General features: G+C 72.3%; 43 protein-coding genes. 25 read left to right on the top strand and 18 right to left on the bottom strand.

Going from position 1 to position 42,120, the window contains the following annotated elements; genetic code table 11:
* Nucleotides 1-169 precede the first annotated feature (169 nt).
* From AB0G02_RS03680 to ssd, 4 genes are all read right to left on the bottom strand, one after another.
* Nucleotides 170-931, bottom strand: coding sequence for a type II secretion system F family protein (locus AB0G02_RS03680; protein ID WP_360788781.1), 762 nt, complete (start codon nt 929-931; stop codon nt 170-172).
* Entirely contained in the window at nt 928-2,061 is a 1,134-nt protein-coding gene (locus AB0G02_RS03675) for a TadA family conjugal transfer-associated ATPase (RefSeq protein ID WP_360788795.1), read from the bottom strand. Before AB0G02_RS03675 ends, AB0G02_RS03680 begins: the two co-directional genes overlap by 4 nt.
* Nucleotides 2,042-2,284: a hypothetical protein gene (locus AB0G02_RS03670; protein WP_360788778.1), complete on the bottom strand. Its 243-nt coding sequence runs from the start codon at nt 2,282-2,284 to the stop codon at nt 2,042-2,044. Before AB0G02_RS03670 ends, AB0G02_RS03675 begins: the two co-directional genes overlap by 20 nt.
* 218 nt (nt 2,285-2,502) lie before the next feature.
* Complete coding sequence (gene ssd / locus AB0G02_RS03665; RefSeq protein WP_360788775.1) at nt 2,503-3,540, bottom strand: septum site-determining protein Ssd; 1,038 nt, start codon at nt 3,538-3,540, stop codon at nt 2,503-2,505.
* A 493-nt stretch (nt 3,541-4,033) separates the two neighbouring features.
* Between ssd and AB0G02_RS03660 the strand changes: the two genes are divergently transcribed.
* From AB0G02_RS03660 to murQ, 6 genes are all read left to right on the top strand, one after another.
* Nucleotides 4,034-4,846, top strand: a complete 813-nt coding sequence (locus tag AB0G02_RS03660; RefSeq protein ID WP_360788772.1) for an HAD-IB family hydrolase — start codon at nt 4,034-4,036, stop codon at nt 4,844-4,846.
* 726 nt (nt 4,847-5,572) lie between these two features.
* Nucleotides 5,573-7,189 carry a glycoside hydrolase family 3 N-terminal domain-containing protein gene (locus AB0G02_RS03655; protein WP_360788792.1) on the top strand — a complete coding sequence of 539 codons (1,617 nt, stop codon included), beginning with the start codon at nt 5,573-5,575 and terminating at the stop codon, nt 7,187-7,189.
* A gap of 5 nt (nt 7,190-7,194) precedes the next feature.
* The gene (locus AB0G02_RS03650; protein ID WP_360788789.1) at nt 7,195-8,487 is read left to right on the top strand and encodes a DUF1343 domain-containing protein; all 1,293 of its coding nucleotides are present in this window, start codon (nt 7,195-7,197) and stop codon (nt 8,485-8,487) included.
* Between the two features lie 12 nt (nt 8,488-8,499).
* A complete protein-coding gene (locus tag AB0G02_RS03645; protein ID WP_360788769.1) occupies nt 8,500-10,152 on the top strand; it encodes a serine hydrolase domain-containing protein in 1,653 nt (550 codons plus the stop codon).
* 109 nt (nt 10,153-10,261) lie between these two features.
* Complete coding sequence (locus AB0G02_RS03640) at nt 10,262-11,179, top strand: MurR/RpiR family transcriptional regulator (protein WP_360788767.1); 918 nt, start codon at nt 10,262-10,264, stop codon at nt 11,177-11,179.
* On the top strand, nt 11,176-12,111 hold the full coding sequence (gene murQ / locus AB0G02_RS03635) for an N-acetylmuramic acid 6-phosphate etherase (protein ID WP_360788764.1): 936 nt from the start codon (nt 11,176-11,178) through the stop codon (nt 12,109-12,111). The genes AB0G02_RS03640 and murQ overlap by 4 nt, the downstream gene beginning before the upstream one ends.
* Here the strand turns inward: murQ and AB0G02_RS03630 are convergent.
* Nucleotides 12,080-12,529: an Lrp/AsnC family transcriptional regulator gene (locus AB0G02_RS03630; protein WP_360788761.1), complete on the bottom strand. Its 450-nt coding sequence runs from the start codon at nt 12,527-12,529 to the stop codon at nt 12,080-12,082. The genes murQ and AB0G02_RS03630 overlap by 32 nt on opposite strands.
* A 108-nt stretch (nt 12,530-12,637) precedes the next feature.
* On the opposite strand from AB0G02_RS03630, the gene AB0G02_RS03625 reads away from it, so the two are divergent.
* Together AB0G02_RS03625 and kynU are read left to right on the top strand one after the other, a co-directional pair.
* Complete coding sequence (locus AB0G02_RS03625) at nt 12,638-13,453, top strand: tryptophan 2,3-dioxygenase family protein (protein WP_360788758.1); 816 nt, start codon at nt 12,638-12,640, stop codon at nt 13,451-13,453.
* Nucleotides 13,450-14,580, top strand: a complete 1,131-nt coding sequence (gene kynU / locus AB0G02_RS03620; protein ID WP_360788756.1) for a kynureninase — start codon at nt 13,450-13,452, stop codon at nt 14,578-14,580. Before AB0G02_RS03625 ends, kynU begins: the two co-directional genes overlap by 4 nt.
* A 191-nt stretch (nt 14,581-14,771) precedes the next feature.
* On the opposite strand, the gene AB0G02_RS03615 is transcribed toward kynU, so the two are convergent.
* On the bottom strand, nt 14,772-15,497 hold the full coding sequence (locus AB0G02_RS03615) for an oxidoreductase (RefSeq protein ID WP_360788753.1): 726 nt from the start codon (nt 15,495-15,497) through the stop codon (nt 14,772-14,774).
* Nucleotides 15,498-15,590: 93 nt separating this feature from the next.
* Here AB0G02_RS03615 and AB0G02_RS03610 point away from each other — a divergent pair, with 93 nt between their 5' ends.
* The 5 genes from AB0G02_RS03610 to AB0G02_RS03590 all read left to right on the top strand — a co-directional run bounded on the left by AB0G02_RS03610 (nt 15,591) and on the right by AB0G02_RS03590 (nt 21,170).
* On the top strand, nt 15,591-16,160 hold the full coding sequence (locus AB0G02_RS03610) for a GNAT family protein (protein ID WP_360788750.1): 570 nt from the start codon (nt 15,591-15,593) through the stop codon (nt 16,158-16,160).
* 203 nt (nt 16,161-16,363) lie between these two features.
* Nucleotides 16,364-18,340, top strand: coding sequence for an acetate--CoA ligase (gene acs / locus AB0G02_RS03605; protein WP_360788748.1), 1,977 nt, complete (start codon nt 16,364-16,366; stop codon nt 18,338-18,340).
* 210 nt (nt 18,341-18,550) lie between these two features.
* Entirely contained in the window at nt 18,551-19,705 is a 1,155-nt protein-coding gene (nhaA, locus tag AB0G02_RS03600; RefSeq protein WP_360788787.1) for a Na+/H+ antiporter NhaA, read from the top strand.
* Between the two features lie 59 nt (nt 19,706-19,764).
* On the top strand, nt 19,765-20,235 hold the full coding sequence (locus AB0G02_RS03595; RefSeq protein WP_360788745.1) for a phage holin family protein: 471 nt from the start codon (nt 19,765-19,767) through the stop codon (nt 20,233-20,235).
* An 8-nt stretch (nt 20,236-20,243) separates the two neighbouring features.
* Nucleotides 20,244-21,170: an alpha/beta hydrolase gene (locus AB0G02_RS03590; RefSeq protein ID WP_360788742.1), complete on the top strand. Its 927-nt coding sequence runs from the start codon at nt 20,244-20,246 to the stop codon at nt 21,168-21,170.
* 6 nt (nt 21,171-21,176) lie between these two features.
* Here AB0G02_RS03590 and AB0G02_RS03585 read toward each other — a convergent pair whose 3' ends face one another.
* Genes AB0G02_RS03585 through nth form a run of 4 tightly spaced genes read right to left on the bottom strand, consistent with a single transcriptional unit; the run spans nt 21,177 to nt 24,399 of the window.
* A complete protein-coding gene (locus AB0G02_RS03585; RefSeq protein WP_360788739.1) occupies nt 21,177-22,364 on the bottom strand; it encodes a MarP family serine protease in 1,188 nt (395 codons plus the stop codon).
* Complete coding sequence (locus AB0G02_RS03580) at nt 22,365-23,033, bottom strand: CoA pyrophosphatase (RefSeq protein ID WP_360788736.1); 669 nt, start codon at nt 23,031-23,033, stop codon at nt 22,365-22,367.
* Nucleotides 23,030-23,635: a TlpA disulfide reductase family protein gene (locus AB0G02_RS03575; protein WP_360788733.1), complete on the bottom strand. Its 606-nt coding sequence runs from the start codon at nt 23,633-23,635 to the stop codon at nt 23,030-23,032. The genes AB0G02_RS03580 and AB0G02_RS03575 overlap by 4 nt, the downstream gene beginning before the upstream one ends.
* Nucleotides 23,632-24,399: an endonuclease III gene (gene nth / locus AB0G02_RS03570; RefSeq protein WP_360788730.1), complete on the bottom strand. Its 768-nt coding sequence runs from the start codon at nt 24,397-24,399 to the stop codon at nt 23,632-23,634. Before nth ends, AB0G02_RS03575 begins: the two co-directional genes overlap by 4 nt.
* A 178-nt stretch (nt 24,400-24,577) precedes the next feature.
* On the opposite strand from nth, the gene AB0G02_RS03565 reads away from it, so the two are divergent.
* The 4 genes from AB0G02_RS03565 (at nt 24,578) to dnaN (ending at nt 28,677) form a co-directional block, all read left to right on the top strand.
* Nucleotides 24,578-24,829 (top strand): hypothetical protein, encoded by a 252-nt coding sequence (locus AB0G02_RS03565; RefSeq protein WP_015097743.1) that lies wholly within the window; start codon nt 24,578-24,580, stop codon nt 24,827-24,829.
* A gap of 198 nt (nt 24,830-25,027) precedes the next feature.
* Nucleotides 25,028-25,702, top strand: coding sequence for a Crp/Fnr family transcriptional regulator (locus AB0G02_RS03560; protein ID WP_033441932.1), 675 nt, complete (start codon nt 25,028-25,030; stop codon nt 25,700-25,702).
* A 592-nt stretch (nt 25,703-26,294) separates the two neighbouring features.
* On the top strand, nt 26,295-27,533 hold the full coding sequence (locus AB0G02_RS03555; protein ID WP_360788728.1) for an MFS transporter: 1,239 nt from the start codon (nt 26,295-26,297) through the stop codon (nt 27,531-27,533).
* A gap of 40 nt (nt 27,534-27,573) precedes the next feature.
* The gene (gene dnaN, locus AB0G02_RS03550) at nt 27,574-28,677 is read left to right on the top strand and encodes a DNA polymerase III subunit beta (protein ID WP_360788725.1); all 1,104 of its coding nucleotides are present in this window, start codon (nt 27,574-27,576) and stop codon (nt 28,675-28,677) included.
* 615 nt (nt 28,678-29,292) lie between these two features.
* On the opposite strand, the gene AB0G02_RS03545 is transcribed toward dnaN, so the two are convergent.
* Nucleotides 29,293-29,616 (bottom strand): helix-turn-helix domain-containing protein, encoded by a 324-nt coding sequence (locus tag AB0G02_RS03545; protein WP_360788723.1) that lies wholly within the window; start codon nt 29,614-29,616, stop codon nt 29,293-29,295.
* An 84-nt stretch (nt 29,617-29,700) separates the two neighbouring features.
* Here AB0G02_RS03545 and AB0G02_RS03540 point away from each other — a divergent pair, with 84 nt between their 5' ends.
* Nucleotides 29,701-29,994, top strand: a complete 294-nt coding sequence (locus tag AB0G02_RS03540; protein WP_360788720.1) for a hypothetical protein — start codon at nt 29,701-29,703, stop codon at nt 29,992-29,994.
* A gap of 40 nt (nt 29,995-30,034) precedes the next feature.
* Here the strand turns inward: AB0G02_RS03540 and AB0G02_RS03535 are convergent, their stop codons facing one another.
* Nucleotides 30,035-30,802: an MBL fold metallo-hydrolase gene (locus AB0G02_RS03535; protein ID WP_360788717.1), complete on the bottom strand. Its 768-nt coding sequence runs from the start codon at nt 30,800-30,802 to the stop codon at nt 30,035-30,037.
* Nucleotides 30,799-31,563 carry an NUDIX hydrolase gene (locus AB0G02_RS03530; RefSeq protein WP_360788784.1) on the bottom strand — a complete coding sequence of 255 codons (765 nt, stop codon included), beginning with the start codon at nt 31,561-31,563 and terminating at the stop codon, nt 30,799-30,801. Before AB0G02_RS03530 ends, AB0G02_RS03535 begins: the two co-directional genes overlap by 4 nt.
* 67 nt (nt 31,564-31,630) lie before the next feature.
* Here AB0G02_RS03530 and AB0G02_RS03525 point away from each other — a divergent pair, with 67 nt between their 5' ends.
* From AB0G02_RS03525 to AB0G02_RS03515, 3 genes are read left to right on the top strand one after another with little or no spacing between them, the layout of a single operon-like run.
* Entirely contained in the window at nt 31,631-31,987 is a 357-nt protein-coding gene (locus AB0G02_RS03525) for a hypothetical protein (RefSeq protein ID WP_360788714.1), read from the top strand.
* A gap of 16 nt (nt 31,988-32,003) precedes the next feature.
* On the top strand, nt 32,004-32,894 hold the full coding sequence (locus AB0G02_RS03520; protein WP_360788711.1) for a Gfo/Idh/MocA family oxidoreductase: 891 nt from the start codon (nt 32,004-32,006) through the stop codon (nt 32,892-32,894).
* Nucleotides 32,891-33,943 carry a hypothetical protein gene (locus AB0G02_RS03515; RefSeq protein ID WP_360788709.1) on the top strand — a complete coding sequence of 351 codons (1,053 nt, stop codon included), beginning with the start codon at nt 32,891-32,893 and terminating at the stop codon, nt 33,941-33,943. The genes AB0G02_RS03520 and AB0G02_RS03515 overlap by 4 nt, the downstream gene beginning before the upstream one ends.
* On the opposite strand, the gene AB0G02_RS03510 is transcribed toward AB0G02_RS03515, so the two are convergent.
* The 4 genes from AB0G02_RS03510 to AB0G02_RS03495 form a co-directional block, all read right to left on the bottom strand.
* The gene (locus AB0G02_RS03510) at nt 33,940-35,196 is read right to left on the bottom strand and encodes a hypothetical protein (protein ID WP_360788706.1); all 1,257 of its coding nucleotides are present in this window, start codon (nt 35,194-35,196) and stop codon (nt 33,940-33,942) included. The two genes, AB0G02_RS03515 and AB0G02_RS03510, sit on opposite strands and share 4 nt — an antisense overlap.
* 86 nt (nt 35,197-35,282) lie before the next feature.
* Nucleotides 35,283-35,885, bottom strand: coding sequence for a hypothetical protein (locus AB0G02_RS03505; RefSeq protein WP_360788703.1), 603 nt, complete (start codon nt 35,883-35,885; stop codon nt 35,283-35,285).
* 1 nt (nt 35,886) lies between these two features.
* A complete protein-coding gene (locus AB0G02_RS03500; protein ID WP_360788700.1) occupies nt 35,887-36,345 on the bottom strand; it encodes a RidA family protein in 459 nt (152 codons plus the stop codon).
* On the bottom strand, nt 36,342-36,497 hold the full coding sequence (locus AB0G02_RS03495) for a hypothetical protein (protein WP_360788697.1): 156 nt from the start codon (nt 36,495-36,497) through the stop codon (nt 36,342-36,344). Before AB0G02_RS03495 ends, AB0G02_RS03500 begins: the two co-directional genes overlap by 4 nt.
* 137 nt (nt 36,498-36,634) lie before the next feature.
* On the opposite strand from AB0G02_RS03495, the gene AB0G02_RS03490 reads away from it, so the two are divergent.
* Genes AB0G02_RS03490 through AB0G02_RS03480 form a run of 3 tightly spaced genes read left to right on the top strand, consistent with a single transcriptional unit; the run spans nt 36,635 to nt 39,046 of the window.
* Complete coding sequence (locus AB0G02_RS03490; protein WP_360788694.1) at nt 36,635-36,886, top strand: hypothetical protein; 252 nt, start codon at nt 36,635-36,637, stop codon at nt 36,884-36,886.
* 55 nt (nt 36,887-36,941) lie between these two features.
* Nucleotides 36,942-37,934 carry an ArsA-related P-loop ATPase gene (locus tag AB0G02_RS03485; RefSeq protein ID WP_360788692.1) on the top strand — a complete coding sequence of 331 codons (993 nt, stop codon included), beginning with the start codon at nt 36,942-36,944 and terminating at the stop codon, nt 37,932-37,934.
* Nucleotides 37,931-39,046 carry an ArsA-related P-loop ATPase gene (locus AB0G02_RS03480; RefSeq protein ID WP_360788689.1) on the top strand — a complete coding sequence of 372 codons (1,116 nt, stop codon included), beginning with the start codon at nt 37,931-37,933 and terminating at the stop codon, nt 39,044-39,046. Before AB0G02_RS03485 ends, AB0G02_RS03480 begins: the two co-directional genes overlap by 4 nt.
* 12 nt (nt 39,047-39,058) lie before the next feature.
* Here the strand turns inward: AB0G02_RS03480 and AB0G02_RS03475 are convergent, their stop codons facing one another.
* Nucleotides 39,059-39,349 carry a WhiB family transcriptional regulator gene (locus AB0G02_RS03475; RefSeq protein ID WP_158848073.1) on the bottom strand — a complete coding sequence of 97 codons (291 nt, stop codon included), beginning with the start codon at nt 39,347-39,349 and terminating at the stop codon, nt 39,059-39,061.
* Between the two features lie 258 nt (nt 39,350-39,607).
* Between AB0G02_RS03475 and AB0G02_RS03470 the strand changes: the two genes are divergently transcribed.
* On the top strand, nt 39,608-42,079 hold the full coding sequence (locus tag AB0G02_RS03470) for a transglycosylase domain-containing protein (RefSeq protein ID WP_360788685.1): 2,472 nt from the start codon (nt 39,608-39,610) through the stop codon (nt 42,077-42,079).
* Nucleotides 42,080-42,120 lie beyond the last annotated feature (41 nt).

Raw genomic sequence — 42,120 nt, 5'->3', positions numbered from 1 at the left:
AGGCCCGCCCGCAGGGCGGCGGCCATCAGGTCCCAGGACGCCGCGGCGGCGAACGGGTCCGGCGGTCCGGGCTTCGGTGCGGACGTCCGCCCGGGCCTCGGTCTCAGCCTCGCCGCCGCCCTGCGCGGCGCCGGGAAGGCGAGGACCGCCAGGGCGAGCAGGAGCAGGCTCACGCGATCACCTCCCTGGTCAGCCGGCCGCTCCACCGCAACCCCGCGCACACCAGCGCCACCCCGACGAGCAGGAGCACCTGGCCCGGCGTGGTGCCGGTCAGGACGGCCAGCGGTCCCGCGCCACCCAGTTCACCGAGCACCACCCCGAAGAGCGGCAGGCCGGCCAGGACGGCAGCACCCGCCCGCGGGCCGGCCATCCGGGCGTGGACCTGCCCCGCGAACGCGGTGCGCCGGTCGAGGTCCCGGCGGACCGCGTCCAGCACGTCCGCCAACGGCACGCCGTGGACCGCCGACAGCCGCCACGCCCGCGCCAGCTGGTGCGCGTCCGGGAAGTCGACGAGCGCCGCTCCCACGTCGCCGCCGCGTGCCGACGTCGCCGCGATCGCGCGCAGGACCTCGGTCGCCGGCGGTTCGGCGTCCTCGGCCGCGCCGAGCGCGGCCTTGGCCGGGTGGGCACCGGCGCGCAACTCCGCGACGAAAGCCTTCAGCCCGTCCGCGCGCGCCGCGGACGCCGCCAGCCGGTGACGCTGTCCGGCCGTCTCGCGGTACGTGCGCCAGACCGTCGCGGCCAGCAACGCGCCCGCGACCGCCCCGCCGACGCCCGCCGGGATGCCCAGCGCCGCACCCGCCAGCACGACGAGCGGTCGGGTGGGCCGCACCGGTTTCCACCGCGGCCCGCGCCGGAGCCCGACGAGACGACGGCGAGCCTCGGCCGAGGGCAGGACCAGGAGCGCCGCCGCCAGCAGCAGGAGGCTCATGACCACCCCACCAGGGACTTGAGCACCGCGCCCGCGTCCTGCCACCCGCCGTCGCGCCGCCAGGCCGGCCGGACGACCAGGTCACCGGACCGCCGTTCCAGCACCCCGATCTCCGCCAGGTGCCGGGTGCCGTCGCCCGCCCGGCTGGTGTGCAGCACGACCTTCACCGCCGCGGCCAGTTGGCTGTGCAGCGCGTGCCGGTCGAGGCCGCCGAGCGCGGCCAGCGCCTCCAGCCGCGCGGGCACCTCGGCGGGCGAGTTGGCGTGCAACGTCCCCGCCCCGCCGTCGTGCCCGGTGTTGAGCGAAGACAGGAGCTCGCACACCTCCGCGCCCCGCACCTCCCCGACCACGATCCGGTCCGGGCGCATCCGCAGCGCCTGCCGGACCAGGTCGCGCATCGTCACCTCGCCCGCGCCCTCGACGTTCGGGCCGCGCGCCAGCAGCCGGACGAACTGCGGGTGGTCGGGCTGCAACTCCCCCGCGTCCTCCACGCACACCACGCGTTCGCGGTGCGGCACGCAGCCCAGGAGGGCGGCGAGGAGCGTCGTCTTGCCCGAACCGGTGCCACCGACGACCAGGAACGCCTGCCGGGCCACCACGATCGCGCGGAGCAGGTCGGCCGTCCGCCGGTCGAACGCACCGCAGGCCTGCAACGTCGCCAGATCGTGCGCCGCGGGGCGGAGTACCCGCAACGACAGGCAGGTGAACGGCGCGATCGGCGGCAGCACGGCGTGCAGCCGCACGGAACCGGGCAACCAGCCGTCCACGTACGGCGCCGCGTCGTCCAGCCGCCGCCCCGCCGCCACCGCGAGCCGTTGCGCGAGCCGCCGCACGGCCGCCTCGTCGGGGAAGGAGACGTCGGTCCGGCGCAGCCCGCCGACGCCGTCGACCCACACCTGGTCCGGCCGGGTGACCAGGACGTCGGTGGTGCCCGGGTCGCGCAGGAGCGGTTCGAGCGGCCCGGCGCCGACGAACTCCTGCCGCAGCACGGTGAGCGCCCGCTGGACGTCCTCGTCGCCCAGCACCCCACCGGCTTCCCCGCGCACCGCCGCCGCGACGGCCGCGGAGCTCAGGTCGGCCCGCCCGCTGGCCAGCCGCTGACGGACGCGCTCAACGAGGTCGTTCACGATCGCCCTCCTCCTCCGGGGCGGTGCGCCGGCCGGCGAGGACCTCCCGAGCCGCCTCCACCAACAGCCGCCGCCCGCCGACCCGATCGCCCGGCGCGGGCGGGAAGTGCGCCGACAACTCGGCCAGCACGAGGTCCGACAGCAGTTCGGGACGGCACTTCCGGAACACCGGACGCGGCCGGAACCCGGGGTGCCGCTTCACGACGGGCCCGCGATCACAACTCATGGCTCACCACCGGGACGCCCGCGGCCACAACGCCCGTCCGCCGACGCCACTGCCGCCGAACCACGCGCCCGCCTCGTGCGGCGACGGAGCGACGAGCAGATCCCGCAACGGCAACGCGACACCGAAGCCCACCCGTGACAGCAACAAGCCCGAAGCCGGACACCCGTGGCAGGCACCGACGAAGCCGACCGTGCAACGGCCGACGTCGGGTCGTCAGGTCAGTGCTCATGGAGGGCCGCCACCACTTTGCGGGCGGCCCTGGCCAGTGGACCGCGAGTGGTTCCGGGGAAGTGGCCGTTGTCCAGGGCGCGGGCCAGCCTCCGCTCCGGGCGCATGGTCGTCAGCAGCGGAACGCCCGTCGCCTCCACCACCTGCGACGCGGTGAGGCCGCCCGGTGCCGGGCCGCGGACCACCGCCTTCAGCCGCACGCCCCGGGCCGAGGCCTGCTCGACCACCGTCTTCGCCGCCATGCAGGCCTTCACGTCCGCCGGCACCACGAGCACCGCCAGGTCGGCCCGGTCCAGCGCGACGCACGCCGCTCCGGTGAGCTGGCGCGGCACGTCGCACACGACCGTGCCACCGGCTCGCCTGCCCGCCTCCACCACCGCCACCACGGCGTCCGGCTCCGGACCGGGACCCGTGCGACCGCACGACAGCACGGTGAGACCGCCACGCCCGCCGGAACGCCCGGGCAACGCCGAACGCAGGGCCGCAGCCGGCACCCGACCACCCGTCAACCGCAACGTGGGCCACCGCAGGCCCTCCTGCCGTTCCGCGCCCAACGTCAGGTCCAGGCCTCCGCCCAACGGGTCGCAGTCGACCAGGAGCGCATGGCCACCGGCGGACATCACCGCCTGGCCCACCGCGACCACCAGGACCGACGCCCCGGCCCCACCGCGAGCACCCAGGACCGCGAGCACCCGGCCCTCACCGACCGGCCCGCCCTCGGCGGCGTCGGCCAGCACCGCGCGCAACCGCTCCTGGTCGGCGGGCAGCTCCAACACCTGCTCCGCGCCCAGCTCCAGCGCACGCCGCCACACCGACTCGCCCGGCGGACCGGTGCCGACGACGTGGACCCCGGTTCTGCGCGGGAAACCACCGGCCGCGCACTCGACCACGGCCCCCTCGTCCAGCACCACCGCCGCCGCACCGTGCCAACGGCCGCGCAACGCCGTCACGTCCGCCACGCGCTCCACCTCGCAGCCGACGACCGCCGCCGCGTGCAGCACCTCGTCCACCAGTTCCGCATCGGTCACCAAGGCCACCGGTCGCTTCACTTCGCCCTCCCCGTTCCGCTCGTGGATCTGCGGGTTCCACGGTGGCGAGCGGTGAGGAAGGACACAACGAGGCATGATCAACATGTGGACAACCGCGAGGGCTGTGGACAACTCGGGGTGCCACGAGCCGGCGCACGACCGCCGTCACGCGTGGCGCGACAGAGGATCGGGGGCTGATGCAAGGAGGTCCGGGAGGCCGCCGAGGTCCAGCGCGGCGGGTCCGGGAAACCGACCCCGGACATGGGACGACCCCCGCCAGGGGGGAGGGACGGGGGTCGTCATTGGTTCAGTCCCGGGGGGTCGGACTGAACCCGTCCGGTCAAGCCGGACCCGTCTACTGTATCCCCACGGGACAGGGTCATGCGTGTCTTCCGTTAGAGGGACGCGGAAATTTCGCGAACCGCACATCCAGTTCGTAAACTCGCGAACTAGACCGGCAGCCGGCCCCGCCGACCGCGCCTAAGCTTGAGCGGTGACCGAGCACGCCACCGAAGGCAGTCGAGTCGCCGCGTTCTTCGACCTGGACAAGACGGTCATCGCCAAGTCGAGCACGCTGGCGTTCAGCCGGCCGTTCTTCCAAGAAGGCCTGATCAACCGGCGTGCGGTGCTCAAGAGCGCCTACGCGCAGTTCGTCTTCATGCTGGCCGGCGCGGACGCCGACCAGATGGACCGGATGCGCTCGCACATCACCGCGCTCTGCGAGGGCTGGGACGTCGAGCAGGTCCGCTCGATCGTCGACGAGACCTTGCACGACATCGTCGACCCCCTGGTCTACAAGGAGGCCACGCAACTCATCACCGACCACAAGGGCGAGGGACACGACGTGGTCGTCGTGTCCGCTTCGGGCGAGGAGCTCGTCGCGCCCATCGCCACCATGGTCGGCGCGACGCACAGCGTCGGCACCCGGATGGTCGTCACGGGCGGCCGCTACTCGGGCGAGGTCGACTTCTACTGCGCGGGCGAGAACAAGGCGATCGCCGCCAAGCAGCTCGCGGAGCAGCACGACTACGACCTGAGCCGGTGCTACGCCTACTCCGACTCCATCACCGACCTGCCGCTGCTGGAGGCCGTCGGTCACCCGACCGTCGTGAACCCGGACCGCGCGCTGCGCCGGATCGCGGCACAGCGCGGCTGGGCGGTGCTGACGTTCTCCGACCCCGTGTCACTGCGCGGGCGCATCCCCCGCCCCTCGGGCACGGCGGTCGCCGTGACCGCGATCGGGTTGGGCGCCGCGACGGCCGCGGGCGTGGCTTGGTACGGCCTGCGCAGGCGTCGCCGGAACTAGTTCACCCGGCCGTGCCCCGGTCAGCGGTACCAGGGGCCCCGCGGACCGCGGAATCACTGTCACGAAAGCCTTTCCGCTACTGAACGTCGCTTGACCGGTGCACCCCATCGAGCCCTTGCTGTGACGCCGGACACGCACTACAAATGAAGGTGCGGACCTCGGGTCGGCCAGGGACGGAGCAGAAGAGAAGCACCGTCCACCCCGGCAGAGCTCCGTGCGCGGACTTCGAGACACCCACGCGCAGCACGCCGCGGGAGGCTTGTCGTCTAGGGCCTGCGTACCGGGACGCCGGACGCCGAGGCCAGGTTGGTACGACACGAGTTGCACGCTTGGTAACTCAGAAGCCCGCGCTGACGACGGTGGGGCCCCTCACGAGGGGCCCCACCGTCTTTCTGCGGCCACTGCCTCCTGCCCCGAAAGCGCGACTCGCCGAACTAGTGCCCGAACGAGTGACGCGCCAAACCACCGATTTTGTCGGTGCCCCTCCGCGCACAATGCGATGGCCACGCAGAGCAACCCGTTGACCCGCCTCTGTGACGTGGGTAACTTGCCAAACGCACCACTTAGTGGTGGAAGATTCCCAGTGAGGAGGCCGCAGTGCTCCGTCCGCTCCTCGCCGTCGTCGCCATGGCCGCGGCTTCCGCAGTGACCGCAGTACCGGCCGTGTCGGCCGCACCGCCGCCGACGGTCGACGTCGGGCCCGACCAGGCGCAGCGCGTGAACGCGATGGTGCGCGGCATGTCGCTGGAGCAGAAGGTCGGCCAGCTCTTCGTCACCTACGTGCACGGCCAGGCCGCCGACGAGCAGCACCCGGGCAACCTGCGCGACTTCGGCGTCGGCACGCCGGCGGAGGTGGTGGCGAAGTTCCAGCCGGGCGGGGTCATCTACTTCAACAACTCCAGCTACGACAACATCGACACCCCGCGCCAGATCGCCGCCCTCTCCAACGGCCTGCAACGGGCGAGCCGCATCCCGCTGTCCATCTCCACCGACCAGGAGATGGGCATCGTCACCCGCATCGGTGCGCCCGCCACCCAGTTCCCCGGCAACATGGCGCTGGGCGCCGGCCGCAGCACCGAGGCCGCCGAGCAGGCCGCCCGGATCACCGCGACCGAGCTGCGCGCCATGGGCATCACGCAGGACTTCGCGCCGGACGCGGACGTCAACTCGAACCCGGCGAACCCGGTGATCGGCGTGCGGTCCTACTCCGGCGACCCGGCCCTGGCGGCCGAGATGACCGCCGCCCAGGTCCGCGGCTACCAGGGGCGCTTCCTGTCCCGGACGGCGGTCAGCGCGACCGCCAAGCACTTCCCCGGCCACGGCGACACCGGCGAGGACAGCCACACCACGCTGCCGACGGTCGACCGCACCGAGGCGGAGTGGAGCGAGGTGGACGCCCCGCCGTTCCGGGCGGCCGTCGCCGCAGGCGTCGACTCGATCATGACCGCGCACATCCGGATGCCGCGGATCGACCCGTCGGGCGAGCCCGCGACGTTGTCCAAGCCGGCCCTCGACCTGCTGCGCCGGAACCTCGGCTACGACGGCGTGGTCATCACCGACTCGCTGGCCATGGCGGGCGTGCGGCAGCTGCACAGCGACGCCGAGATCCCCGTGCTGGCCCTGAAGGCGGGCGTCGACCAGCTGCTCATGCCGGTGAACCTGGAGCTGGCCGTCGACAGCGTCGTGGCGGCGGTGCGCAGCGGCGAGCTGACCGAGCAGCGCATCGACCGCAGCGTGCTGCGGGTGCTGCGGATGAAGTTCCTGCGCGGCGCGCTCACCGCACCCCCGGTGGACGTGGACGCGGTCGACGCGGCGGTCGGCCCGGCCGAGCACCTCGACGCCGCCCGCCGGATCACCGACCGCACCATCACGGCCGTGCGCAACGACGCGGGCGTCCTGCCGCTGCGGACCAGGCCCACCGCCGCGCTGGTCATCGGGTGGGGCGAGACGACGACGCGCACCCTGGCGGGCTACCTCGGCGGCACCGCGCTGCCCACCGGCAGCACGCCGACGCAGGCGCAGGTCACCGCCGCCGTCCAAGCCGCGGCCAACGCCGACGTGGTCGTCGTGCTCACCAACGCGCTGTCCCGCCAGGCCGCCCAGCAGAACCTGCTGACGAGCCTGCTGGCCACCGGCAAACCGGTCGTCGCGGTCGCCGTGCAGAACCCGTACGACGTGGCGTACACGGCCGCGCCGACGTGGCTGGCGACCTACTCCTACGGCGCGGTGTCGATGGAGGCGCTGACCAGGGTGATCACCGGCGAGGTGGTCCCGACGGGCAAGCTGCCGGTCGCGGTGCCCGGACCGACGCCGTACCCGTTCGGCCACGGCGTGAGCTGGTGACCGCGATGGACCGCAGGCACTTCCTCGCGGCCGGCGCGCTCGCCGTCCCCGCGCTCGGCGCCCTCGGCGCCGACAACGCCGGCAGCACCGGGAACCCCGGCAGCACGGACGACGCCGGCGCCGAGCGGCAGCACCCGGACCGCCGGCGCCCGGTGAAGACCGGCGCCGAGCAACTGGCCGAGGACGGCTGGAGGCGGTTCGCGGGGCGCAAGGTCGGTGTGGTCACCAACCCGACGGGCGTGCTGCGCGACCAGACCCACATCGTCGACTCGATGGTGGCGGCCGGGCTGAAGCCGCAGGCCGCGTTCGGCCCCGAGCACGGCTTCCGCGGCACGGCCCAGGCGGGCGGTTCGGAGGGCGACTACCTCGACCCGCGCACCGGCATCCCCGTCTACGACGCCTACGGCGCGAACGCCACCAAGCTCGCCGGCATGGTCGCCAAGGCGGGTGTCGACACGCTCGTGTTCGACATCGCCGACGTCGGCGCGCGGTTCTACACCTACATCTGGACCATGTACACGGCCATGCAGGCCGCCGCGGCGACCGGCGCGCGGTTCGTCGTGCTCGACCGCCCGAACCCGGTTGGCGGCACGGCCCGCGGCCCGCAGCTCGACCCGGCCTACGCCACCGGGGTCGGCCGCAAACCCGTGGTCCAGCAGCACGGCATGACGGTCGGTGAACTGGCCCGCCTGTTCGACGCCGAGTTCCTGCCCGCCGACGGGGGCCGGGTGTCGAGCCTGGAGGTGGTCGACGTCCAGGGCTGGAAGCGGGACGACCTGAGCACCGACCTGCCCTGGATCGCGCCGAGCCCGAACGTGCCCACGCAGGACACGGCGCTGGTGTACGGCGGCACGTGCCTGTTCGAGGGCCTGGTGTTCTCCGAGGGCCGCGGCACCACCCGCCCGTTCGAGACCATCGGCGCACCGGGCCTGGACTGGCGGTGGGCCGAGGACCTCAACGCGCTGGCGCTGCCCGGCGTCCGGTTCCGCGAGACCTACTTCACGCCCACGTTCAACAAGTTCGCCAACAAGCTGTGCGGCGGTGTCGCCCTGCACCTCACCGACCCGCACGCGTTCGACGCGCCCCGCACCGCGGTCGCCATGATCGTCACCGCGAAGGCCCGCTACCCCGAGGCCTTCGCGTGGCGGCCCGACCACTACATCGACAACCTCAGCGGCTCCGACCGGCTGCGCCGCATGGTCGACGCGGGCGCGGGCACCGACGAGGTGGTCGGCGCCTGGGCGGAGGAGCTGGCCGCGTTCGAACGCACCCGCCGGCCGTACCTGCGCTACCGGTAGATGGAGACAGCGATGCGCATCCCTGCCCTGCTGATCGCGACCACCCTGCTCACGGCCGTCACCCTGCCGGCGCAGGCCACCGGCCACGAGGCCCGCTTCGACCAGCCGCGCGAAGGCTGGTCGGACAGCGTGCTCCGAACGGGTACCCCGGAGCGCGTGGGACTCGACCCGGCTCCGATCGACGCCGCGCTGGCGCAGATCGAGCGCTACACCGTGCCGGACGCGACCGGCCACCCGCTGTACGCGGGCGCCGTCACGCTGTTCGCGCACGACGGCGTCGTGGTCACCCACGAGCCGACGGGCTGGGCGGTCCGCTACTCCGACGCCGCGGGCACCGAGCTGCCCGAGGCGCAACGGGTGCCGATGACCCAGGACACGATCTTCGACCTGGCGTCCATCTCCAAGCTGTTCACCTCGGTCGTGGTGATGCGGCAGTACGAACTCGGCCGGTTCGGGCTGGACGACCCGGTGGCCCGCCACCTGCCGGAGTTCGGCGTCAACGGCAAGGAGTCGATCACCGTCCGGCAGCTGCTGACGCACACGTCGGGCCTGGTCGCGTGGCTGCCGCTGTGGTCGCAGTACCCGGACGTCCCGTCCCGGATCAAGGCCGTGATGGACACCAAGCCCAGCAGCCCGCCCGGCACCACCTACCTGTACTCCGACCTGAACCTGATCACGCTGGGCCTGCTGGCCGAGAAGTGGTCGGGCAAGAAGCTGGACGAGCTGGTCCGCGACGACATCACCCGCCCGCTGGGTCTGCAGGACACCGGCTACAACCCGCCGGCCGCCAAGCTGGACCGGATCGCGGCCACCGAGTACCAGGCGGGTCGCGGCATCATCCGCGGCACCGTGCACGACGAGAACTCCTGGTCGCTGGGCGGGGTCGCGGGCCACGCGGGCGTGTTCTCCACGGCGCGCGAGCTGGCCGTGCTCGGCCAGACGATCCTCAACGGCGGCAGGTACGCGGACGGCCGGATCCTGCGCCCGGAGACCGTCGAGCTGATGCTCACCGACTTCAACCAGCAGTTCCCCGGCAACTCGCACGGGCTGGGCTTCGAGCTGGACCAGCGCTGGTACATGGGCGCGCTGACGTCGCCCAGGGCCGCCGGGCACACCGGGTACACGGGCACCACGCTGGTGCTGGACCCGCTGTCGCGGTCGATCGCGATCCTGCTGACCAACCGCGTGCACCCGAGCCGGAACTGGGGCTCCATCAACCCGGCCCGGCGCGCGGCGGCCAACGGCCTGGCGCAGGCGTTGGCGGTGAAGCCACGGCACGGCACGGCGTGGACGCCGGAGACCGACGGCGGCACGTTGACCACGCGTGACCTGCCGCAGCGCTCGGCGCAGCAGCGGTTGTCGTTCTGGGCGTTCGTCGACCTCGACCCGGCGGACAAGGTGGTGGTCGAGGCGACCAATGACGGCTCGACGTGGCGCGAGGTCCACGTGCTCGCCGGGTACGGGCTGCGGCGCTGGCAGAAGGTCGAGGTCTCGACGGCGTCCGCGACGCAGTTCCGCTGGCGGTACGTGCGGGGCTCGGGCTACGGCGGGCGCGGTGTGTACGTCGACTCGGTGATGGTCACCGACGAGCGGGGCGTCGCCCTCAACGCGGAACACGATCAGGAGGGTATGCACCCCGAAGGGTGGCGGTCCGCGAACCGTTAGTGACCATGAGTCCGCGCGATCCCGCCAAGCGGTGAGTTTGGGTCACGGTTGGGGTGAGTTACCCCCACCCCGCGTTGACCGTACGTTGGGCGGTTAGTAAGTTTCCCACGTGTCCACCGAAAGTACCGCCGACTCCAGTCCCCTGGTGAAGATCCGTTCGCTCCTGCCGGGTCTGGCCCGGGCCGAGCAGCGGGTCGCCAAGGTCGTGCTGGACAACCCGGCGACCGTCGCACACCGCAGCATCACCGAGGTGGCCGAGGCCGCGGGCACCAGCGAGACCACGGTGACCCGGTTCTGCAAGGCCATCGGCGTCGGCGGCTACCCGGAGCTGCGCATAGCGCTGGCCGCCGACACGGCCCGGACGTCCATGCGCACCGACCGGGACCTCGGCGGCGACATCGGGCTGGCCGACGACCTGCGACAGGTGGTGGGCAAGGTGGCGTTCGCGGACGCGCGGGCGGTCGAGGAGACCGCCGAGCAGCTGAACGTCGAGACGCTCGAAGCGGTCGTCGAGGCGGTCGCGGGCGCGGGCCGGGTGGACGTGTACGGGTTCGGGGCGAGCGCGTTCGTGGCGTTCGACCTCCAGCAGAAGCTGCACCGGATCGGGCGGACCTGCTTCGCCTGGAACGACACGCACATCGCGCTCACGTCCGCCGCCGTGCTCACGGAGGCGGACGTCGCGGTCGGGATATCGCACACCGGGTCCACCTCCGAAACCGTGGAGGCGTTGCGAGTGGCCAAGGACCACGGCGCGACCACGGTGGCGCTGACGAACTTCCCGCGCTCACCGATCAGCGAGGTCGCGGACCACGTGCTGACCACGGCGGCGCGCGAGACCACGTTCCGCTCGGGCGCGATGGCCAGCCGGATCGCCCAGCTCACGATCATCGACTGCCTGTTCATCGGGGTCGCCCAGCGGCACGTGGACAGCGCCAAGACCGCCCTCGAAGCGACGTACGACGCGGTGTCCGGGCACCGCCTGGGCGCCCGACCGGATGGCCGCCGACGTCGGGAGCCCGGTAAATGACGCCGCCCCGGGACGGTGTCGCGGTCCGCGTCGACTCCCCCACCGAGGCCAGGAACCCGCGGACGCAGGACATCGACCGGCTCTCCACGCTGGACGTGCTCCGCCTGATCAACACCGAGGACCACCTGGTCCCCGACGCCGTGGCCGCCGTGCTGCCCGAGCTGGCGCGCGCCGCGGACCTCGCGGTGGGCGCGCTGCGCGCCGGTGGCCGGGTGCACTACGTCGGCGCGGGCACGTCGGGCAGGTTGGCCACGCTGGACGCGGCCGAGCTGGTGCCGACGTTCAACACGCCGCCGGACTGGTTCGTCGCCCACCACGCGGGCGGGCGGGACGCGCTGGTCAACGCGGTGGAGGACGTGGAGGACCAGGCGTCCGACGGCGCCGCCGAGATCCGCGCCCACGCGGCGGCGGGCGACCTGGTGGTCGGCGTCACGGCGTCCGGCCGCACGCCGTTCGTCATGGCGGCGCTGGAGGAGGCGCGCGCGATGGGCGCGCACACCGTGCTGGTGTCGAACAACCCGACCACGCCACCGCCGGTCGAGGTGGACGTGCTGATCCAGGTCGACACCGGGCCGGAGGCGATCGCGGGGTCCACCCGGATGAAGGCCGGCACGTCGCAGAAGCTGCTGCTGACGTCGTTCTCCACCGCCGTGATGGTCCGGCTCGGCCGCACGTACTCGAACCTGATGGTGTCGATGCGCGCCACCAACGCCAAGCTGCGGGGCCGCACGGTGCGCATCCTGCGCGAGGCGACGGGCCTGGGCGAGCAGGAGTGCACGACGGCGTTGGCCGACGCGGGCGGCGACCTGAAGGTGGCCCTGGTGCACCTGCTGGCCGGCGTGCCCGCAGCGCGCGCCGCGGAGGCGTTGGAACGCACCCAGGGGCACGTCCGGATGGCGCTCAGCCAGCTGGCACCGGGCGCCACGGGATAGGCGTCGACAGCACCATCGCGCTGGACGTCTCGCCGTAGCCGCCCAGCCGCACCAGCAACCGCTCCAGCTCGCTGACCGACGTGGTCACGACCTTCACCACCGAGCAGATGTCGCCGGTCAGCCGCACGACCTCCACCACCTCGGGGCAGTCGTCGAGCAGCTCCGGGTGCACGGTGATGCAACGCGGTCCGTAGCACTTCATCCGCACCAGGGCGATCACCGACCGGCCCACCGCCGTCGGGTCCACGGTCGCGCGGTACCCCGTGATGACGCCCGCGTTCTCCAGCCGCCGCACGCGTTGCGCGACCGTCGGCGGCGACACGTGCACGCGCCGCGCCAGCTCGTTGTACGACAGCCGCGCGTCCTCCTGGAGGGCCTCCAACAGGCCCCGATCGACGCTGTCCAGTTCGATGCTCACGACCGCAAAGCTACTCGGGCGGAACGCCTTTCGTTCATAAGAACTTCTGCCACGAAGAGCGTCCGGCGCCCCTTCAGATCACCCGAACGCGACGCCATCATGGGTGTCATGACTTGTCCGGTCGCACCCAAGCTCGACTTCGGCGGCACGACGCCCTACGAGGACTACGTGCACGCCTCCGTGCTGCACACCCTGCAACAGCAGTGGTCCGAGGACCCGCGTGAGATGTCGTTCCTGGTAATCACGCAGGTCATGGAGCTGTACTTCGGCCTGCTGTGCTTCGAGTGGCGGCAGGCCAAGAAGGAGCTGCGCGCCGACGACCTGCGTGCCGCGGTGCGCACGCTGCGCCGCAGCGAACTGCACATGCAGGCGCTCAACGCGGCGTGGCGGCCGATCGCCCGGATGACGCCCGCCGAGTTCAACTCGTTCCGCGACGCGCTCGGTGAGGGTTCCGGCTTCCAGTCCGGCCGGTACCGCGAGGTGGAGTTCCTGCTCGGGGAGAAGTCCCGGTCGATGCTCGTGCCGCACCGCGCCGTGCCGCGGCAGCACGAAGCGCTCGAAGCGCTGCTCAACGAGCCGAGCCTGTACGACGACGTGCTCGCCGCCCTGCACCGCCAGGGCCTGCCGATCCCCGAGGACGTGCTCGAACGGGACGTCAGCCAGCCGTACGAGCCGAGTCCCGAGGTCGAGGCCGTGTGGGCCGACATCTACCGCGGCGGGTCGCGCGACCTGCTCGAACTGGGCGAGGCGCTGACCGACATCGCGGAGGAGTTCGCCCGCTGGCGCTACGACCACCTGCTCGCCACCCGTCGTTCGATGGGCGCGAAGACCGGCACCGGTGGCTCCGCGGGGGTTGCGTGGTTGGAGAAGCGCACGCAACGCTCCGTCTTCCCCGAACTCTGGACGGCCAGGAGCTACGTATGAGCCACATGACCGACCCGTTGGCGCACGTCCGCGAACTGTTCGACCTCGACGACGACGTGGTGTACCTGGACGGGAACTCGCTCGGGGCACCGCCGAAGGTCGTCGCCGAGCGGGTGCAGGACGTGGTGCGCAACCAGTGGGGCCGCCGGCTCATCCGCAGCTGGTCGGACGGGTGGTGGGAGGCGCCGGAACGGGTCGGCAACCGGATCGGGCGGCTCGTCGGCGCGAAGCCGGGGCAGGTCGTGGTCGCGGACTCGACCAGCGTGAACCTGTTCAAGGCGCTGATGGCGGCGGTGCGCAACACCGACCGCACCGAGATCGTGGTGGACGCCGGGACGTTCCCGGCCGACGGGTACATCGCGCGGTCCGTGGCGGAGCTGACGGGCCTGGCGCTGCGGGCGGCGCCGGCCGACGAGCTGGACCTGCGCGACACCACGGCGGTCGTGCTGCTCAACCACGTCGACTACCGCACGGGTCGGCTGCTGGACATGGCGGAGCTGACCCGGCAGGCGCACGCCGTGGGAGCGAAGGTCGTGTGGGACCTGTGCCACAGCGTCGGCGTGCTGCCGATCGAGCTGGACGAGCTGGGCGTCGACCTCGCCGTGGGCTGCACGTACAAGTTCCTCAACGGTGGGCCGGGCTCGCCCGCGTTCCTCTACGTGCCCAAGGCCGCGCAGCACGCGTTCGAGCAGCCGTTGACCGGGTGGACGGGTCACGCGGTGCCGTTCGCGATGTCGTCGGAGTACACGCCCGACCCCGGCGTCTCCCGCGCCCGCGTGGGCACGCCGGACATCATCTCGCTGCTCGCGCTGGACGCCGCCCTGGACGTCTGGGACCACGTGGACCTCAAGGACGTGCGCGCCAAGGGCCTGGCTCTGACGGCGTACTTTCGCTCCCTGGTCGAGGGGCTGCCGGACATCGAGGTCATCACCCCCGCCGACGAGTGGCGCGGCCACCAGGTCTCGCTGCGGCACCCCGAGGCCTCCCGGCTGATGGACCAGCTGGTCGAGCGCCAGGTGATCGGGGACCACCGCCCGCCCGACGTGCTCCGCTTCGGCTTCGCCCCGCTCTACAACACGTTCGACGACGCCGACCGCGCCGCCGCCACCCTGAAAGAACTCCTCTGACCGCCGAGAGTCCTACCTCCACAGCTCGCGTGTCCTACCTCCAGAACGCGCGTGTCCTACGTTCGCGTACCCCGAGTTGAACGCTCAGAACAGGCCCGACCGTCCTGAGCGTTCAACTCGGGTGTCCTGAACGTAGGACACGGGTGACCTCAACGTAGGACACGCGAGGTCTGGAGGTAGGACTTGCGGGGTCAGGTGGAGGCGGCGTCGGCGATGCCGCGGGCCTCGCGGGCGCCGGCCTCCAGGGCCTCGCACCAGAACAGCACCCAGCGCGTGACGCCCTCGGGGTCGCCGGTGGAGAAGCCGTGCAGGGCCGAGGCGTAGTCGTCCTGACGCCGCAGGCACAGCACCTCCGGCACGCCCAACGACTTCGGGTCCAGACCGGTGGCGATGGACGCCAGCCGGGACGCCGCACGGGCCACCACGCCGTTGGCCGTGTCGAACGGCGCCAACGACATCAGCTCACCGTGCACCACGGCCACCAGCAGGGGACCGGGCACGGACGTCCCGCCGGTCACCAACTGGGCGAGCAGGTCCAGGCGCTCGGACACCCCCGGCGCCGGACGCGGCCGGCCCAGCTCGCCGCCGAGGTCCGCCGCCGCCAGCACGTGCAGCCGCGCCAACGCCTGCAACGGCGCCCGCTGCCACGTCGGGAACACCACGCCCAGCGACTCGGCCACCCGCAACGCCCCCGCCAGCACGGGGTCGGTCACGGCGCCGTCGGACGGGATGGTGGTCGGCCCGCCGTCCAACGCCGCGGACGCACGGGCGGCGCGCACGGACGCCTCGGCCGCGGTGGTCGCCCAGCCGCGCAGGTTCACCCGGTGCCGGTGCACCCCGAACACGGCGTCACGCGCCGCGGCGACGGCGTCGGCCACACCGGGCAGGTCCAGCAGCGGAGCAAGCGGATCGGTCACGCCGGAGCACACTACCCGTCGGTAAGTGGCCTTCCTGAAAGTACTGGAAATGGCACTATGAAGTAGCCACTGGCCGGAGGTAGCGTCCGGGGCATGAACTGGTACGACCGTCCCGTCCTCATCGGTGACCACGTCCGCCTCGAACCGCTGGGCACCGAGCACGCCGAGGGCCTGCACGCGGCGGGCAAGGACCCCGATGTCTGGACGTGGCTGAGCACCCCGCAACCGATCACCGTCGAGGACACCCGCGCGTACGTCGAGCGGAGCCTGGCCGACCCGAACCGCCTGGCGTGGGCGCAGATCGACCCGCGGACGAACGAGGTCGCCGGCACCACGTCGTACTACGAGGTCGACCCGAAGCACCGCGGCCTCTACATCGGGCACACCTGGATCGGCACGCGCTGGCAGCGCACGGCCCTCAACACCAACGCCAAGTTCCTCCTCCTCCGGCACGCCTTCGAGGACCTGGGCGCGCTGCGCGTCGGCTGGCACACCGACCTGCGCAACGAACGCTCGCAGCGGGCCATCGAACGCCTCGGTGCGACCAGGGAGGGCGTGCTCCGCGTGCACCGCATCAGGCCGGACGGCACGTTGCGCGACACGGTGGTCTACTCGATGACCGCGTCCGAGTGGCCGGAGCTGAAGGCCAGGCTCACGACGTGACAGGAGTCACGACGGGTGCCGCTGGTCGCAACCTAGGTGTCGTTCGGCGGAATCGCGGTGGTCACGGGCGCCGCACCGGGTTACACAGTTACCCACGCGTTTCGAAACCGCCACGAAATTGGTCTGAACCTTTTGGGTGCGCAGTGAGCTGAATCGCACTACGGTCAGTGCGCATCCCCACGGATTCAGGAGGTCCGCCCGCCATGACAGAGCCGCAAGTCGCCCTGGACAACCTGTCGACCGAGAACAGGAAGTTCCCGCCGAGCGACGAGTTCGCCGCGCAGGCCAACGCCACCGCCGCGCTGTACGAGGAGGCGGACTCCGACCGCGAGGCGTTCTGGGCGGCGCAGGCCGAGCGGCTGTCCTGGGACACCAAGTGGGACCGCGTCCTCGACTGGTCGAACGCCCCGTTCGCCAAGTGGTTCGTCGGCGGCAAGCTCAACGTCGCCTACAACTGCGTCGACCGGCACGTCGAGTCCGGCCACGGCGACCAGGTCGCGATCCACTGGGAGGGCGAGCCCGGCGACAGCCGCGCCATCACCTACGCCGACCTCCAGCGCGAGGTCTCCAAGGCCGCGAACGCGCTGGTCGAGCTGGGCGTCGGCGCGGAGGACCGGGTCGCCATCTACATGCCGATGGTCCCCGAGGCGATCTTCGCCATGCTCGCCTGCGCCCGCCTCGGCGCGATGCACAGCGTGGTGTTCGGCGGCTTCTCCGCCGAGGCGCTGCGCACCCGCATCGAGGACTCGCAGGCCAAGCTGGTGATCACCACCGACGGCCAGTACCGGCGCGGCAACCCGGCGGCGCTCAAGCCCGCCGTGGACGAGGCCGTGGCGAACGCGGCGAGCGTCGAGCACGTGCTCGTCGTCAAGCGCACGAACACCGACGTGCAGTGGACCGAGGGCCGCGACGTGTGGTGGCACGACGTGGTCGACCGCCAGTCCGACCAGCACACGCCGGAGGCGTTCGACTCCGAGCACCCGCTGTTCATCCTCTACACCTCGGGCACCACGGGCCGTCCCAAGGGGATCCTGCACACGTCGGGCGGCTACCTGACGCAGGCGTCGTACACGCACTACAACGTGTTCGACCTCAAGCCGGACACCGACGTCTACTGGTGCACCGCCGACATCGGCTGGGTCACCGGCCACAGCTACATCGTGTACGGCCCGCTGTCCAACCGCGTCACGCAGGTCGTCTACGAGGGCACGCCCAACACCCCGCACGAGGGCCGCCACTGGGAGATCGTGCAGAAGTACGGCGTGTCGATCTACTACACCGCGCCGACGCTGATCCGCACTTTCATGAAGTGGGGCGCCGACATCCCGGCCAAGTACGACCTGTCGTCGCTGCGCGTGCTGGGCAGCGTCGGCGAGCCGATCAACCCGGAGGCGTGGATCTGGTACCGGGAGACCATCGGCGCGGGCAAGACGCCCGTCGTGGACACGTGGTGGCAGACCGAGACCGGCTCGATCATGATCTCCCCGCTGCCCGGCGCGACGTCGACCAAGCCGGGTTCGGCGCAGCGCCCGCTGCCCGGCATCGGCGCGAAGGTCGTGGACGACCAGGGCAACGAGGTCGCCAAGGGCGGCGGCGGTTACCTGGTGCTCGACCAGCCGTGGCCGGGGATGCTGCGCGGCATCTGGGGCGACGAGGAGCGCTACCGCGACACGTACTGGTCCCGGTTCGCGGAGCAGGGCTACTACTTCGCCGGTGACGGCGCGAAGTACGACGCCGACGGCGACATCTGGCTGCTGGGCCGCGTGGACGACGTGATGAACGTGTCCGGGCACCGCATCTCCACCACCGAGGTCGAGTCGGCGCTGGTGTCGCACCCGACGGTGGCCGAGGCGGCGGTGGTCGGCGCGACCGACCCGACCACGGGCCAGGGCATCGTGGCGTTCGTCATCCTGCGCGGCGGCGTGGCCGAGGGCTCCGACGGCGCGGAGGCGATCAAGGCGCTGCGCGACCACGTGGCCAAGGAGATCGGCCCGATCGCGAAGCCGCGGCAGATCATGGTCGTGCCGGAGCTGCCGAAGACGCGCTCGGGCAAGATCATGCGCCGGCTGCTGCGCGACGTGGCGGAGAACCGGCAGGTCGGTGACGTGACCACGCTCGCGGACTCGTCCGTGATGGACCTCATCTCCAGCGGCCTGAAGTCGGGCGCCTCGGAGGACTGAGCACGTCGGTGCGGGTGCTCGCCGTTCGTCGGCGGGCACCCGCGCGGGTTAGGGTTGCTCCCGGTGAGCCGGGAAGTCTGGTCGGCACGAGGATGAGCCGTACCCGACGCACCGGAGTCGATCTTGAACGACAAGCGCGCGAACGACAAGCGCGCGAACGACAGGCGCACGCACGACAGGCGCGGCGCCGCCGCCGAGTTCGCCCGCTACCTGCGGACCGAGACCTTCGGCGGCCTGATCCTGCTCGCCGCCACCGCCGTCGCCCTGATCTGGGCGAACTCGCCGGTGTCCGGCTCCTACACGGCGCTGCGCGACCTGCACCTCGGCCCGGAGTCGCTGCACCTGAGCCTGAGCCTCGAGGACTGGGCCAAGGACGGCCTGCTGGCGATCTTCTTCTTCGTCGCGGGGCTGGAGCTCAAGCGCGAGCTCGTCATCGGGGAGCTGAACGACTTCAAGGCGGCGATCCTGCCGGTCGTGGCCGCGGTCGGCGGCATGGTGGTGCCCGCGCTGATCGCGCTGGGCGTCGGCTGGGGTGAGCCGGGGATCGAGCGGGCGTGGGCGATCCCGGTGGCCACGGACATCGCGTTCGCGCTGGGCGTGCTGGCGATCACCGCGTCGGGCCTGCCGAACAGCCTGCGGTTGTTCCTGCTCAGCCTGGCCGTGGTGGACGACCTGGGCGCCATCCTGCTCATCGCGGTGCTGTTCACCACGTCCTTCAACCTCCTCGCGGCGGGGGCCGCGGTCGTGCTGCTGGCGCTGTACGCGTTCCTCCAGCACCGGCGCGTGACGACGCCCTGGCTGTACGTGCCGATCGCGGTCGGCACGTGGGCCGCCGTGCACGCGGCCGGTGTGCACGCCACGATCGCGGGCGTCGCGCTGGCCCTGCTGACCCGCGTGCACAAGGACCACTACGAGCACGAGGCGCCCGCGCTGCGGCTGGAGCACCGGTTGCAGCCGTGGTCGGCGGCCGTGGCGGTGCCGGTGTTCGCCCTGTTCGCCGCCGGTGTGCCGGTGAACGGCGGTGCGCTGGGCGCGTTGGTCACCGACCGGTTGGCGCTGGCCGTGGTGCTGGGGCTGGTCGTGGGCAAGGTGGTCGGCATCGTGGGCGCGTCGGCGCTGGCGGTGCTGCTCAAGGCCGCGGTGTGGCCGAACGGCGCCGGGCCGCGCGACATCGTGGCGGTGGCGATGCTCGGCGGCGTCGGGTTCACCGTGAGCCTGCTCATCGCAGACCTGGCGCTGGAAGGGCACGCGGCCGAACAGGCGAAGACGGCGGTGCTGGTGGCGTCGCTGGCCTCGTCGTTGCTGGCCTCGGTGCTGCTGGTGCGGCGCAGCCGGGCGCACCGCCGCGCCGACTCGGACGACTGAACCGCAGTCGATCAGCCGGTCGAGCGGCCTCCACCCGCCGTGCATGGCACGATGAGCCGGTGACCAGCGCTCGGGAGAACACCAACGGCAGCGGACTGCCACCTGTTCCGTCGATCCCGTTGACCGCGGAGAGCGCGGCGAAGATCGCGGAGGAAACGTCCATCGGCGGCCTGGTGCGCGACGCCACGGCCCACCTGTCCACGTTGGTCAGGGCGGAGGTCGAGCTCGCCAAGTCCGAGGTCGCGGGCGAGATCAAGAAGGGCCTGCGGGGCAGCGTCTACTTCATCGTCGCGCTGACGGTGCTGCTGTTCAGCTCGTTCTTCCTGTTCTTCTTCGGCGCGGAGCTGCTGGACGTGTGGCTGCCCCGGTGGTCGGCGTTCCTCATCGTGTTCGGGCTGATGCTCGTCACCTCGGTGCTGTTCGCGCTGCTGGGCTACCGCAAGGTGAAGAAGCTGCGCGCGCCCCGGCGGACCATCGACTCCGCCAAGGGCACCGTCGCGGCGCTGCGGCACCGCGGCGAAGACCGCTGAGCCGCGCCGTGCGGCTGCCACCGGACCCGTCGACCTCTCGGGTGCCCGGCCCGTGGACGCACCGCGACGTGTCCGCGAACGGCATCCGCCTGCACGTGGCCGAGCTGGGCGAGGGCCCGCTCGTGCTGCTGCTGCACGGGTTCCCGGAGTTCTGGTGGACGTGGCGGCACCAGTTGGTCTCGCTGGCCGAGTCGGGTTACCGCGCGGTGGCCGTGGACCTGCGCGGCTACGGCGACTCGGACAAGCCACCGCGCGGGTACGACGGGTTCACGCTGGCAGGTGACGTCGCAGGCCTGGTGAAAGCGCTGGGCGAACCGCGGGCGCACCTCGTCGGCCACGCGTGGGGCGGCATGCTGGCGTGGACGGTCGCCGCCATGCACTCCCGCCTGGTCTACTCGGTGACGGCCGTGTCCGCGCCGCACCCGCTGGCGCTGCGCCGGGCGATCCGCCGCCACCCGCGCCGCCAGGGCCGGGCCAGCGCGCACCTGCTCCGCTTCCAGCTCCCGGTGTACCCGGAGCGGTGGCTGACCAGGGACGACGGTGCGGCGGTCGCCGGGCTGCTCGACGCGTGGGGCGGTCCGAAGTGGAGGGTGTCGCCCGAGTTCGACGAGGTGGTGCGGCGCAGCCGCGAGGCCTTCCAGGTGCCGGGCGTCGCGCACAGCTCCATGGAGTACTACCGCTGGGCGGTGCGGTCGCAGCTGCGCGGCGACGGCCGCCGGTTCGCCGAGGCGGTCGACCGCCGGCTGGACGTGCCGGTGCTCCAGCTCCACGGCGCGCTCGACCCCGTGGTCCTGGCGTCCACCGCGGCGGAATCGGCGCGGTGGACGGGCGCGCGCTCGTCCTACCGGCTGCTGCCCGAGGTGGGGCACTTCCCGCACCAGGAAGCACCGCACACGACGAGCCGGTTCATCACCGAGTTCCTCGCCGGCGTGTAGCCGGGGTCAGGACGCGCAGGTCTGGGTGGACGCGCGGCGCACCAGCGTCGGCGCCTTCGCCACCTCGTCCGCGACCTCGGTCGCGGTCAGCACGAAACCGGTCTCCTGGTCGTCCACGGCCGCGCCGAACACCACGCCCATCACCCGCCCCTGCGGGTCGACCAACGGGCCGCCGGAGTTGCCGCTGCGCACCTTCGCCCGGACCGTGTACACGTCCCGCGTCACGGTCTGCGCGTCGTAGATGTCCGGGCCGCGCAGCATCTTGATCCGCTCCCGCACCCGCGCCTCGGACGCCTTGTACGGGCCGTCCAGCGGGTAGCCGAGCACGATCCCGTCCTCGCCGGGCTCGATCTCGTCGGTGCGGAACTGCAGCGGCGTCGCCTCCAGGTCCGGCACGGCGAGGATCGCGATGTCGGTCTGGGCGTCGTAGAGCACGACCGTCGCGTCGAACTGGCCGACGCCGACCTCGACGGTCACGTCGGTGGTGCCCGCGACGACGTGCGCGTTCGTCATGACCCGCTCCGGCGAGATCACGAACCCCGTCCCTTCGAGCGCACGCGAGCACGACGGCGCGCGCCCGCGCACCTTCAGCACGCTGGACTCCAGCTGCCGCACGATCGGGTTCACGCCCAGCGCCGGGTCCGGCGGACCCACCTCGCGCAGCGGCGTGCGGTTGAACGGGTCCATCGCGGCCGGGAAGCCGGACACGTCGAACAGGTTCTGCAGGTCGTCGGCCAACCTCCGGGCGGCGGGCGGCATGGCGTCGTCCACCGTGGACAGGATCACCGACTGGTTGAGCGACTTGGCCAGCGACGGCAGGCCCGCGACCGTGGTGAGCGGCAGCGCGATCATCCACGCCACCACGAACACCACCGCGCCCTGCACGATCGCGCCCAGCGCGTTGTCCACGCCGCGCAGCGGGCTTGAGTTGACCCGCGGCTTGATCGCCCGGCCCACGTACACGCCCAGGGTCTCGCCCAGCGCCACCAGCAGCACGACGATGCCGACGGCGAACACGACCTTGGTCACCACGTTGTCGAACTGGGCGACGACCAGCGGCGCGAGCTGCGTGCCGAGCACCAGGCCCACGAGCACGCCGACGAACGCGGGCAGCGCCACGACCATGCCCTGCCGGGCGCCGGAGAACGCGGCGAAGGCGGCCAGCGCCAGCACGAGCAGGTCAACCCAGTTCACTCACACCTCCACCGCTCGCAGGGCCAGGTCGAGGTCGCGCACGTCGGCGGTGTCCCACGGCCGTTCCCACCCGCCCAGCGCGAGCAGGCCGTCGAGCAGGCCGGCGGTGAAGCCCCACACCAGCATCCCCGGCGCGGCGAACGCCGGACCGACGAAGCCGCTCGGGTGGCTCACCCGGAACCGGTTCGCCGGGTCCGCCAGGTGCGAGATCGGCACCCTGGCCACGGCGGCGGTCTCGCCCGGGTCGACCGGCGCGACCGGCGACGGGAGGTCCCAGTGCGCCAGCACCGGCGTGACGACGAACCCGGACACCGGCACGTGCAGGCGGGGCAGCGTGGCGACCGGCCGCACGCCCTCGCGCAGCACGCCGGTCTCCTCGAACGCCTCGCGCAGCGCCGTGTCCACCGGTCCGTCGTCGGTCGGGTCGGCCGCGCCGCCGGGGAAGGCGACCTGGCCGGGGTGCGAGCCGAGGGTGTCGGCGCGGCGCAGCAGCAGCACGTCCGGACCGTCCGGGCCCTCCCCGAACAGCATGAGCACGGCGGCCGGCCGGCCCGAGCCGTCGGGCGGCGGCTTGATCCGGGTGAACGCGCGGGCGTCGATCCCGGCGGTGGCCTTGACCAGCCCCCTCATCCACTCGGGGACGTCGTCCGGGTCGACCAGGGCGGTCATCCGACCACCTCGCGCACCTGATCGACCGACGTGAAGGCAGTGGGTTCCGTCACCTGGGTCAGCGAGCCGTCCGCGCCGACGACGTAGCTCATCGGCAGCGTCCGCGGCACGCGGACGGCGCGACGCACCCCGTCGTCCGGGTCGACGACCGAGGGCAGGTGCACACCGAGTTTCGCCAGCAGCTCCAGACCGTCAGCCTCCTTGCTCTCCACCAGCACCGGGATCACCGGTACCGCGCCGGGCTCCCGCGCGTAGGCCTCCAAGACCTTCAGCTCCTCTTGGCAGGGAACGCACCAGGTGGCCCAGAAGTTCACCACAGCCCGACCGGTCACGGTGGACGCCACGTCGACCGGTCGGCCGTCGCCCAGGCACGTCGCCACGACACCGCGCAGCGGCTGCGGCCCGGGTGCGACGTCCGGCGGGGTCCGCGGGCACGGCCGGAGCGCGGCCTGGGCGCGCACGGCGTCCAGGTCCACCGTGGGCCGGGTGCGGGTCGGTATCGCGCCCTGCCCGACCGGGTCCGGCGTGCGGGGCCACAACGCGACCACACCCGCCACCGCCAGCACCAGGACGACGACGGACCACCGCGCCGCGGCGCTCACGCCAGCCTCTCCCCCGCCCGCACGCGTTCGGCGAGCTCGATCAGGTGCGGCGCTTCCTCGCCCTTGACGAGCTTCTGCGCCTTGACCGGGTCGACCTGCCCGATGCCGTAGGACGGGCACAGGGGCGCCAGCAGGCACGCGCCGCACGCGGGTGTGCGGGCGTGGCAGACGCGGCGGCCGTGGAAGATCGTGCGGTGCGAGAGCAAGGTCCACTCCTTGCGCTCGATCAGCGCGCCGATGGCGTGCTCGACCTTGACCGGGTCCTCCTCGGTGGTCCAGCCCCACCGGCGGACCAGCCTGCCGAAGTGGGTGTCGACCGTGATCCCCGGCACACCGAAAGCGTCGCCCAGCACCACGTTCGCGGTCTTGCGGCCGACCCCGGGAAGCGTCACGAGGTCTTCCAGCCGGCCGGGCACCCGGCCGTCGTACCGCTCGACGAGCGCCGCGCCGAGGCCCATCAGCGACGTGGCCTTGTTGCGGTAGAAGCCGGTCGGCCTGATCAGCTCCTCCAGCTCGACCCGGTCGGCGGAGGCGTAGTCGGCGGCCGTCCGGTACCGCTGGAACAGCGCGGGCGTGACCTGGTTCACCCGGACGTCGGTGGTCTGCGCGGAGAGCACGACGGCGACCAGGAGCTGCAACGGGTCCGCGAAGTCCAACTCGCAGTGGGCGTCGGGGTAACCCTGGTGGAGGACCCGCACGACGCGACGTGCCCGGCGGACCAGCCCCAGCTTCGTCTCCGGCTGCTTCACCGCGCTCTTCGCCATGGCACGAGGTTACTGGCCCCCGCCGGCTCGCCGGGCGAGAGCGGGTTTGACCGGCCACGATCACGGGCAAGCAACCACAGGCCGACCGCGAACGTCCTTGGATCGACCGCGAACCGACACGCCAGAGTGACCCCCCTTGACTGCGCACTCGACCGGATGCGCAAGGATCGGAGCCATCATGACTGCCTGGTTCGTCATCGCCGTTCCGATCGTGATCATGTTCTTCGCGCTCTTCATGGAGCGCGTTGAAGCTCGTCTGCGGCACGTGGCCGTGCAGGAGGACGAGGTCGAGGAGTTCCTGGAGTCGGCCCGCCCCGACGAGGTCAGGGCGCTCTACGGGCACGGCATCGGCCGCGCGCTGGAACTGTTCCGGCTGCGCAGGCTGGGCGGTCGTGCCAGGAACCTGCGTCAGCGGCGCACCCGCCGCTAACCGGGGTTAGGACCGTGCAGGCCCACGGGGTCATCCCCCGCGGGCCTTATCGGGCTGTCCGGGCTGGTTGGGCGGCGTGCCGAAAGGCGATCCCGACCACAGCCCTTAGACTGCACTCAGTGATCGGCGGCAGGCGCTGATCCGCCAGAAGGCGGAACGCGCTCAACCATGCCGCCGCGTCTCGACAGGAGGGACGAGGTGGACGAGACCCTGGCCCGCGCGGGCATTTTCCAGGGGGTTGAACAGGCCGCAGCGGAGGCACTGGCGCAGACGCTGGAATCTGTTGAATTCCCGCGTGGCCACGTGATCTTCGCGGAGGGCGAGCCGGGCGACCGGCTCTACATCATCCAATCCGGCAAGGTGAAGATCGGCCGCAAGTCCCCGGACGGACGGGAGAACCTCTTGGGGATCTTCGGCCCGTCCGACATGTTCGGCGAGCTGTCGATCTTCGACCCCGGTCCGCGCACGTCCACCGCGACCACGGTGACCGAAGTGCGCGCGGTCAGCATGGACCGCCCCGCACTGCGGCAGTGGATCACCAACCGGCCGGAGATCGCCGAGCAGCTGCTGAGGGCGTTGGCCCGCAGGCTGCGGCGGACGAACTCCATGCTCGCCGACCTGATCTTCACCGACGTGCCCGGCCGCGTGGCGAAGGCGTTGTTGCAGCTCGCGCAGCGCTTCGGCAGCCAGGAGGCCGGTCTGCTGCGGGTCACGCACGACCTGACGCAGGAGGAGATCGCCCAGTTCGTGGGCGCGTCGCGCGAGACGGTGAACAAGGCGCTGGCCGACTTCGCCCACCGCGGTTGGCTCCGCCTGGAGGGCAAGAGCGTGCTGATCCTCGACCCGGAGCGCCTGGCCCGCCGCGCCCGCTGACGGCCCGGCGCCGCCGGTCCGGTCGAGCCCTGGTCGAGGCTCGGCCGGAGCACGACCACGGGCACGGTCGAGCCCGCTCAGGCCTCGACCAGGGCTGATCGAGGCCTGGTCGAGGTGTGACCGAGGCCTGTCCGAGCACAACAAGACCGGGCGCCGCCCCCGACGCGGCGCACCGGTCTTGTTGCCGCACGGCCCATCCCCCGACAGACCGCGCCTTTCCACACCTCCGGCGCCCGCAGGCCCCGACCCTCGTGGCACCGGAAGGAGGCTTGGTTACCCGCTGCGACATCCGTGGAAACGGGTGACGGCGGCTCCCTCAACGATCGCACGCCACCTCCCCCGCAACTCAAGCCCGTTCACCCTCAAGGACCCTCTGTTCAGCGCTTTCCCGGCATGGTTTCACCCGGTCATCCCATTGTTGTGACCGAACTGCAACCAACTCCCAGCCGGTGGACCGCTCAAGACCATCAAGGCCCCTCCGACCACTCGGGCCGACCCCTCCGGCCGCCGCGCCGACGCACCACCAGCCCGGTGACTGATCACACCGCGCAATGACTGGTACGCACGTACCAGAGCGGGCATACTGGTACGCATGTCCCACTCTGCCCGCCTCTCGGACTACCGCACCGCCCTGACCACCCCCGGCATGCGCGGCCCCGTGGTCGCGTCGCTGCTCGCCCGCCTGCCGATCGCGATGATCGGTCTCTCCCTGCTGCTCTACGTGCAGCGCGAGACCGGTTCGTTCGCCGCGGCGGGCCTGGTGTCGGCGTCGTCGCTGGTGGGCGTCGCGGTGGGGTCGATCGTGCAGGGCAGGTTGATGGACCGGCTCGGACCGACCCGGCCGCTGCTCGTCGCGGTGGCGCTGTTCGCCGCCTTCGTGGCCCTGGCGATCGGGGCAGTCGAGGCCGGCGTCGCGGTCGCGCTGCTGGTGCCGGTCGCGTTCCTGGTCGGGATCACCGAGCCGATGGTCGGCTCCGCGTCCCGCGCCCTGTGGTCGCACGTGCTGCCCGCCGGGTCCGCCCGGCTGGCCGGGTACGCCTACGAGGCGATCAGCATGGAGGTGTTCTTCATCCTCGGTCCCGGCCTGGCCGGGCTGCTGGTCGCGGCGCCGTGGGCGGGCACCGGCGTGGTGATCGGCGCGGCGTCGATGGTGGCCGGCGCGCTGTGGTTCGCCCTGAACCCGACGGTGCGCGGCGTGCGGCCGGAGCCGATGGGTCGCGACCTGCTGGGCGCGCTGGCGTCGCCGGGGATGCGCACGGTCGCGCTGGCGGCGCTGGGCTTCGGCGTGACGATCGGGTTCATCGAGGTGGCGGTGCCCGCCGCCGCCGCGCGGGCCGGTCACGTCGGCGTGGGCGGACTGCTGCTGAGCCTGTGGTCGGTCAGCTCCGTGCTGTTCGGCGTCCTGTACGCGATGAAGCCGTTCCCGCGGGCGATGCACCTGCGGCTGCCCGTGCTGCTCGGCGGGTTCGCGGTGCTGTCGCTGCTGCTCGCCGTGCCGACCGGGTTGATCGGCCTGGGCGCGGCGCTGCTGGTGGTCGGCACCCTGATCACGCCGCAGTCCACCACCCACTCGGCCGCGATCGAGCAGGTCGCGCCCGCGGGGACGGCCACCGAGGCGTTCGGCTGGGTCGTGACGGCGGTGACCGTCGGGTTGGCGATCGGCCAGTCGGTGAGCGGTCGGCTGGTGGAGTCGTTCGGCACCGGTTCGGCGTTCGTCGCGGCCGGGGTGTCGGGCTTCGCGATCGCGGTGCTGGTGTGGGTGTTCCGCGGCACCGTCGCGGCCGGCGTGCCGCTGCCCAAGCAGCACGAGGTGGCGCTGGTGGGTCGCTGACCCACGGTTTTTGTCGGTGGTCGGGTCTACCGTCCGCGCCATGGACCTGACCGCCACCACCGCCGACCTCGCCTCGGCCGCCGCCGACGTCGCCCGCCTCCTGCCCACGCGGGTGTACGACCCGGTGCTGGCCGGTCTCGTGCTGCGCGCCGACGCGTCCGCGGTCGAGCTGGCGGGCAGTGATCGTGAACACGCCGTGCGGCTGACCCGGGCTGCCACGGTGCACTCCGATGGTGCGGTCGTGGTGCCCGCGAAACCCCTGGCCGAGACCCTGCGCGCGGTGGAAGACCCGCAGGTCAGACTGGTTGTGGAGGGGTCGCGCCTGGCGGTGCGCACGTCGACCGCGCGCTTCGCCCTGCCACTGCTGGACCTGACCGCCCACCCCGGCATCCCACCGCTGCCGCCGGCGGTAGGCTCCATCGCCGCCCGCACCCTCGCGTCCGCCCTGGTGCCCGTGTCGAGCGCCGCGTCGAAGGACGACGCCCTGCCGGTGTTCACCGGGGTCCGGATGCACGGTGCGGACGGCAGGCTCGAACTGGTCGCCACGGACCGTTACCGAATGGCGTTCGCTTCACTACCCTGGGTGGCGACCGGTGAGTTGGACGTCCTGGCGCCGGCGGTCGTGCTGGCCGAGGCGGCCAGGCAACCGGGCCGGGAGGCCGTGGTGGCGGTGCACGCCGACGCCGACCGCATCGCCCTGTCGTGGGCGGGCGGGAGTGTGAGCACGGCGCTGCTGGCGGCGCCGTTCCCCGACGATCGAGTGCGGAAGCTGTTGGAGGCGGTCATCGACAGCACGGTGTTGGTGGAGGCCGATGTGCTGGCCGGCGCGGTGCGGCGCGCGGTCCCGTACGCGGGGCCGCACGGTTCGGTCACCATCCAGGTGGACGACGGCGAGCTGCGGGTGCGCGGGAGCGATCCGCAGAGCGGCGAGTCGGAGGAGTCGGTCAAGGCGACGATCGACGGCAACCGGGTGACCAAGACGTTCCAGGCCAGGTACCTGGCGGATGCGCTGCGCGCGTTCAGCGGGCGGCGGGTGGAGCTCCGGATCCAGGACGGGCTGCGTTCGACGGTCCTGACGTCCCAGGCGGGCGAGGACGGCGTGGAGCTGACCTACCTGGTGGTCCCCCTGCGGACCGTCAACTGACGAAGGGCCCGGGGAACCGCCTTCGGGACACGATCGGGTGATCATGGCCGGGAAATGTACGGAAACACCGTCACCGATCCTCGGTTAAAACGAGGACCGAGCCCCGACAACCACCCCCGACCACCCCCAACCCTCGCCTCCCCTCCTGCCCCCACCCCTCCTGCCCCCACCCCTCCTGCCACCACCGCCACCACACCCGGCCCCACCACGCCCACCTCGCACCACGCCGGGCCCACCGACCCCGGCCCACGACGCCCGCCTCGCACCACGCCAGGCCCACCACACCGGGCCCACCAGGCCAGCCCACGACGCGCCCGCTTCGCACCACGCCCGGCCCGCATCACGCCCAGCCCCACGACGTCCATCGCGCACCACGTCCATCGCGCGCCACGACCGGCCCCGCCGCTGCCCTGGCTGCCATCACTCGCACCTCATACCTGCCCACGCCCGCCTCGCACCGGCTCCGCCACACTCGGCCTCCGCCACACCCGGCCGGCCCCGCCGCCACTGCCGCCTCGCACCGACTCCTCGGCGCATCCGCACCGGCGGCGCAGTAGCGGTGCCACGGCCGGCCGCAGTGACGTGCCTCGGCGGCGCGCGGTTCCAGCCAGGCCATCACGGCGCAGACGGACCGCCCGCCGCCTGCGTCGCGCCGGCACCCCAGGCCCACATCGCTTCCAGCACCCCGCGCAGCGCGTGCCCGCGGGGCGTCAGCGAGTACCGCACGCGGCTGGGCCAGCCCGGCTCGCGCGTCCGCACCACCACGCCGCTCGCGACCAGTTGCGCGAGCCGATCGCTGAGCACCTTGTCCGACAACGCGGGCAGGGCGTCGGCCAGGTCACCGAAACTCCGCTCGCCGCCGAGCAGCTCCCGCACCACCAGCGTCGTCCACCGCCCGCGCAACGCCCGCAGCGTCACCTCGACCGGGCAGTCGGGCACCGGGTGGTCGACTTCGCCGTGCGGATCACGGCCCAGGCACTCACCGTTTGGTTGGCCACGCGGCACCTCCCTAACGTCCCCCGCATGATCGCGCGCACCCCCGAGGAGCTGCCCTCGCTGTTCGCTGAGGCCTTCAACGCCGGCGACCCCAGCGCCCTCTACGAGCCCGGCGCGCAGCCCGCTGTGCTGGCCGACCACTTGGCGCTCACCCGGAAGATGACCGTTGTCACCCGGAAGGTGATTGCTCGGGGTGATCTTGCGCTGCTCATCGTCGACTGGCGCGTCGGTGAGGAGACCGGCACGGCGACCGACGTCGCCCGTCGCGGCACCGATGGCGGCTGGCGGTACGCGATCGACAACCCGACCGGGATCGCCTGACCACCAGAGGCGAAGCACGCCCAGGGGGACGGGCAGGTGGTCAGGCCTCGCGCAGGTACTCCAGTTGCGCCCGCACCGACCACTCGGCCGCGGGCCACAGGGAGCGGTCCACGTCGGCGTAGACCAGTTCCACCACCTGACGTGCCGTCGGCGCACCGCCCAGCTCGGACACCGCCGCCCGGACCTGCGCCAACCGCTGCTCCCGGTGCACCAGGTACCCACCGGCGGCAGCGACGAGGTCCGGCAGTTCCGGCCCGTGGCCCGGCAACCCGATCGTGCCCTCCGGAAGGGTGGTCAGCAGCCGCAACGACGTCAGGTAGTCACCGAGCCGCCCGTCCGGATGGGCCACGACCGTCGTCCCGCGCCCCAGCACCGTGTCCCCGGTCAGCACGGCGTCGTCCAGCCGGAAGCACACCGAGTCGGCCGTGTGCCCCGGCGTCGGCAGCACCGCGATCGACAACCCGGCCGCCGTGATCACGTCACCCTCGGCCAGGCCCTGCCCGCCGAGCCGGAACGCCGGGTCGACCGACCGCACCGGCGCGTCCACCTGTCGCCCGAACGAACGTGCCCCGTCCGAGTGGTCGGGGTGTCCGTGCGTCAGGAGCACGACCTCCACCGGCGCCTGCTGCGCGATCCGCCCGAGGTGCGCGGGGTCGGCGGGTCCGGGGTCGACCACCACGCACGACGACGACCCGGGCGCGCGCAGCACCCACGTGTTCGTCCCCTCCAACGTCATCACGCCGGGGTTCTCCGCCAGCAGCACGGACGCCGTGGGCGTGACCTGCCGCAACACCCCGTAGGCGCTCACGGCAGCACCACCCGCAGCACGTTGCCGTCCCGGACCAGCTTGGGGATCACCTTGGACACGGTCCGCGGCTCGGACAGCACCGCCGCCACCGACCCGAGCTCCTCCAGCTCGGCCAACGTCACCCAGGTGGGCGGCATCAACGCCCGCCGCCCGGCCTTCCAGTCCGCCAGGGCGTCGGTCGGCCGCTGCCAGGCCGCGTCGGAGGCCTCCGTGGTGACGCCGTCGGCGCTCTGCCCCTCCGGCAGCACGGCCGCGAAGAAGAACGTGTCGTACCGCCGGGGCTCCTCGACGGGCGTGAGCCAGTTCGCCCACGGTCGCAGCAGGTCCGCTCGCAGCACCAGCCCCTCGGCCGCCAGGAACTGGGCCAACGACAGCTCCCGCGCCACCAGCGCCGCGCGGGCCGTGGCGAACGCGGCGGTGTCGGCCACCACGGACGTGGACGACGGGCCGGCCAGCAGCACGCCGGACTCCTCGAACGTCTCGCGCACGGCCGCGCACACCAGCGCCGTGGCCAGCTCCACCGAGCACCCGAACCGGGCGGCCCACGACGACGGCGGCGGTCCGCTCCACGCCACGGAGGTGTCCGCGTCGCGCGGGTCGACGCCGCCGCCGGGGAACACGGTCATCCCGCCCGCGAACGCCATCCCGGCCACCCGCCGCAGCAGGAACGCCTCCAGCCCCGCGTCACCGTCCCGCACCAGCACGACGGTCGCGGCGGAGCGGGGTTCGACCGGCGGTCCGGTGAAGTCCTCGGGCGCCATGTCGGCCGGCAGCACCAGTTCATCGGGGAGTTCGCGCACGACCCGAGCCTACGAGGATCATCCGTCTGTGGACACCACGCGCAAGGGCTGCCTCCTCAACGTGCTGCTGTTCGTCGTCGGCGCGATCGTGGGCACGGGTCTGACGGCGACGGCCGCCGTGCTCCTGTTCCTGCCGAGCACGACGACGACCAGCACGAACGAGGGCACGCCGAACGTGTACGTCAAGGAGCGGTCCAGCCTGGTCGGTGGCACGGATCGCGAGGTCTGGCTCGGGCAGTCGCCCGACCACGGGCACGTCGTCGCGATCCCGAGCGGGTGGGACGACACGCCCGAGGTCGACCGGCAACCCGGTGGCGTCGAGCTGAGGTTCGACAACGGCGGTCGGATCTTCGTCCCCGAATCGACTTACATCGGTGGCCGATGAAAGGCAGGATGGCCTGGTGGACGAACAGCTGCGCGTAGGACTCGTCGGTGCCGGCCCGTGGGCGGACATGGTGCACGCACCGGGCATCGCGGACCACCCGGGTACCCGCCTGACCGCGATCTGGGCCCGCCGTGAGGAGGCTGCGGCCGAGCTCGCCGGGAAGCACGGGGCGTCCGTCGCCGCGTCGCCGGACGAGCTGCTGGAGCAGGTGGACGCGGTCGCGTTCGCGGTGCCGCCGGGGGTGCAGGCCGGGATCGCGACCAGGGCGGCCGAACGGGGCAAGCACCTGATCCTGGAGAAGCCGATCGCGGGGAGCCTGGAGGACGCCGAACGCCTCGCCGCCGCCGTGGAGCGCAACAACGTCGCCTCGCTGGTCGTCCTGACCAAGCGCTACGCCCCCGAGACCCGCGAGCAGCTGGACCAGCTCAAGCAGACCGGCGGTTGGGTGGGCGGCAGCGCGCGCTGGCTGAACGGGGGGCTGCTCGACGGGCCGTTCTCGCACTCGCCGTGGCGGCACGAGCGGGGTCCGCTGGACGACGTCGGCCCGCACGCGTTCGACCTGCTGGACGCGACGCTGGGCACGATCACCGACGTGATCGCGGCGAACCGGTCGGAGCACGGGCTGTGGCAGGTCGTGTTCCAGCACGAGACGGGCGCGACGAGCGTGGCGACGATGACCATGACGTTGCCGCTGAACCCGGGCATCGCGGAGGTCGTCGTGTACGGCGAGCACGGTCACCGGGTGCTGGCCGACCGCGGCACGACGACGGCGCAGTGCTTCACGAACCTGCTGGACGACTTCGTGGCCATGGTCGACAGCGGCACGACGGAGCACCCGCTGGACGTCCGGCGCGGCCTGCACCTGCAGCGGGTGATCGACCTGGCCCGGCGGAAGTCGGAGGCGTGAGACCGGCTTGGCGGGTCGACCCGGAGACGTTGCGAGAGGTGCCGGACGACCCGGAGGGCCTGGCCGCGTGGCTCGACCGGCAGCGGCCTGCCTCGCACCGGGAGTGGGCGGAGGTCGGTGAGGTCGCGCGGGTGCTGAACCGGCTGGAGGAGGCCGAGCACGCGTTCCGGCGGGCCGACGACTCGCCCGCGACGCGGCTGCGGCTGGCGCGGGTCCACCAGCGGCAGGGGCGGTTCGCGGAGGCGGACGCGGTGTTCGCCGAGCTGGTGGCCGGGGGTGGTCCGCTGCTGCGCCTCGCGCACCAGCACGCCGGGGAGTCGCGTTACGACCAGGGTGACTGGCGTGCCGCCGAGCAGCACTTCCGGACCGCCCTGGACCTGTGCGAGGACGACGCGCAGAGGGCGTCGAACGTGCTGGCCCTGGACGCGGCAAACGCTTGCGCCATGGCTGCCGAGGTCGCCGTGGAGCTGCACCGGCTGATCCCGCCCGTGCACCGCTTGAGCGCGCGCTACCTGCGCGGTGAACGTCCGCCGCACGTGCCGGTCCTGGGTGACCTGGCGAGCGTCCTGGCGCACGGCCCGATGCCGCTGGGCGCGGTGGAGGACGTGCACCGGTACCACCCGATGCTGGGCGCCGCGCTGGCCGACCGGGACTGGCTCGTGGTCGAGGACGGGCAGGTCACCGCGACCGGACGGTGCCGGGCGTTCCTGGAAGTGGTCAACGAGGCGCACACCAGGGCGGCCGGCGAGCTGTGGCCGTCACCGCCGCCGATCCGCGTTCCCGCGGTCGACCATCCGATAAGCGCCGCCCGCACCGGCGACACGCCCCAGGCACGCCTGTTCGACCGGCTCAGGGCCCTGCGGCACCACCGGGCGGACGCGCACGCCGCCGCGTGGGCGGAGGAGGGCCTCACCGTCCGCGAGATGCCGGCGGACGACCCGGTGCGCCGGCGGATCGAAGCCGCCACGGACCGGGCAGCGGCTCGGCCCCACCGCCCGCTCTCCGCGGACGACAGGGCCGAGCTGCTGACGAACCTGCGACGCCTCTAGCCGGGGTACTTGCCGTTGGTCGGCTTGGGCGCCCCGTTGACGAACTCGGGGCCGCCACCCGGCCACGTCTGCTGCTCGCGCTGCGCCAGCTCCTCGTGCAGCTGCTGCAGCAACGCCCGTTCCCGGTCGCTGAGCTTGGCGTCCACGGTCGGTGGCAACTGCACGGCGGCGGGGGGCTGCCCCTCCGCCAGCGCGGCCTGCAACGCGGCCAGGTCGTCCGGTCCGAGCTCCGTGGTGACCTCGGCCCGGGAGAACGGGTGGTCGTCCGGGAACGCGAACATCGGCGCGGGCGGCGCCTCGGCCACGGGCGTCGGCTCGACCGGCGCCTCCTGGACGGGGGCCTCCTCGACCCGCACGTCCTCGTGCACCTCGTCGATCCGCACCTCGTCCGCGCGGACCTCGTCGGCCCGGACGTCCTCGTCGACCCGGACCTCGTCCCGGACGTCGTGGACGCGGACGTCCTCGACCACCCGGACGTCCTCGACCTCGTCGACCGCGTCCCGCACCGGCAGCCGCTTCACGGGCTTCGGCGGGAACGGCTGCGCGCCCTCGTACGACTCGACGCGCGCCCGACGTGACTTGGAGCCGTTCTGGGGTTCGGCAGGCACCGGTTCCGGCTCGACCACCGGTGCCTGGTCCCGGGGTTCACCGTCGAACCACGTGGCCGCGTCCGGTGGTGGCTGGGGGCTCGTGGACCCGGAGGGGAAGAACACCTCGCGCGCCGTGGTGACGGCCGCCGCGTGGTACTCGCCCAGCGGGGTGCCGACGGTCAGCACCTCGACCGCCGCCCGGATGCCCGCCTTGCGCAGCACGGTGTCCACCCGGTAGGCGGTGGCGGGCGCGAAGCCCGCCGGGCCGATGTCCACCAGGACGACCCGCTGCGGCAGCGGTCCGGGCGTCGCGCCGGCCGGGCTGGACCGCCACGTGGCGCGCACGCCCCGCACGTCCGGCAGCACCGACACGGTCTTGCCCAGCACGTCACCGAGGCCGTCGGCCGGGTCGGACTCGACGCTGAACCGGTGCCTGGGCACCGGCACGCGCTCGACCGCGAACAGCCGGTCGGCCAGCGAGCGGTCCGAGCGGACCTCGTCGAGCAGCCAGCCGATCTCGTGGCGCTCCTCCGGCGACACCGGGATGCGCCCGGCCAGCAGGCAGCCGACGACGAGCTCCACGGCTCTGTCCAGCTCGGCCACCGCCAGCAGCTCCCGAGCCTGGGTCAGCGCGTCGTCGTCAACGCGTCCGGCCAGCGCCAACAGGAGGTCGTGTAAACGGACGGGGAGTCCCACTCCGTCGTTCGTCACGCCTGTTCTCCTTCCGGCCCGCGCGGGAGCGCCGAGCTCTATACGGGCACCAGTTGCCCGTCGGCGTCGGCGCCGGCGCACACCAGCTCCGATGCCGCCAACGCCGCCCTGTGGTAGGGCGGCAGGTCAAGTCCGGCGGGCAGGACCTCGACACACGGGTCGTGCTCGCCGAGCGCCCGCAGCACCCGCTGGAGCTCACCGGTCAACCGGGCTTCCCCGGTCGTGGCGGTGACCAGGATCAGCCTCCTGGGTCCGTCCCCGCCCAACCGCCACGAGGACCGGACTTCTCCGACCCCGGGGCGTCCGCGCAGGGTCGCTCCGAGCACCACGGTCGCGGAATCACCCATCGACACCCGATCGGGTGATTCCGGGGAGAAGGTGTAGCCGGATTCGGGGAGTTCGTCCAGCCCTTTGACAGAACTGATGATGGACCGTTCGGCTCCGTGCGGCACGAGGGCGTCGGCCAGCAGCCGCTGCTCGTAGTCGGTCAGACCGATCCTGTCGTGCAGCAACGTGCGCGGGAGGGCGCGCGCCAGCACCGCCACGGCGTCGGTGGCGGCCCAGTCGCGGAATCTCCAGAGCAGGTCGTCCGGCATCCGCCCGGCGAGCCTCAGCAGCAGCTCGTGGCACGTGTCCGACATCTCATCCCCCGATCTCGACGATCAGTTCCACCTCGACCGGCGCACCCAGCGGCAGCTCGGCCACGCCGACCGCGGACCGCGCGTGCCGCCCGGCCTCGCCGAACACCTCTCCGAGCAGGTCCGACGCGCCGTTGACGACGGCGGGCTGTCCGGTGAAGCCCTCGGCGGAGGCGACGAAGCCGACCAGCTTGACGACCCGCACGACCGCGTCCAGGCCGACCAGGTCGTGCACGGCGGCCAGCGCGTTCAGCGCGCAGGTGCGGGCGTGCGCCTTGGCCTCCTCGGGGCTGACGTCGCCGCCGACCTTGCCGGTGGCGGCGAGGGAACCCTCGACGAACGGCAGCTGCCCGGACGTGAGGACCAGCTGCCCGCTGCGCACGGCCGGCACGTACGCCGCGACCGGCGCCGCGACGTCGGGCAGCTCGATGCCCAGCTCGGCCAGGCGTGCCGTCCAGCTCATGCCTTGGGCCGCTTCAGGTAGGCGACGTGCTGCTCACCGCTCGGGTTCGGCAGGACGGTGACCAGCTCCCAGCCGTCCTCACCCCACTGGTCCAGGATCGCCTTCGTGGCGTGGATCAACAGCGGGACGGTGGAGTACTCCCACTTCTGCATGGGGCGCAGCCTAGCGGGGTGCCGCACGGGGGCACCCGGTCGAGTACCCCCGTTCGTGTCAATCCGTGCCCGGACACGAGAGGTCTTCACTTCGGGTGGGAGTGCCGGAACGCCTCCCGCGGCGCTAGCTTGATCACGTGGAGACGTGGCGGGTCGTCGCCACCAGCGCGTTCCTGCTGGGCGGGCTGGTGATGATCCTGGTCGGGATGGCCCAGGCGCGGGATCGCAAGGGCGCCCGGCGGTCCGACGTGATGCGCGCGCTGCTGATCGGGGCCGTGCTGGTCGCGGTCGTGGCGGTGCTCATCGCGTACGTGCTGCCGTCGGTCGTGGTCTGGGGCATCGTCGCGGCGACGGCCTTCGCGGTGGTGTTCGTCACCATGGTGGACTGACCGTGGCGGACGTCGTGGCCTGCGGTTCTCAGGGCGGCGCGCATAGGCTGATCCGGTGAACGGCTGGACCGACGAACTCACCCGCGCGCGCCTGCACGTGGTGACGGGCAAGGGCGGGACCGGCAAGACCACGGTCGCCGCGGCGCTCGCGCTCGCGCTGGCCACCGGCGGGCGGCGCGTGCTGCTGGTGGAGGTGGAGAACCGGCAGGGCATCGCCCGGCTGTTCGACCGCCCGCCGCTGCCGTACTCGGAGGAGCGGATCGCGTCCGCACCCGGCGGCGGCGAGGTGCGCGCGCTCGCCGTGGACCCCGAAGCGGCCCTGCTCGAGTACCTGGAGATGTTCTACAACCTCGGCTTCGCCGGCCGGACGCTGAAGAAGATGGGCGCGATCGAGTTCGCCACCACCCTCGCGCCCGGCCTGCGCGACGTGCTGCTCACCGGCAAGGTCAAGGAGTGCGTGCGCCGCGCGGGCAGGACCGGGCGGCACGAGTACGACGCGGTCGTGCTGGACGCGCCGCCGACCGGTCGGGTGGTCCGGTTCCTGGACGTCACCCGCGCCATGGCCGACCTCGCCAAGGTCGGGCCGATCAAGGGCCAGAGCGAGGGCGTGGTCAAGCTGCTGCACTCCGGCGACACCGCGGTGCACCTGGTGGCGCTGCTGGAGGAGATGCCGGTGCGCGAGACGCTGGACGCGGTGGCCGACCTCGACGCCGCCGACCTGCGGCCGGGCGCGGTGTTCGTGAACCGGGTCAACGCGCCGCGGCTGCCCGCGCGGTCGGTGACGGCGGCGTCGGAGGGCCGGGTCGACACCGGGCGGCTGCGCGGCGGACTGGCGGCCGCGGGCCTGGAGGTGGACGACGACGTGCTGGACGGGCTGGTCGAGCAGACCGTCGAGCACGCCCTGCGGGTGCGGATGGAGGAGCGGGCGAAGGAGAAGCTGGCCGAGTCCGACCTGCCCACCCTGGAGCTGCCGGAGCTGACCGACGGGGTGGACGTGGCCGCGCTGTACGAGCTGGCCGAGGTGCTGGTCGGGCGGGGGGTGCGGTGAACCGGCTGGACGTGGACGCGCTGCTGGACGACCCGGGCACCAGGGTGCTGGTGTGCTGCGGGTCCGGTGGCGTCGGCAAGACGACGACGGCGGCGGCGCTGGCCGTGCGGGCCGCCGAACGCGGCAGGCGGGTGGTCGTGCTGACGATCGACCCGGCGCGCAGGCTGGCCCAGTCGCTCGGCCTGCGCGAGCTCGACAACCAGCCCCGGCGCGTCGAGGTGGACGGGTTCGAGGGCGAGCTGCACGCGATGATGCTGGACATGCGCCGCACGTTCGACGACATGGTGTGGGCGCACGCGGGCCGCGAGCGGGCCGAGCAGATCCTGGCCAACCCGTTCTACCAGACGATCTCCACGTCGTTCTCCGGCACGCAGGAGTACATGGCGATGGAGAAGCTGGGCCAGCTGGTCGACCGCGACGAGTGGGACCTGGTCGTCGTGGACACCCCGCCGAGCCGGTCGGCGCTGGACTTCCTGGACGCGCCGCAGCGGCTGTCGACCGTGCTGGACGGCAAGCTGATCCGCATGCTGTCGGCGCCCGCCCGTGCGGGCGGGCGCGGCATCCGCAAGATCGTCGGCGCGGGCTTCGGCCTGTTCACCAAAGCCGTGTCCACGATCGTCGGCGGCCAACTCCTGCAGGACGCGTCGACCTTCGTGCAGGCGTTCGACAGCATGTTCGGCGGCTTCCGGCAACGCGCCCAGGCCACCTACGACCTGCTGCGATCACCCGGCACGGGATTCCTGGTGGTCGCGGCGGCCGAACCGGACGCGTTGCGCGAGGCCAGCTACTTCGTCGAGCGGTTGAGCGCGGAACGGATGCCGTTGACCGGTCTGGTGGCGAACCGGACGCACCCGGTGCTGGCCCCCTTGCCGGCACCCGGTGCGTTGGCGGCGGCGGACCGGCTCGAGCGCACTGGGGACGCTCCGCTGGCTGCCGCGGTGTTGCGGGTGCACGCGGATCGCGTGGCCGTCGCCGATCGGGAGAAGCGACTGCTCGCGCGGTTCACCCGTGCGCACCCCGGTGTTCCGCTGATCGGGGTACCCGCCCTGCCCACCGACGTGCACGACCTGGACGGCCTGCACGAGATCGGTCGGCGGTTGGCGGGAGAGTAGGAGTAAGGGCTGCTACCCGACCTTCGACTCTTCGTGGTGCTCCTGCCGTGCCGTGTCCAGGAGCTCGTGCCACGAGGTGACGTCCGGGCGCCGTCGGAGCAGCGCACGCCGTTCACGCTCGGTCATTCCACCCCACACACCGAACTCGATCCGGTTGTCCAGGGCCTCGGCAAGGCACTCGGTGCGCACCGGGCAACCCAGGCACACCAGCTTGGCCTTGCGCTGCTCCGCACCGCGGACGAAGAGCTGGTCCGGCTCCTCATCACGGCACGAGGCCTTGATCCGCCAATCCCCCTGCTGCATATCTCCCCCACCTCAGTTCACACAGTGTCCAGACTTCCTAAATCCGCCACACCCCTGCCGCGGATGCCGTAGGCTCACCAACGAGTGGCTCTGCTGTCGGCTGCTGTCTTGAACAGTGACGGACTGTAGAGCCTTCTGGTTCCACCTCCAACCCTGGGTTGCGCACCTGTTACCTGTCTTGAGTACGAGTACTCATCCTGTGTAATCAACTGTGCGCGATCCGGATCACCTCTTCAGGTGCCGCGTACGCTGACCTGCATGCGAGCCAGGAACGGCGTGCTGAAACTGCTCGGCCTGTGTCTGCTAGCCGGAGTGCTGCTGGCAGGCATGTTGTTCCCTGTCGTCGGCTCCCTGGGCGTGGTGTCCAACAGCGCCAGCGACACGGTGGACAGCATCTCCGCCGACCTCGTGACCACCGATCCGCCGTTGATCTCCACGATCACGGACAAGGACGGGGCGCCGATCGCGTACCTGTACGACCAGTACCGGATCCTCGTGCCGTCGGAGGCTATCTCCCCGACCATGAAGGCCGCTCTGGTCTCGGTCGAGGACCGCCGGTTCTACGAGCACCAGGGCGTCGACTGGCGGGGCACGATCCGGGCCGGGTTGACCAACCAGTTCAGCGGCTCGGTCACGCAAGGTGCCTCCACGCTCACGCAGCAATACGTGAAGAACTACCTCGTGCACGTGGTCGCGCGGAACAACCAGGTGGAGCAGCAGAAGGCGCAGGAGCAGACGGTCGCGCGCAAAGCCCGCGAATGGCGGATCTCCCTGCAACTGGAGCAGAAACTCGGCAAGGAGGAAATCCTCGCCGGCTACCTGAACGTGGTGCCGTTCGGCTCGACGATCTACGGGATCGCGGCGGCGGCGCAGGCGTACTTCAACACCACCGCGGACAAGCTGACCGTGGCCCAGTCCGCGATGCTCGCGGGCATGGTCAACAGCCCGTCCGCGCTGGACCCGGAGGTGTACCCGGAGAAGGCGTTGGAGCGGCGCAACCAGGTGATCGACAAGATGGTCGAGAACGACAAGCTGTCGCGGGACGCGGCCGAGGCCGCGAAGGCCGAACCGCTCGGGCTCGCGACGCCGGTGCGGACGCCGCCCAGCGGGTGCGTGGGCGCCGGGCCGGAGCACGGGTTCTTCTGCTCGTACGTGCTGAACTACCTGGAGCGCAACGGTTTCAGCCAGGAGCAGCTCAAGACCGGCGGCTACACCATCCGGACCACCCTGGACCGCACCATCACCGACCACGCCAAGCGCGCGGCCGAGGGCCAGGTCGCGAAGTCGACCGACGGGATCGCGAACGCGATGGCGGTCGTGCGGCCGGGCAAGGAGCGGCACGAGGTCGTGGCGCTGGTCGCGAACCGGGACTACGGGTTGAAGGCCGACCAGTTCCAGACCCAGTTCGACCTGCCATCCGGGGTGGAGAACAAGTTCGGCGCCGGGTCGGTCTACAAGGTGTTCACCGCGGCCGCGGCGCTGGAGAAGGGCATGGGCATCGAGAACACGATCGCCACGCCGAACTCGCACGTGTCGCGGGTGTTCAAGGGCGGCGGGGACAAGTGCCCGCCCACCGGCGAGCCGAACACGCGGTGGTACTGCCTGGGCAACGCGTCGTCGAGCTACCCGGCGCAGATGTCGTTGCAGACGGCGTTGCAGACCTCGCCGAACACCGGTTTCGTGATCATGGAAGAGCAGCTGGGCATGGACCCGGTGGTGGACATGGCGTCCCGGCTGGGGATGCGCGAGACGATGGCGACCAACATCGCGGGCACGCGGCCGGACCCGAAGGCGAAGAACAAGGAGCTGCGGATCTCGCAGACCGAGTTCTACAAGTCCAACGGCGGCAACGCGTCGTTCACGCTGAGCCCCGCGCCGGTGAGCACGCTGGAGCTGGCGAACGTGGCGGCGACCGTCATGAGCGGCGGCGTGTGGTGCCCGCCGTCCCCGATCGGTCAGATCGTGGACCGCAACGGGCAGGCCGTGCCGATCAACGAGGCGCCGTGCGAGCAGGTCGTGGCCGAGCCGCTGGCGAACGGCCTGGCGGTCGGGTTGTCCAAGGACGACCAGGGTGGCGGCACCGCGGCGCAGGCGGCGCGGCAGTTCAAGTGGACGCGGCCGATGCTCGGCAAGACGGGGACCACGGAGGACTACAAGTCGGCGGCGTTCATCGGCGCCACGCCGGACTTCGCCGGTGCCGTGCAGACGTTCAACGATGGCGTCGAGCCGCGCGGGATCTGCGTCAACGCCGGGCCGCCCCGGTTGTGCGGCAAGGGCGACATCTACGGCGGCACCGTGCCCGCGCGCACGTGGTTCGACACGATGTCGAAGGTCCACGAAGGACTTCCGGTGCGCGGCCTGCCGCCGGTCGAGGAGCGCTACCTCAAGGGCGGCAGCGAGATCCGCGTGCCCGACGTCGTCGGCCGGAACGTCAACGACGCGACGCGCATCCTCGAACAGGCCGGCTACAAGGTCTCCGCGCAGAACCGCAACTCCGAGCAGCCGAAGGGCCAGGTCGTCAGCCAGACTCCGCGCGGCAGCGCCCTGAAGGGCACCGTGATCACGCTGCTGGTGTCGACGGGCTACGTCCCCCCACCGCAACCGACCGAGCCCGCCCCGACCACCGAACCCCCCGCCCCGGGCCAGGGCAGGCCGACCGACCCGACCAACCCGGGCCGCCCCTTCGACCCACCGCAGATCACCATCCCCACCGACCCCCCGCGCCGCTGACCTCAGCCGCCCCGCCGCCCGCCCCGCACCGCTGATCCTCG

The sequence above is a fragment of the Actinosynnema sp. NPDC023658 genome (assembly GCF_040639995.1).
GTDB lineage: Bacteria > Actinomycetota > Actinomycetes > Mycobacteriales > Pseudonocardiaceae > Actinosynnema.
This window is presented reverse-complemented; position numbering and strand designations above follow the sequence as displayed.

What these genes read in the sequence shown, in the direction of transcription:
- murQ (WP_360788764.1), top strand. Translation starts at nt 11,176, where the DNA reads ATGACGCCGCCCCGGGACGGTGTCGCGGTCCGCGTCGACTCCCCCACC.
- AB0G02_RS03680 (WP_360788781.1), bottom strand. Translation starts at nt 931, where the DNA reads ATGAGCCTCCTGCTGCTGGCGGCGGCGCTCCTGGTCCTGCCCTCGGCC.
- AB0G02_RS03500 (WP_360788700.1), bottom strand. Translation starts at nt 36,345, where the DNA reads ATGAGCTGGACGGCACGCCTGGCCGAGCTGGGCATCGAGCTGCCCGAC.
- AB0G02_RS03470 (WP_360788685.1), top strand. Translation starts at nt 39,608, where the DNA reads ATGCGAGCCAGGAACGGCGTGCTGAAACTGCTCGGCCTGTGTCTGCTA.
- AB0G02_RS03625 (WP_360788758.1), top strand. Translation starts at nt 12,638, where the DNA reads ATGACTTGTCCGGTCGCACCCAAGCTCGACTTCGGCGGCACGACGCCC.
- AB0G02_RS03495 (WP_360788697.1), bottom strand. Translation starts at nt 36,497, where the DNA reads ATGCAGAAGTGGGAGTACTCCACCGTCCCGCTGTTGATCCACGCCACG.
- AB0G02_RS03580 (WP_360788736.1), bottom strand. Translation starts at nt 23,033, where the DNA reads ATGACCGCCCTGGTCGACCCGGACGACGTCCCCGAGTGGATGAGGGGG.
- nth (WP_360788730.1), bottom strand. Translation starts at nt 24,399, where the DNA reads ATGGCGAAGAGCGCGGTGAAGCAGCCGGAGACGAAGCTGGGGCTGGTC.
- AB0G02_RS03650 (WP_360788789.1), top strand. Translation starts at nt 7,195, where the DNA reads ATGGACCGCAGGCACTTCCTCGCGGCCGGCGCGCTCGCCGTCCCCGCG.
- AB0G02_RS03670 (WP_360788778.1), bottom strand. Translation starts at nt 2,284, where the DNA reads ATGAGTTGTGATCGCGGGCCCGTCGTGAAGCGGCACCCCGGGTTCCGG.
- AB0G02_RS03610 (WP_360788750.1), top strand. Translation starts at nt 15,591, where the DNA reads ATGAACTGGTACGACCGTCCCGTCCTCATCGGTGACCACGTCCGCCTC.
- kynU (WP_360788756.1), top strand. Translation starts at nt 13,450, where the DNA reads ATGAGCCACATGACCGACCCGTTGGCGCACGTCCGCGAACTGTTCGAC.
- AB0G02_RS03475 (WP_158848073.1), bottom strand. Translation starts at nt 39,349, where the DNA reads ATGCAGCAGGGGGATTGGCGGATCAAGGCCTCGTGCCGTGATGAGGAG.
- AB0G02_RS03645 (WP_360788769.1), top strand. Translation starts at nt 8,500, where the DNA reads ATGCGCATCCCTGCCCTGCTGATCGCGACCACCCTGCTCACGGCCGTC.
- dnaN (WP_360788725.1), top strand. Translation starts at nt 27,574, where the DNA reads ATGGACCTGACCGCCACCACCGCCGACCTCGCCTCGGCCGCCGCCGAC.
- AB0G02_RS03530 (WP_360788784.1), bottom strand. Translation starts at nt 31,563, where the DNA reads ATGGCGCCCGAGGACTTCACCGGACCGCCGGTCGAACCCCGCTCCGCC.
- AB0G02_RS03655 (WP_360788792.1), top strand. Translation starts at nt 5,573, where the DNA reads ATGGTGCGCGGCATGTCGCTGGAGCAGAAGGTCGGCCAGCTCTTCGTC.
- AB0G02_RS03540 (WP_360788720.1), top strand. Translation starts at nt 29,701, where the DNA reads ATGATCGCGCGCACCCCCGAGGAGCTGCCCTCGCTGTTCGCTGAGGCC.
- AB0G02_RS03505 (WP_360788703.1), bottom strand. Translation starts at nt 35,885, where the DNA reads ATGTCGGACACGTGCCACGAGCTGCTGCTGAGGCTCGCCGGGCGGATG.
- AB0G02_RS03555 (WP_360788728.1), top strand. Translation starts at nt 26,295, where the DNA reads ATGTCCCACTCTGCCCGCCTCTCGGACTACCGCACCGCCCTGACCACC.
- AB0G02_RS03565 (WP_015097743.1), top strand. Translation starts at nt 24,578, where the DNA reads ATGACTGCCTGGTTCGTCATCGCCGTTCCGATCGTGATCATGTTCTTC.
- acs (WP_360788748.1), top strand. Translation starts at nt 16,364, where the DNA reads ATGACAGAGCCGCAAGTCGCCCTGGACAACCTGTCGACCGAGAACAGG.